Source organism: Promicromonospora sp. NPDC090134 (assembly GCF_044746965.1).
Lineage (GTDB): Bacteria > Actinomycetota > Actinomycetes > Actinomycetales > Cellulomonadaceae > Promicromonospora.
This window is the reverse complement of the sequence record NZ_JBIVCZ010000004.1, coordinates 449,990-507,660: the sequence shown is the minus strand read 5'-3', so window position 1 is coordinate 507,660 and position 57,671 is coordinate 449,990. Positions and strand designations below refer to the sequence as shown.

Annotated in this window: 39 protein-coding genes and 1 pseudogene (2 of these 40 running past the window's edge); 34 read left to right on the top strand and 6 right to left on the bottom strand. The window is 67.1% G+C overall.

Features of this window, described 5'->3' with window-relative positions; translation table 11 throughout:
* From ACIPN7_RS14530 to ACIPN7_RS14465, 14 genes and pseudogenes are all read left to right on the top strand, one after another.
* A protein-coding gene (locus tag ACIPN7_RS14530; protein ID WP_400543149.1) for a sulfotransferase family protein crosses the window boundary here: on the top strand, window positions 1-381 show its end. It extends 834 nt beyond the left edge of the window; only the last 381 of its 1,215 coding nucleotides appear in the window; its start codon lies beyond the left edge, outside the window; it ends in the stop codon at window positions 379-381.
* Window positions 382-915: 534 nt separating this feature from the next.
* On the top strand, window positions 916-2,547 hold the full coding sequence (locus tag ACIPN7_RS14525; protein WP_400543146.1) for a DUF2397 family protein: 1,632 nt from the start codon (window positions 916-918) through the stop codon (window positions 2,545-2,547).
* A complete protein-coding gene (locus ACIPN7_RS14520) occupies window positions 2,544-3,866 on the top strand; it encodes a DUF2398 family protein (RefSeq protein ID WP_400543143.1) in 1,323 nt (440 codons plus the stop codon). Before ACIPN7_RS14525 ends, ACIPN7_RS14520 begins: the two co-directional genes overlap by 4 nt.
* On the top strand, window positions 3,863-7,978 hold the full coding sequence (locus tag ACIPN7_RS14515; protein WP_400543140.1) for an SbcC/MukB-like Walker B domain-containing protein: 4,116 nt from the start codon (window positions 3,863-3,865) through the stop codon (window positions 7,976-7,978). Before ACIPN7_RS14520 ends, ACIPN7_RS14515 begins: the two co-directional genes overlap by 4 nt.
* Window positions 7,975-9,237, top strand: a complete 1,263-nt coding sequence (locus ACIPN7_RS14510; protein WP_400543137.1) for a DUF2399 domain-containing protein — start codon at window positions 7,975-7,977, stop codon at window positions 9,235-9,237. Before ACIPN7_RS14515 ends, ACIPN7_RS14510 begins: the two co-directional genes overlap by 4 nt.
* Window positions 9,238-9,297: 60 nt before the next feature.
* Window positions 9,298-10,029 (top strand): hypothetical protein, encoded by a 732-nt coding sequence (locus tag ACIPN7_RS14505; RefSeq protein WP_400543134.1) that lies wholly within the window; start codon window positions 9,298-9,300, stop codon window positions 10,027-10,029.
* A 145-nt stretch (window positions 10,030-10,174) separates the two neighbouring features.
* A complete protein-coding gene (locus tag ACIPN7_RS14500) occupies window positions 10,175-13,150 on the top strand; it encodes an FtsK/SpoIIIE domain-containing protein (protein WP_400543131.1) in 2,976 nt (991 codons plus the stop codon).
* Window positions 13,147-13,941 carry a hypothetical protein gene (locus ACIPN7_RS14495; protein ID WP_400543129.1) on the top strand — a complete coding sequence of 265 codons (795 nt, stop codon included), beginning with the start codon at window positions 13,147-13,149 and terminating at the stop codon, window positions 13,939-13,941. The genes ACIPN7_RS14500 and ACIPN7_RS14495 overlap by 4 nt, the downstream gene beginning before the upstream one ends.
* Before the next feature lie 77 nt (window positions 13,942-14,018).
* Window positions 14,019-14,279 (top strand): hypothetical protein, encoded by a 261-nt coding sequence (locus ACIPN7_RS14490; RefSeq protein WP_119139302.1) that lies wholly within the window; start codon window positions 14,019-14,021, stop codon window positions 14,277-14,279.
* Window positions 14,280-14,332: 53 nt separating this feature from the next.
* Window positions 14,333-15,355 (top strand): hypothetical protein, encoded by a 1,023-nt coding sequence (locus ACIPN7_RS14485; protein ID WP_400543125.1) that lies wholly within the window; start codon window positions 14,333-14,335, stop codon window positions 15,353-15,355.
* The gene (locus tag ACIPN7_RS14480) at window positions 15,352-15,912 is read left to right on the top strand and encodes a hypothetical protein (RefSeq protein ID WP_400543122.1); all 561 of its coding nucleotides are present in this window, start codon (window positions 15,352-15,354) and stop codon (window positions 15,910-15,912) included. Before ACIPN7_RS14485 ends, ACIPN7_RS14480 begins: the two co-directional genes overlap by 4 nt.
* A 144-nt stretch (window positions 15,913-16,056) precedes the next feature.
* Complete coding sequence (locus ACIPN7_RS14475) at window positions 16,057-16,752, top strand: hypothetical protein (protein ID WP_400543119.1); 696 nt, start codon at window positions 16,057-16,059, stop codon at window positions 16,750-16,752.
* 766 nt (window positions 16,753-17,518) lie between these two features.
* A pseudogene (locus ACIPN7_RS14470) lies at window positions 17,519-18,001 on the top strand (PIN domain-containing protein); the annotation flags it as partial.
* Between the two features lie 162 nt (window positions 18,002-18,163).
* Window positions 18,164-18,514 carry a hypothetical protein gene (locus tag ACIPN7_RS14465; RefSeq protein WP_400543276.1) on the top strand — a complete coding sequence of 117 codons (351 nt, stop codon included), beginning with the start codon at window positions 18,164-18,166 and terminating at the stop codon, window positions 18,512-18,514.
* A gap of 108 nt (window positions 18,515-18,622) precedes the next feature.
* Here ACIPN7_RS14465 and ACIPN7_RS14460 read toward each other — a convergent pair whose 3' ends face one another.
* Window positions 18,623-21,613, bottom strand: a complete 2,991-nt coding sequence (locus ACIPN7_RS14460; protein WP_400543117.1) for a tetratricopeptide repeat protein — start codon at window positions 21,611-21,613, stop codon at window positions 18,623-18,625.
* A gap of 342 nt (window positions 21,614-21,955) precedes the next feature.
* On the opposite strand from ACIPN7_RS14460, the gene ACIPN7_RS14455 reads away from it, so the two are divergent.
* The 11 genes from ACIPN7_RS14455 to ACIPN7_RS14405 all read left to right on the top strand — a co-directional run bounded on the left by ACIPN7_RS14455 (window position 21,956) and on the right by ACIPN7_RS14405 (window position 36,665).
* The gene (locus tag ACIPN7_RS14455; RefSeq protein ID WP_400543114.1) at window positions 21,956-23,842 is read left to right on the top strand and encodes a P-loop NTPase fold protein; all 1,887 of its coding nucleotides are present in this window, start codon (window positions 21,956-21,958) and stop codon (window positions 23,840-23,842) included.
* Window positions 23,832-24,671 (top strand): hypothetical protein, encoded by an 840-nt coding sequence (locus ACIPN7_RS14450; RefSeq protein WP_400543111.1) that lies wholly within the window; start codon window positions 23,832-23,834, stop codon window positions 24,669-24,671. Before ACIPN7_RS14455 ends, ACIPN7_RS14450 begins: the two co-directional genes overlap by 11 nt.
* Entirely contained in the window at window positions 24,668-25,966 is a 1,299-nt protein-coding gene (locus ACIPN7_RS14445; protein WP_400543108.1) for a hypothetical protein, read from the top strand. Before ACIPN7_RS14450 ends, ACIPN7_RS14445 begins: the two co-directional genes overlap by 4 nt.
* Complete coding sequence (locus tag ACIPN7_RS14440; protein ID WP_400543106.1) at window positions 25,966-26,748, top strand: TatD family hydrolase; 783 nt, start codon at window positions 25,966-25,968, stop codon at window positions 26,746-26,748. Before ACIPN7_RS14445 ends, ACIPN7_RS14440 begins: the two co-directional genes overlap by 1 nt.
* Window positions 26,749-27,082: 334 nt before the next feature.
* Window positions 27,083-27,301, top strand: a complete 219-nt coding sequence (locus ACIPN7_RS14435; RefSeq protein WP_400543103.1) for a hypothetical protein — start codon at window positions 27,083-27,085, stop codon at window positions 27,299-27,301.
* 152 nt (window positions 27,302-27,453) lie between these two features.
* Window positions 27,454-30,231: a DEAD/DEAH box helicase family protein gene (locus tag ACIPN7_RS14430; protein WP_400543100.1), complete on the top strand. Its 2,778-nt coding sequence runs from the start codon at window positions 27,454-27,456 to the stop codon at window positions 30,229-30,231.
* Window positions 30,228-31,586, top strand: a complete 1,359-nt coding sequence (locus ACIPN7_RS14425; protein ID WP_400543097.1) for a restriction endonuclease subunit S — start codon at window positions 30,228-30,230, stop codon at window positions 31,584-31,586. The genes ACIPN7_RS14430 and ACIPN7_RS14425 overlap by 4 nt, the downstream gene beginning before the upstream one ends.
* 132 nt (window positions 31,587-31,718) lie before the next feature.
* Complete coding sequence (locus ACIPN7_RS14420) at window positions 31,719-33,212, top strand: N-6 DNA methylase (RefSeq protein ID WP_400543095.1); 1,494 nt, start codon at window positions 31,719-31,721, stop codon at window positions 33,210-33,212.
* A 983-nt stretch (window positions 33,213-34,195) separates the two neighbouring features.
* A complete protein-coding gene (locus ACIPN7_RS14415) occupies window positions 34,196-35,479 on the top strand; it encodes a tyrosine-type recombinase/integrase (protein ID WP_400543092.1) in 1,284 nt (427 codons plus the stop codon).
* A gap of 33 nt (window positions 35,480-35,512) precedes the next feature.
* Window positions 35,513-35,755 (top strand): excisionase family DNA-binding protein, encoded by a 243-nt coding sequence (locus ACIPN7_RS14410; RefSeq protein ID WP_400543089.1) that lies wholly within the window; start codon window positions 35,513-35,515, stop codon window positions 35,753-35,755.
* Between the two features lie 49 nt (window positions 35,756-35,804).
* Entirely contained in the window at window positions 35,805-36,665 is an 861-nt protein-coding gene (locus ACIPN7_RS14405; protein WP_400543086.1) for a hypothetical protein, read from the top strand.
* Between the two features lie 217 nt (window positions 36,666-36,882).
* On the opposite strand, the gene ACIPN7_RS14400 is transcribed toward ACIPN7_RS14405, so the two are convergent.
* Entirely contained in the window at window positions 36,883-37,908 is a 1,026-nt protein-coding gene (locus ACIPN7_RS14400; protein WP_400543083.1) for a ParB N-terminal domain-containing protein, read from the bottom strand.
* A 1,187-nt stretch (window positions 37,909-39,095) separates the two neighbouring features.
* Here ACIPN7_RS14400 and ACIPN7_RS14395 point away from each other — a divergent pair.
* The 6 genes from ACIPN7_RS14395 to fxlM all read left to right on the top strand — a co-directional run bounded on the left by ACIPN7_RS14395 (window position 39,096) and on the right by fxlM (window position 44,249).
* Window positions 39,096-39,341: a hypothetical protein gene (locus ACIPN7_RS14395; protein WP_400543080.1), complete on the top strand. Its 246-nt coding sequence runs from the start codon at window positions 39,096-39,098 to the stop codon at window positions 39,339-39,341.
* Window positions 39,338-39,685, top strand: coding sequence for a hypothetical protein (locus tag ACIPN7_RS14390; protein WP_400543078.1), 348 nt, complete (start codon window positions 39,338-39,340; stop codon window positions 39,683-39,685). Before ACIPN7_RS14395 ends, ACIPN7_RS14390 begins: the two co-directional genes overlap by 4 nt.
* Complete coding sequence (locus ACIPN7_RS14385; RefSeq protein ID WP_400543075.1) at window positions 39,682-40,797, top strand: HAD family hydrolase; 1,116 nt, start codon at window positions 39,682-39,684, stop codon at window positions 40,795-40,797. Before ACIPN7_RS14390 ends, ACIPN7_RS14385 begins: the two co-directional genes overlap by 4 nt.
* A 186-nt stretch (window positions 40,798-40,983) precedes the next feature.
* On the top strand, window positions 40,984-42,249 hold the full coding sequence (locus ACIPN7_RS14380; RefSeq protein WP_400543072.1) for a helix-turn-helix domain-containing protein: 1,266 nt from the start codon (window positions 40,984-40,986) through the stop codon (window positions 42,247-42,249).
* Window positions 42,236-42,910 carry a 2'-5' RNA ligase family protein gene (locus ACIPN7_RS14375; protein WP_400543069.1) on the top strand — a complete coding sequence of 225 codons (675 nt, stop codon included), beginning with the start codon at window positions 42,236-42,238 and terminating at the stop codon, window positions 42,908-42,910. Before ACIPN7_RS14380 ends, ACIPN7_RS14375 begins: the two co-directional genes overlap by 14 nt.
* A 91-nt stretch (window positions 42,911-43,001) precedes the next feature.
* Window positions 43,002-44,249 (top strand): methyltransferase, FxLD system, encoded by a 1,248-nt coding sequence (gene fxlM / locus ACIPN7_RS14370; RefSeq protein WP_400543066.1) that lies wholly within the window; start codon window positions 43,002-43,004, stop codon window positions 44,247-44,249.
* A 73-nt stretch (window positions 44,250-44,322) separates the two neighbouring features.
* Here fxlM and ACIPN7_RS14365 read toward each other — a convergent pair whose 3' ends face one another.
* Window positions 44,323-44,718 carry a hypothetical protein gene (locus tag ACIPN7_RS14365; protein WP_400543063.1) on the bottom strand — a complete coding sequence of 132 codons (396 nt, stop codon included), beginning with the start codon at window positions 44,716-44,718 and terminating at the stop codon, window positions 44,323-44,325.
* A gap of 200 nt (window positions 44,719-44,918) precedes the next feature.
* Between ACIPN7_RS14365 and ACIPN7_RS14360 the strand changes: the two genes are divergently transcribed.
* Window positions 44,919-46,031 carry a DUF4062 domain-containing protein gene (locus ACIPN7_RS14360; RefSeq protein WP_400543060.1) on the top strand — a complete coding sequence of 371 codons (1,113 nt, stop codon included), beginning with the start codon at window positions 44,919-44,921 and terminating at the stop codon, window positions 46,029-46,031.
* Window positions 46,032-46,047: 16 nt separating this feature from the next.
* On the opposite strand, the gene ACIPN7_RS14355 is transcribed toward ACIPN7_RS14360, so the two are convergent.
* Together ACIPN7_RS14355 and ACIPN7_RS14350 are read right to left on the bottom strand one after the other, a co-directional pair.
* Entirely contained in the window at window positions 46,048-47,277 is a 1,230-nt protein-coding gene (locus ACIPN7_RS14355) for a lanthionine synthetase C family protein (protein WP_400543058.1), read from the bottom strand.
* Between the two features lie 17 nt (window positions 47,278-47,294).
* Window positions 47,295-50,165 (bottom strand): lantibiotic dehydratase, encoded by a 2,871-nt coding sequence (locus ACIPN7_RS14350; RefSeq protein WP_400543270.1) that lies wholly within the window; start codon window positions 50,163-50,165, stop codon window positions 47,295-47,297.
* 384 nt (window positions 50,166-50,549) lie between these two features.
* Here ACIPN7_RS14350 and ACIPN7_RS14345 point away from each other — a divergent pair, with 384 nt between their 5' ends.
* On the top strand, window positions 50,550-51,230 hold the full coding sequence (locus ACIPN7_RS14345) for an HAD family hydrolase (protein ID WP_400543055.1): 681 nt from the start codon (window positions 50,550-50,552) through the stop codon (window positions 51,228-51,230).
* A gap of 2 nt (window positions 51,231-51,232) precedes the next feature.
* On the opposite strand, the gene ACIPN7_RS14340 is transcribed toward ACIPN7_RS14345, so the two are convergent.
* On the bottom strand, window positions 51,233-52,525 hold the full coding sequence (locus ACIPN7_RS14340; protein WP_400543052.1) for a helix-turn-helix domain-containing protein: 1,293 nt from the start codon (window positions 52,523-52,525) through the stop codon (window positions 51,233-51,235).
* A gap of 471 nt (window positions 52,526-52,996) precedes the next feature.
* Here ACIPN7_RS14340 and mobF point away from each other — a divergent pair, with 471 nt between their 5' ends.
* On the top strand, window positions 52,997-57,671 hold the 5' portion of the coding sequence (gene mobF / locus ACIPN7_RS14335) for a MobF family relaxase (RefSeq protein WP_400543049.1). The gene runs 662 nt beyond the window's last position; only the first 4,675 of its 5,337 coding nucleotides appear in the window; its start codon is at window positions 52,997-52,999; the stop codon falls past the right edge of the window.

The window sequence follows — 57,671 nt, the reverse complement described above, 5'->3', positions numbered from 1 at the left end:
CAGGCCATGGTCCAGCACGAGGTGGACCCTGAAGTGATCGGACGAGCCGCGTTGGATCATCTGGTCGACCAGGTCAACAACGGCCTCCAGGCGCGGATGAACCTGCCGCCGTCCTCGATCGTGGACGTGCCCTACCACAAGCTCAGTGCCGACCCGTTCACGGAGGTCCCCCGGCTGTACGCCGCGATCGGGGCGAGGTGGACCACCCGCGACCAGAAAACCCTGGCCGAGGTGATCGCCAAGCCGAAGGGCGCCCCGTCCCACCAGTACGACCTGTCCCGCTACGTCGACCGTGCCGAAGCCGAAGCAGCCTTCGCGCCCTACAACCGCATGCTGGACCGCCTCGACCTGCGCGACGCCACCCCGGCCGTCGAGCTGTGACAGGGCATCGGCCAGGACTGGCCGGTCGGGTCCACGGCGTCAGCGACGCCGCCGTCGCCCCGCCGGTGCAGGGGCTGCTGAGGAGGTCCTGCAGGCACGGGGCCACTCGGTGCTGGTCAGGCATGTCGTGCACGTCGACGTCGCGGTCCTGTCCCGGTCACTGTCAGTGGCGGATGTCACCATGCGCCGTATCGCCTTTGCGATGGGCCCGTGTGGCTACGGACCGATCGCGCGGCGCAGGGGCGAGCGATGCCAGTCAGGTGAGTCATGGGTGCAGGTGACAGAGGGGACCGGGATGGCACCGCGACAGGGCAATGCGATGGTTGGGCAACGTACAGCGGTAGGCAGACGGGGGTGTTTCGTGCGGTCTTCGGCACTCGTGGCCTTGCGGACTGCGGGCAATCACGTGCGGGCAGTTACGACGGGCGTCTGCAGTGAGCTGAGTGCTCCTGGGGGATCATCGCCGTCACATTCTGCCGTCCGGGGTGGGGCCCAGCCAGGGGCCTGGCCGCTGCGTGCTGTGCGGTGGTCGCGATGAGCCAGGACAAGCCGAGCGTGAGCATGAACAACCAGGCTGTGCCGTCCGCCCTGGATGCGACCGGGGGTGGTGATCTCGACTCGCTCAACGGGGCGCGGTCACGACCGGACCAGCGTGATGCGGTGTCCTACTTGGCGCATCCGGCCTCGGACGACTTCATCGCGATCATGCGGGTCCTAGACGCGGCGGTGGGCGACATGACCCCGATCGAGGTCGTCGCCGGGCTCCGCGTAGCTGGGATCCGGATGGACCAGACCCGGGTCGAGGACCGCCTCAAACGCCTCTACGACATCGGTGTGGTCGACCGATTTCAGGACAACACCAATGTGCGCGTGATCGCCGACCTGCTGGACAAGAACTTCCGGTATACCCCCACCGGGGTGGGTCGGCAGGTCCAGCGGTTCTACGAGCAGTTCCTGACCGGAACCCAGCGTCTGCGGGAGATCGCGTTCGTTTCCCTGGAGACGGTCGCCAGCGAGCTGGAGTCCCTGGCCGACCCCGGGGACCGGTGGGCGGATCTGGGCAGCGTCCAGCGGCGCGTGAACAACCTGTTCAACGCGCACGAGAGCTTGGACTCGACCCTGATCGATGCCGAGTCGGGCCTGATGAAGCTGGCCTCACGGTTCGATCTCGACACGGGCGAAGCTGGAGAGCTCAAGACGCTCCTGATCCGGTATGCAACTTTCGCGGTCAACGAGATCGAGCGGGGATCGGAACGAGCATCGAGCGCGCTGCGGGCATTGGAAGACCGGTTCGATCGGTTGATGGAGATCACGGTGTCGGAGTCGACGGCCTCGGAGCTGATCGGCAGGGAGATCTTGAGCGCGTCACGGGGCGGAAGCCTCTCGGACTGGCAGGGCTTGGTGCGGTGGTACCACCCGGAGGATGGGCGGGGCGCCCGGTTCGCGCGCCGCATTCTGGGGGCCTTGCCAACGTTCCACGCCAACCTGCGTCGCTTGCAGTCGAGCGGCCCGGGCCAGACGACCCGGTCGCGGGCGCTCCTGCTGGCCAGGGCATGTCTGGACACCGACCAGGCGCGACGGATCTATCTCGCGGCGCTGGGTGACCACCCGTGGCGCAAGTTGCATGGTGAGGCCGACGAGCCGGGCGCCGGGCGGGTACCAGCGTGGCGGATGGGGCCACAGGTAGAGACCGAAAAGTGGCAGTTCAGCACCGGAGCGACGGGCAGTCGGGGCAGGGCGCCGGCCGTGGTGGACGACTCGGCTCAGAGGGAAGAGCACCGGGCGCGCCTGGAGCAGGTCAAGGCCGAGCGGGCGAGGTACGTGTCGGAGGTCCTCGACTCGTCACCGGGCGAGGACCTGTCGGTGGGGGCGGCGCAGGTCGCGTACGAGGTGCTCACTGCTGCGGCTCGCGCCCGGTCGGTCAGCGGGCGCAGGACGGCTCGCCGCGACGGTTTGGCATGCACGATCGTCGCCGCGACCGGGCGCGAGCCAGGCACGCTCGGCTGCCAGCACTGGCGGGTGTGGCTGCCCGGGCGCGCAGTGGCGTTCCACCGGCCCGGTGCCGAGCCAACGTTGCCCCTCTCACACCAGGCAGACAACCAGGTGGGGAACCACCGCGACCAGGACCCAGCACCGGTCCTGGTCTTCGAGAGGAGGACGGCATGAGCGCTCGAGGACGCAATGTCAGGGTTGATGTCGCCACGGACACCGAGATGGAGATCGCCGGCGTGCTGCGCACTCTGGCAGCGCGTCCCTGGCTGGTGTCGGGTAGAGACGACGAAGTGATCGCTGCTGCCCGTCGCAATACCCAGGTTCTGCGCACGGCACTCTCCCGGCTGGGGTGGAGCCTGCACGTGAGCCGTGACCTGGTCCGGCTGCGCAAGTCCCCGCCGCCGCGAATCGACGACTGGACCGTCCAGGCACCGTCACCGCTGGCCTGCACCTGGGTGTTCCTCTTCGCCGCGGCCGCGGAAGGGCTGCGCCGTTCGATCTTGATCGGTGAGCTGATCGACGCGGGCAAGGTCGTCGCCGCCGAGGCCGGTGTGCCGGTCGTGGAAGGCCACCTGCTGCGTCGAGCACACACCGATGCGCTCAAGCAGCTGTGCCAGCGTGGCATCGTCGCCGAGGTCGACGGTCGCATCGAGGACTACATGGTCGATCCCGACCAGGACGTCCTTCTGCGTATCGAGCACAGTCGCCTTCCCCACCTGGTCATGAATTTCACCAGTGAGATCGACCCGGTGAGCGAACCGGAAGCATGGGTCGATGCTTTGATGCACGAGCCGGACGCCGGACGGCGCATGCGACGCCGTCTCGTGGACGACACCGTCATCCACACCACCGACCTCGACGACCAGGAGATGGACTGGCTATCGCGGCGGCTGCGCGGCGATGACGGCCGGCCGCTGGCTGCGTCGTTCGGGCTGACCATTGAGCGCCGAACCGAGGGCGCTGCGTTCGTTGTCCCGGACGAGGCCTATCGCCGCTCGGATGAGCTCGGCGAGGTCCCGTTCCCGACCCGAGCGATCGAGCAGCGTGTCGCACTGGTGCTGTGCGACTTCGTGGCCACTACCGACACCCTCGACGGCAACCGGCCGGGTAGCCCTGGTCCGGGCTGGCGCGGCATGGAGCGAGAACGTGTCTTGGAGGAGCTCACTCAGATCGCGAACGAGCAGCGCACCGGGCGCGGAGGGTGGTCGGAGGACTACACGACACAGCCGTCGCGGCTGCTGGCCAAGGCTGAAGCGCACCTGGTGGCCAACGCCCTGCTGCGGGTGGCCGATGGCTGGTGGTGGGTCTCCCCGGCCCTGGGCCGATGGGAAGCCCCACCGAATAGGCCCTTCACCACCGTCGAGACCGGTGACAGCACGGCCCGCGCCTTGAGCGATTCAGCGGGCGACTCTGTTGTCGAGCCGTCGGCCACCGTGGTGGCTGAACCTGATCCGGGCGATGCCCAGCTGTCCCTGTTCGAGGAGGAAGCATGACCGCCATTGGTGTCGAGGAGCAACTGGAGTTCCCGGCAGAGGACTTCGACCTGTCGCGCTTTGGGGCCAGGTGGCGCCTGATCGGGTTCGGTCTGTTCGACGTGTGGAAGTACACGATGTTGGACCTGCAGGCCCCTTCGGGCCGGCTTCTCCTGCGTGGCCCAAACGGAACTGGCAAGACGACTGCGATGGAAGCACTCTGGCCCTACCTCCTGGATCTGGACCGCAACAAGATGCGCGCGGGTAACTCCCGCACGACCGGCCTGACCGCACTGATGCAGGAAGGCAAGCGGGGCAACAAGCGCATCGGGTACGTGTGGATGGTGCTGGAAGGACCTGCCGAGGAAGGTGTGCGCTCTTACGGTGTACGCCTGGTCCTGTCGGGGCAGAAGGTCACCCCGGAGCCGTTCACGATCCCCGGGCGGCCCGTGGTCGACATGCCGTTGGTCGGGGCTGACGGGAGCTCCCCGATCACCACAAGCCTTGCTTTCGAAGAGCAGGTCAAGGCGGCCGGCGGACACCTTCTCGACGGCGACCAGGGGTATCGGAACGAGCTGGCCGCGCAGGTCTTCGGCACCAATGGCGACAAGCTCAAGACGATCGCCAACCTGATACGGCAGGTGCGCAATCCTGCGATTTTGCAGGCGATACGGCCTGAGCAAGCCGCCAATGAGCTGCGAGCGGCACTGCCGGGTGTTCCGGAGGACGAGATCAGTGCCACGGCCGAGGCACTGGCCGCCACCGAAGAGACCCGCGAGGAGCTCCGGCAAGCCCGCGAGGCAGCGACGCACCTGGCAGGACTGGCCGAGACATGGACCCGGTACGTCGCCGGAGTCACCAGGAAAGTCGCTACCCAGGCACGCCAGGCACGCACCGACCTGAACGAGGCGAAGGCGCGTTCCACGGAAGTACAGAAGGCACACGCGCGTGCGGCTGCGGACCTCGCGGATGCCCAAGCGGAGTACGAGGCCACACAGGAGAAGGCCACCAGAGCCGAAGCGAACATCCAGGAGTGGACCGCCAAGGACGAGTACCAGAGCGCGAAGGAACTGGAGCAGCTGGCTGCGACCGTCCAAGCGCAGCAGGCCTCCGCCGAACAGGCCAGAGAATCGCTACGCAGCGCTGTGGACGGCGCCGCGCGTCGGGCGCAGGAACTGGCCCAAGAGGCGATCGAACTCCAGGACGACGTGGCAGATGTCGTTGCTCGTGCCGCGGCCGCAGACCCGAAGGCTGGCCAGGTGGTCGCGCAGGTCACCATGACCATGCGCCCCCACGCGATGCTCAAAGTCGCGGACGAAGATCTCGACCAAGGCACCCTTCCTGAGATCGCCACGGCGCCGGCAGTGCTGGAAGGCGCAGCCGTGCACTGGCTGGACCTGGCAGGGGACCACCAGGAACGATCGGATGCCGCAGCAGCGATGGGTCGCGAGTACCAGACCGTCGCCGACGAAGAGCGGAAGGCAGCGGACGCAGCAAGAGCTGCGAGCGATGCCGCGGAAGTCGCCGACGGCCTCGAGCACACACTGCGCTCGAAGCAGGAACACGCCAACCGGGCCGCCGACCGTGCAGCCACCGAGATCATCGAATGGGCCACGCGAAATACTGACCTGACCACCACCGACCAGGATGATGCCCTGGATCAGGAGACGGTCCTGGAAGCGCGCCAGCAGAGTCCACGCGAGCTGTTCACCACCGCAAGTGGGTGGCGCACCGAGACACACACGTCGGCGGAACGCATCGCCGCGACAGCCATCGAGCAGGCGCGCCAGCTCGACTCCCAAGCTCACGATCTTCGCGGCGAGGCCGAAGGCCATCGGCAGCGCGCCCAGGCCCTTCGCTCCGGTGAACAGTTGAGAGCACCGCGCCCCGACTGGGTCGCTACGTCGCAGACCCTGTTTGCCGACGCACTGACCTGGCGCGAGGGCACCACGCCCGGCACGCGTGCCCGGATCGAGGCCGCGATGGCCGCCTCGGGCATCCTCGGTGCCGCGCTGACGCACGCGGGTCTCGACACCGACGACTGGCAGATCTGCGTGGACGGTCCCACGGTCGACGATTCTCTGAGCTCGATCCTCACCACCGACCCGGACCATCCAGACCATGTCCTGGCCGCCGCGGTCCTGGACCGCATCACCCTGACCGGCAGCGCCACCACCCCGAACAATGCGCCCGCGGTCGTCGGTACGGACTCGACCTTCCGCATCGGACCCATCCTCGGGCGCGCACCTCAGGACACCGTCGGGCAGGACTCCAAGTACATCGGCGCTGCTCAGAAGCGCGCCGCTGCTCTGGCCGAGGCCGAACGACTCGACGAGGTCGCCGCCGGCCTGGAGCAGCACGCTGCCGATCTTGAGAACGAGGCTCAGGAGGAACGTGAGGCAGCTACCCAGGTACGTGCCCGCGCTGCGACCTTTCCTGACCTTTCCGCGCTAGCCACGGCCGAGCACGAGCGAGCGACTCAGGAGACAGCCGCTACCGACGCACGCGACCGCGCGAACCAGCGGCAGGCGGTCGCCGACGACCGAGCACGGGACGCGCGCACCGCCCAGCGGGAGTGGAGGGACACCTGTGCCCAGCTGGCCTTGCCAGCCACGCTCGAGGATCTCGCCTCACTTGAACGAACGGAAGCCGACCGGGCGCGCGAACTGCGAGAGTCACGCCAGATACTGGCCAAGCTGGTCACACGCTTGACGTGGCTGCACGAACGCCTCACCCGCGCACACCAGGACCGTGACAAGCTGCCCCCACTTCAGGCCAAGGCACAGCGCCTTCACCTGGAGGCCGTGGCCGTCACTACGCGATACGAGAGCCGAACAGCGGAGCACAGCCCAGACATCGCTGACCTGGTCAAGCAGGTCGAAGAGGAGACGACCAAGCTCACCGGCCTGAAGGACACACTGGACAGGCTCGGTCGCGACTTGAGTACGAAGCAGCAGGACAAGGGCAGAGCCGAAGGCATCGCCGAGGGGGCCCGCAACGACGTCATCCGTCTGGAACCTGGCGCCGACACAGCCGTGAGCGTTCTGGTCTCCCTCGTCGCCGTGGCTGAGGTCCGTGCTGCTGTGCTGCCGGCCGGCAGCGAACCAGCAATCGGTGAGGCGCTGATCGGGCAGGTACTCGACGCGCTCGAGAATGCTGCCACCACGCCGCTGCCCAACTTCTACAAAGAGTTCGACCGTGTTGCTGGGGAGGTACGGGGGAGGTGGACGCTGGACTCCGCGGTCGCGTTCAACCACGAAGACGCCAGCTTGTTCACCTACCGCTGCGCCCACGACGGCGGTCTCATGGAACCTCTTCAGGCCGCGAGCGTAGCCACCGAGCTGGCTGAGACAGCGCACCAGCTCCTGAACGACAAGGAGGATGAAGCCCTGCGTGACTTCATCCTCGACCGGCTTCCCCGCGCCATCGGCACAGCTTGGCACCGGATGACGGACTGGATCGACATGGTCAACAAGAAGATGAACACCGTCTCGGCTTCCTCAGGCGTGGGAGTCCGGATCAAGTACCAACTGCGCGACGACTTGTCGCCCGTGCAGCGGACCATTTACGCACTTGCCTGCCAGAAGTCCGCCGCGTCCCGGACCACCGAGGAATCCGAACAGCTCGCCCTGGCTATCCGCAACCTGCTGGACGCCACCGATGGTGACATGACCGAACGGGTCACCACAGCAGTCGATCTGGGCCAGTGGCTCTACATCGAGTACCACGTGCGCCGAGGCAGCGACGAGAAGATGAAGCCCTGGCGCTCACGCGGAACCGGCCTGTCCACCGGGGAGGCGCGACTGGCGACTCTGGCACCCATGCTCGCCGCCGTCGGCGCGACCTACGACGACCTGCCAGAGACCTCGATGCGCCTGGTCGCGCTGGACGAAGTACCCGGCGAGGTCGATGAACAAGGCCGTGAAGGCTTGGCCCGCTACATCGCGTCCCTGGACCTCGACCTGGTCTGCACCTCGCACTCCTGGGATGGAGCCCCGGGCGCTTGGGACGGTACCGACATCTACGACCTCGCCCCGCTACCGGGGGACACCGTGGCCGAGATCTGGATGCCCGTACGCGCCGCGAACACCACCTACCCCCACGACCTCGAAGACATCCGGAACGCCTGGTGAGCAGCTCCCTACCGATGCACGATCTGCGCGCCTGGACCGATCGTGACCTGGCCTGGCTCTGGCAGGCGCTGGCTGACGCCGCCGACCGGCGCGGCGACCCTGTGCTGGCCGACGGCAAGGTCAGGGTCGCTCTGCCCAGCGACCCGGCCGAACGCGCTGCCGCCTCTGGCCTCATCCCGCCGGGCAGGCCAGGCGGCAAGGTCACGGTCGACCTGGGCGAGCTGTCTACCGTAGTGGGCCATCGCGCCCCGGGGATGACGCTGGGCGAGGTGGTGGCCACGCTGACCGGTCGAACGTTGGCCACCAAAGCCCTGGAGAGGGCAGCCAGAGCAGACCACCGCGCACAGGTCGAGGAAATCATCAGGACCGCCTGCGAGCAGGCCGGGATCGGTGACCTGGACCTGCTCACCACTGGGCGTGGGCGCCGTGCGGTGACGCGGTTCGTCAACGTGACCGGTGACGCGGCAATCGAGACAGCGCGGAGCGCCGTGAGCATTGCCGCGACCATCCTCAATCTGCCCGACGGTGAACGTGTCGACCGCCGGTTTCTCGTGCCCGGCAACCCGCATGCCCTGGACGAAGGGCCCCTGCCCAACCTGGTGCTGGCAATGCTCACTTCCGCCGGACGGGTCTCGACCGAGGGCCCCACACGACAGCGCTGGGAGCAGGCAGGGGTCGACTTCGACGACATCATGGGCGGCCTGGCCATGACTGGGGTCCTCCCGACCGGCTGGTCCGCCCCTCTCGGCGCGATCGTGACCGTTCCACCACGAGAGCTCGCAAGAGCCGAGTGGGCCACTACGTCCGCCCACAACCCGATTTTCGTCACCGAGAACCCGTCGATCCTCGCTGCAGCAGCCGACATGGCTGAGGCTGAGGGCCTCGACTACGTCCGGGTCGTGTGCACCCTGGGCACACCGTCAGGGAATGAGCTCGACGCTCTCGCACGCCTGGCCGGCCAGGGATGGCGCCTGATCGGCCGGTTCGACTTCGACCCGGCGGGCATCAACCACACCAACGCCTTCCTTGACCAGGTCCCAGGAGCAACCACCTGGCGCATGGCAGCTACCGACTACGACCACCTGACCGCCACCGTCCCGTTCACCGGCAAGCTCTCCCCAACGCCCTGGGACCCGAAACTCCACGAGCGGATGACCAGTACGGGTATGGCCGCCTTCGAAGAAGATCTCATCGACCCGGTCCTCAACGCACTGCGCACCGGGTTCGCTCTCGAACATCCCCAGGGACCGCTCAAGTGACGGTGCCCGCGGCCAGGGTCTGGTAGGAACGCCCCGCACACGACGATGAACAGGGAGAACATGCGAAACAAGGTCTTGAGCGCTGTCGTGCTCTGCGCGTTGCTGACAGGATGCGGGCAGACCGCTGGCGGAGTCACCACGAACAGCGACGACAGCTCGACGCCCTCGAGCACGCCGACCGTGACGGAGACCAGCTCGGACGGGTCCGCGACGATCACCTCCGAGCAGGCCGAGTCGGCGCTCTTGAGCGTCACCGACCTGCCCACCGGCGCGGGCTGGATGCTCAAGCCCCCCGGGGACGGATCCAGTACCGGGCCCCAGGAGTACGACGCCGTCGACCCACCCGATTGCGACCCCGGCGACATCGACCCGGCATTCGCGGACCCAACCGGTGCGGTCGAAGCATCCGCGGCATTCCAGGACGGCGGCGAGAACACGTTCACGATGACGGTGCAGTCCGGGCTGACCGCGAAGCCCGACGAGATCCTCGACTTCATGACCGAACGGCTCGACGATTGCCCAGTCGTATCGACGCTGTCCGGCGATCAGGCGATCCGCGCCGACTACGAGCCGAACAAAGACTTCCCTTCGCTGGGCGACCGCACGCTGGCCTACAAGTCAACGATCGAGGCATCAACGAGCTCCTGGCCGGTGTGGGTGTATGCCGTATACGTCGTCGTCGACGGCAACCTGCTCACCTTCACCGCCCGCGGGCGGTCAGCGGCCGGTGACGGCACTCTGCGCGAACTCGTGCCAACCGCCGTCGACCGTTTCGCTACGGTCACCCGTTGACCGACACCGCCGCCAACACGATGACACGGGGGATGAGGTACACCGCGCAAACCAAGGGCGCCGAAGATGTCGGTGGAGTGTGGGAGTCTTGGGCCGGTCGGATGAGGTTCGTCTGGGGCGGGGGCCGGTGCGGGTGAGTGACCAGGTGAAAGCCACGACTGAGGTTGGTGTGGAGCCGCCGGGGCGGGTCGAGGAGCGGATGCGTGCGCTGGCTGGTGCCGCGCGCCGACTGGTGGTGGATGCCCGGTCGGTAGCCGCCCAGGAGGAGTCCGCTGCCCTCTCACGGCTGTCCGCTGCGCAGCGCTCACAGACTCCCGGTGCCGACCAGCCCGCCCAGCAGGTCACCGACGCACTGGGCGCGCAGCTCGGCCCGAGCCTGGTCGACCAGGCTGCACAGCTCGCACCAGGTGCCGCCGGGTTCGCGCCGGCCGACGGGCGGTGGCGAGATGGGAACTTGACCGCTGGCCAGCAGTGGGCTGGGTTCGTCCGGGTCGGCACCGTTGCGGGCAGTGACGTGCCGGTGGTGCTGCCTCTGCTGGGCACCGCTGGGTGGGCACTGTTGCCGTCCGCCGCGGTCCTGGACGACGAGCCGACCGCCACCACCCCGCTCGAGGCAGCAGCCGATGACGCGCAGGCCGGACCGGTCCTGAGCGGTGTCGTTCCCCCAAGGGCGGTGTCGGGCGGTCTGGCCGAGCAGATCGGACACGACCGATCGGTGTGCTTGCGGGTGGTGCAGCAGGCCGTGCTGCGCGCGGTGGCAGCCTCGGAGCCGTTCGGGGTGCAGGTCGAGACGTTCGACCCCCAGGTCACCGGTGTGATGGGTGTCCTGGGCGCGATCACATCCCGGTTCGGGCAGGTCGTGGCCCGCCCGGTCCACGACACCGCGGGCCTGCGGTCCGTGCTGACGGGTCTGGGTGAGGTCTCCTCGATGCGCGCCCACCGCATGGCGCAGGCCGGTCTGAGCTCCTTCGACGCCCTGCGGGCGCGGTCGCGCTCGGCTGACGCGCACCGGGTGCTGACGGTGCTGGACTACCCGCGTGGCATCGACCAGACCACACAAGCGGACCTGGTCCGCCTGGCCAAGACCGGCCAGGAACGCGGGATCACCCTGCTGGTCACGTTCGACCCGACCGCACATCCCGCCCCGGGGGTCGATCCGGAAGACCTGCTCGGGGTGCTGTCGACGGTGGTCGCCGGCGATGACGGTCTGTGGAGCGATCACCTGCCCGAGGTTGCGGTCCAGCTCGACGTGCCGGTCACCGAGACCGAGGCGGTGTGCCGGGACGTCCTGGACCGCACCAGCAAGGCGGCGTTGCCGACGATCGAGTTCACCGAGACCCTCCCGCCACGCGAGGCGTGGTGGGCGCCGATCGAGCGAGGCGAGGGGCTGGAGGCGACGATCGGGTTCGCCGACACGGACCCCGCGGTGGTCCGGTTGCGGTCCCAGAACCCGCCACTGCCGCACGCGTTGGTGGCTGGTGCGGTCGGGCAGGGCAAGTCCAACCTCCTGCTGACCCTGATCCACAACCTGGCCGTGCGGTACTCCCCGGACGACCTGGAGATGTACCTGGTCGACATGAAGCACGGCGTCGAGTTCGCCCGCCTCGGCCCCGGAACCGGCCGGGAGGCGTTCCTCCCGCACGTGAAGGTGCTCGGCATCCACGCCGACCGCACCTTCGGTGTCGCGGTCCTGCGGCACCTGAACCAGGAGCTCGTGGCGCGTTCGCAGGTCTTCAAGGACATGGATGTCACCGACATCGCCCAGATCCCACCCGAAGGCCTGGCCGGCTTGCTGAGGCCGCCACGGATCCTGGTGGTGCTGGACGAGTTCCAGGTCCTGCTGGACGGTGACGACGACCTGGCTACCGAAGCCGTGGCCTTGCTGGAACGCATCGCCCGGATCGCGCGCAGCTACGGCGTCCACATGGTCCTGTCCACGCAGACGCTGGACGGGGCACCGAAGCTGGCCGCGAAACGCGACTCGATCTTCGGGCAGGTCCCGGTCCGGATCGCGCTCAAGACCACCAGCAACGACTCCCAGGTCGTCCTCCAAGCCGGCAACACCGCCGCGGCCGGGCTGGCATTCCGGGGGCAGGCGATCGTCAACGACAACTACGGCGCGGTCACGGACAACGGGCAGGTCCAGGTCGCCCACGCCGACCCCGAGACCCTGGCCGGGCTGCGGCGTGAGCTGTGGGAGCGCGGGGCCGGTCGGGACCTGGCCGGGCCGCGGGTGTTCCACCTGGCCGAGCCGGCCAACCTCCCCGCGACGCTGAGCTTCCTGGAACCCGGGCGTGACGCCGCAGGAGCCCCGGGTGCCTGGGCGGGCATGCCTGTCGCGGTGACCGAGCAGCCCGCGACGATCCCGGTCCCGCACGAGCCCGGTGCCGGGGTGTTCATCGTGGGCGACGGCCCGACCGAAGCCCTCGGCGTGATGACCGGCTTGGCCCTCACGACCGTCCTCGCCCAGGCATCGGCCTCCCTGCCCACCGGTGCTCGGGGAAGTTCGCCGCGGGTTCTGCTACTGGACGCCACTGCCACCGAGCCGGCCACCCAGGAGGGCAAGCGCGCGTTGACCGACGTGCTGTTCGCCGCGGGATGCTCGGTCGAGCACGTCACGTCGCACGAGTCGATCACCGCCCGCATCTTCGGCCTGCGCGACCAGATCCGCGACCACCACGTCGACGTCGAGGGCAAGGGGCCGTTGCTGGTCCTCGCGTTCGGGCTGCACGCGGTGGCCGGGATGACGCAGAACCCCGACGGCCTCATGGAGAGCCCGGCCAGCGCCCTGGACGATGTCCTCAAGCACGGCCCGGGTGCTGGGGTGGTGACGTTCGCGTGGTGGAACCGGCTGCACGTGATCACCGAGCAGCTCGGCTTCAAACGCTCCAGCATCAGCGCGTATGTCTTCCTCAAGCACCCCCAGGACGGTGTCCGCTCCGCCCTCGGGCAGCCGCTGCTGCGCTGGGCGTCGGACCCGGCGCGATGCCTGGTATGGGACGGCATCGGCGTCGAACCCGTCCTCGCCGTGCCCTTCGCACCACTGACCACGGCTGACGCCGAGCAACTCGCCCGCAGACTCCGCCCGGCCGGCGAGCCGACGGGGGAGGCGGCCCGATGACCACGAACCAGAACCCATGGACGACACCCGCCGACCAAGACGGTCCAGGCGCCCCGGCGGGCGCACCGCCAGCAAGTGGTGGCCACGGAGCAGTGTGGGAGGCCTACCGGCAGTCGGTCACCGAGCTGGCTCGGGCGCACGCCGCCGCTCTCCAGGAGAGCGCGAACCGCGAGGCAGAGACCGAAGCAGCCGTTGCACAAGCTCAGGCCGACGTCGACCAGGCCGGGACCGATCGTGCCTTGGTTGAGGAGCGGACTGGGCCGTTCGAGGCCGAAGTCACCAGGATCCTGGCCGACGCCGGCGTCTCGCCCGACGGCGCCGGATCAGGCACCGCCGAGCTGACGGTGCAGACGTCAGGGGAAGCGCTGACGGCGATGGAAGGCTTGATCGACCAGCTCCACAAGACCAACATCGAGCTCGACACCGCCCGCCAGCAGCGAGCCGCGGCCAGAGCGCGGTGGACCGCCATCGGCGTCATCCTTGCCGCCACCGGTGCGACGTTCGGGGCTCTCGCCCTACTGGGCGCCCCCGGGTACATCCAGGCGGCAGGGGCGGTGGTCACGTTCTGCGGGGCGTGGCCTACCAGAACCCGCGGCTGGGTCCCCGCCGCGATCACCGGCGGCATCGCGACCGGAGCCTTGTTCGCCGTCGTCGCGCTGACCGGGCAGGTGCTCTCCGCGATCCTGCTGCTCCTGGGCGCCGTCGTCGCCGTCCTCCTGACCGCCCGAGCCGGCATCGTGCGAGCCACCCGAGTTACACCCACGGGCAACAGGCCCGGACCAGGCCGCTGACGACCCAGCTGCTGACCAGATCCCAGATCAGACCAAGCCCGGGATCACCGGGACACGAACCACAAGGGGGTACCGGAATGTCCAAGGTTGAGGACCTGAAGACCGCTGTGTCGCAGGTGGCGAGCAACGCGCAGAACACCGCGACCAGCCTGAGCGGGTACAAGACGAAGCTGTCCGAGCAGATCGGTGAGATCCAGGAGCTCATCGGCGGCACCGCCACCCAGACCGACCGAGAAGTCATCGCGGCCCTGTCCGCTGCGGTCCGGTCCACCGAAGAGACCGTCAACTCGCTCCTGGATGCCGCCCGCAGGGCCAGCGAGTACACCAACCAGATCTGACCAACGCGTCGACCGATCCGGTCGTGCCACGTGCTGTGAGGGGGTGAGTGTTCGTGGCGATGTCCAGGCTGCAACGTATCGCCGCGGACCTGCTCGAGTTCTACCAAAAGACCGACACCGACCTCCAGTTGCTCGCGGAGCTGGCGCAGGCCACGCAGGACGACGCGAACCTGCTCGGATCCGTCGCGGCCTACGAGGCCGCCGTCAAGTCACAGCTCCTGGAGGACCGTGGCCAGGTGATCGAGTCCTCCCTCGACCATCTCACCGCCCTTCTGCAGGGCGCCGTCACGAGCCTGACGACCACGTACGACCACGTCAGGGTCTCGGGTGCGTACGCGCGGGCGTGGGCCGAGCAGACCGTGACCGACACCGCCACCGGCGTCCGCGTCCCCGACCCTGGGCTGCGGGACAAGATCCTGGCCGCGCACCCCGACCGGCTCCCACCCGCACAGGTGTCCGCCCTGTTGGACGACGCGATCCAGGAACAGATCGACCAAGCGAAGGCCGAGGAGAAAGAGTCGTGGCGGCGCCTGTTCGCGACCTACCCCCGCGGCACCGACCACCTGACCAAAGCCCGCTGGTTCGCCAGAAACGCGGTCCGCGACGATATCGCTCCCTACCAGCGAGCGTTCCTGCGCGGGATGTGGTTCAACCACGCCGCCGCGTACCGCTTCCGCACGACTGAGGTCTACATCAACAAGACTGACCCCGGTGGCAAGACCGAACGCCAGTACCGCGTCGACGCCCTGGGCGACGACGAGGTCGTCTCCCTCAAGCATGTCCAGCTCGCCGATGTCACCTTCGACACTGCGAAGCGCTACATCGACGAGATTCTTACGAAGTACCGGCCAGGACGAATGAACCTCGTGATCGCTCCAACGCCGGGCAACACCGCCCGAGTCGAACGTGCGGAACTGTTCGAAGAGGAGATCGGCCAGCCGCTCGCTGGGGCGATGGTCCTCGGTGTGCCACCACAGGCTCAGCCGGTCCCTGAACGCGTCGCCCAGTACGCTCGTGAGAAGCGCGTGGAGATCAGCGAATACCAGCCGCATCCAGACGCAGAGGAACCCCGATGACCGACGACGTCCTGTACACCACGAGCTGGAACGACCTCACACGACGCCCGGTCCTGGGTCACGACTGGCTCGACGAGGAGCAGGCGCGCGCCCAGTTCGAGAAGCGAGACCTGGACATCGTGGATGCCGCAGAGCGCGACGACGAGGGCACGCCGCGGCCTCGGTGGGTCATCGGCATCGGCCAGACCGGTGCCCGGGTCCAGTTCTTCGATCAGCACACAACGATGTGGCACATGGTCGATTGGCGAGAAACGGACGGACGCTTGTGGCGCTGGATCACCTACGACTACATCTACACCAGCCAGGACCGGAACTGGTCCCAGCGCGAATCGATCCTGACCCACAAGTCGTCCGTCGAGACCGACGGAACGGGATACGTCGTAACCGTCGACAAGTCAACGAGGCCTGGGCAGCGGCTCAAGACGGACTTCATCGCCCGTGCGTCCGAGGCGTACTGGCTCAACTACCCGGAGTTCGGGAACTGGAGCGACTTGTCGGAACCGGGACCATCGGCATATCAGGTCGCCGGGCGCGAGACCCCGATGCGCGCCTCGTAGAGCGGCGTTGTCCGTCGATAAGTCTCCCTAGCGGCGAAATGTATGCCAGGCCGCCCGGTGTGGCTCTCTGCGAATTCACGAGCGAAAATCACTGCCCTGGGGTGGCGTCGGGGAAATGTGTTTGGACTCAGTCGAGGAGTGTGGGTGTCTACGGAGGGCAAACTGGCGGAAAGTGTTTCCGGGCTCTCGGAGGGTGATCGGGCGGTGTTGGATCGAAGATTCCGCACCATGCGAGGGTCCGCCTGGGTGGTTGCAGCGGCAGCAGTTCTGTCCGTTATGTCGGCGGTGCTCAACAGGCACGACAATGACGGCGGAGTCATGGCCTACCTGGGGGCCGGTGGTGTTTTCGCAGCCTTCGCTTGCGCCATTTTGGCGACGCATCCATTTCTGCTGCTTCCCCGTCGGTACCTGAGGTGGTTACTCACAATTGAGCCCTACGAGCCCGAGACATACTGGGGGCAGTCCGCCCAGCGGTTCGTTTCGTGGGCGGGAGCATGTCTCGCGCTCGTCCTTGGTGGCATCGTCGGAGCGGAGCTCGGCGCACAGCAGACGACGAGTCAGCTGTCGGACGCCGCTTGGCAGTGGACTGGTCTCCTCCTGCTTGGAGGATTCTTGTACTTCTGGTGGACCCGGTTTCTGATCGAGCTCGCCTTCCTTCACCGCCGGGCGCTCAGGAGGGGTCAATTGGCCACGCACCCAGCCGCTGGTACCTCTGTGTGGCTCCTTTTCGTAGCGATCTGGGGGCTCGGGATCCTCGCGACCGGCCTGGCTGCAGCTGCCGCACCTTTCATATGGCAGGAGTTCCTAGGGCTCCTCGGCACCAGCGGGATGTCGTCATAGGCCGATGCTCAGCATGTGCTGAGCATCGGCGGCCACACCTGCCACACTCTTCGAGCGAACCGGCTCACAGGCTCGGGCCTTGTGTGCTCCAAGTCCGTGATCGCTCGACCCTGGAGCAGCCGGCCCACTCAACGTCGACCCAATAGCGGGCGCTTCTGCCAGCGCCGCGCCTGGTCGTTACTGGCGTTGCGGGATTTGTGAGCGCAGCGGCATCGGTTCTGGTAACGGAGAAGGTGCAGGGCACGGTTGCGCCGTGGCATTCCGGTGCAGGAGATATCACCGACGCCGCGATCCTTGCGTGCCAGGGTGCGTCGGCTGGTCGCTTCGAGAGCATCGATGGATGAGCCCTCGAGGGCTTCGTGGTGTTGACCGCGGTCGGTGACTGGCGGCAGGTCCGGAAACGCGAGCTCCCGCATTCGGAAGTAGGGGCCGGCAGCGGCCGAGCTCAGGAGAGCGACCGGCTGGTATCTGCGTACGCGCAGCAGATCTCGGCCGCCGTGCCGGGTTGTCTTGACCGGTCGCCAGCCAGTCGAGGAGTTCCCGGTAGTGCGAACGGAGATCACCTTTGCCCGGGTGCCGGGTTGCTGGCGGCGTCGATCTCGCTCTCGGCCCATTCAATCTGTTCCAGCGTGACGAGCACACTGGTAGCGATGACGGGCTGTGCCGGATCGGACGGCCCTGCGCCGTTGGGCCCAGCTGACGGAGCAGTCCGGGGGAACAGTTGATACGTCTCCGCGCCACGGGCGATCCCGGTACCTTCGTCGCCATGCTCCGTCTGCTCATCGACACGTCGACCTGGCTCGACATCTGCAAACGCCGCAATGGTCAGCGGTGGATTGTCGCTCTTCGGGTCCTGCACCACCAGGGCAAGATCGAATTGCTCGTGCCTGCCCTCGTCATCGACGAGTTCGAGCGCAATCGGGCTCGGATTGAAGCGTCTATGACAGCCAGTGTCGCCGAGCGTTTTCGGCTCATCAGACAAGACCTTGACGACTACGGTGGGCAAGGGCGGCAGGAAGACCTGCGCCTCATCGAAGACCTTGCGCGCCGCGTACCGCTGATCGGAGCGATGACGACTCGCAACTTCGTCGAGACCCTGGAACTGCTTAGAAAAGGTCGAAACCTGGAACCGACGAGTCGGGACCGAGAGGCTGTGGTCGACCGTGGCCTGTCGAAGAAGGCGCCGTTTCATAGATCGCGCAACAGTGTGGCAGATGCGCTCCTCATTGAACTCTATGCGAGCGTGGTTGACGGGATTGATCTCAAGGCGCATCCGCACGCGTTCATCACCTCGAACAGTGAAGACTTCTCTCTCAGGAATGGAGACAATCGCCAACCTCACGAGGATATTGTCGAGCTATTTGAGCCTCGGGGGTCTCGTTTTGGGCTGGGAATCGATGGCCTGAATGCGGTGCTTATCGAGTATTTTGATGATGAGGTCGAGGAGCTGTTTTTCGACGAAGACATTCCTGAAGAACCGCGGCGCCTGGACGAGATCATGGCCGCTCATCAGGAACTGTGGGACAGGATCTGGTATGAGCGCTCCCTAATGTTCGAGATACGGCACCGGGATGCTGGCGAGGACGAGGAACTGGAGCAAATGCTCAACACCGCAGGTCCCGGCAGGAAGAGGGTGGAGGAAACTTACACTCGACCGGGAGACCTTGGTCCCTACACGAACTTCGAGTGGGGAATGCTGAACGGAAAACTATCCGCTCTGAACTGGGTCCTAGGCGAGGAGTGGGACTACCTCGACACCTAGCAGCCTCGGGCGCCGTTCACCAATGCCAGTACCCGGGCACGGCAGGGCAGCGGGTACTCTGCCGAGATCGTGGTGCACAGGCGATACCGCCGCACATCTGAGCCGTGGTCAGCAATCGGCGCCCGGGGCCGTGACGCTTTCTCGGTTGAACGGCTCGCCTCGGTTGAGTACGACGTCGGTAAGTAGCATGGTGAGCCATGTTTCGGCAGGGTCTAAGCCCCTGTCCTCCATCCTGCAGCGCGCAATGTCCGGCATGTCACGGAGTATCTCGGCCCGGTCGTTACGCTCGATAAGGCGTCCCAATGAGCGAATCCTGTGACCTAGTCGGCGGCCCAGTTCGACGTCGTCGCCCGTCGCCTTGTGGATGCACACCCAAGTGCCCGTGGTGGGTAGCTTGAAGTCCAGAACGGGATGCTCCAACGCGTTGACCGCTTGCTGAAATGCCGGATCGTGCCATGGGCACTTGAGCTCGGCGGCGGTGAGGCACCACATTAGAACCGAGTCGGGATCGATCGTCGCTCGTGGCCATCCCCACGTGACGACGCAGGAGCATTTGTGCTCGAGCGGGGTCCACTGGGCCACGGCGCTGTCGGCGGGCCCCGCGCCCGCGTGCGTGCAGACACGCGCGGGTCTGGCATCGCTTGCGCGCGTGAGCTGGTCTGTCAGTTCTGCAGGGACCGGTACGCCGGCCTCTTCGGCTTTCCGCGCCCATTCGAGCGCAGCCGTGGTGTCTCCCTGCTCCAACAGGAACATCGAGAAGAGAACTTGTGCTACCGGTTGCCCTGCATGGGCGGCACGGCTAAGCCAGGTACCAGCGGTCTCGCGGTCGCCCATGTGGTCGAGCAGGGCACCCAGTCCCGCCATGGCCTCGACGTCACCTGCCTCCGCGCCGCGCTGGAACCATGTCAGTGCACTTGCGGTGTCACCCAGTTGCCGTAGCAGCGTGCCGTAGTCCGCCATCACGGGCACGTACCCGGCCGTAGCCGCGCGGTCCAACCAGAGCCGGGCTTCGTCCAAGTCCCCGCGATGGCAGAGGAGGGCACCCAGGTGCGCGGCACCCTCGACCACACCGAGCTCGGCAGCCTGGTGAAACCAGCTCTGGGCGCCGTCCAGTGCGTTCCTGGCGACGAGCAGTAGCCCAAGGTTCAGCATGGCGTGCACGCTTCCGGCGCCTGCGGCTTCCTCGTAGCATGCGGCCGCCGCATCGGTGTCCCCCTGCTTGCGGAATAGGGAGCCTAGACAAGTCATGCCCAGTCCGTCGTCGATGCCCGTCTCGCTCGCTCGCCGATACCAGTAGATCGCGGTGTCGGTGTCGCCCTCGGCCTCCAGGATCTGGCCGAGCCCCCACATCGACGTGGGATCGTTCTCGTTGTCGATGGCTCGTTGCAGCCAGTGCTTTGTGCCCTCGATGTCGCCTTGGTCCTCAAGGATCACCGCGACCATCGCGCTGACGTCCGGCTGCCCGGCCTGAGCGGCTCGTTCGAACCAAGCCTTGGCGTCGTCGAGCTTGCCCTGGTCGGCCAGGGCGAAACCGAGTGCTCCGTAGGCGTCGACAAGTCCGGCACGGGCCGCGCGAGTCAGAATGCGCTCGCCAATCTGAGGACGTCCACAGTTCACTGCGTGCATGCCGATCGTGAGGCATGCTTCCGGCTCAGCAAGGTCTTCGAGGACAGACCATGGCTTCTCTGGCAGCCGTCGCTTGGCAGCGGCCTGGCTGTGCGCGTGGTGTACGAGGATGTCGGATACCCGGTACCCGTCGATCTGGCCTACTGTGCGAGCTTGCGCGGTGAGCGGCGCGACGGTCCCGCGGACGGGCAGGCGGGCCCACTCCAGCCCCGATGTGAACCAGTCCTGATCCGCTGACGCACGTTGTGCCTCGGTCAGGTATCGCTCAGTGAGCGAGCGCAGCAGCGGGGGTGGCAGGGTCGTGGGGTGCCCGCACAGCACCGCGTCGGTTGCCGCGGAGATGATCGCGGCACCGACGGCGTTGCTCGGCACGGTCCACCGTCGAACGAGCTCGGGGGAGCAGGCAAGGACGGTTGGAACGGATCCGTCCGCTTGCCGGATCAGTGCCTCCTTGATCCGAGGGTCGGTCTTGGCCAGCTCGGTGGAGCGTTCGGACTCGTCTCTGCTGAATTGCGCCGGCACAGGCAAGCAATGGGCCATCGAAAGGACTTCACGAGCGCTGCGGCTGACGTCCGAGCGTCCACCCGTGGGGGCGGTCGTAAGGCGTTCGTAGTCGGCCGGCCAGATGGAACCGAGAAGGATCACCGGGCGGTGCGCATCGGCGAGCAGGCTCCGCAAGGTCCGGGCAGTGAGCTCGCCGGACTCGATCGTCGTTGCGATGTCGTCCATCCAGACGACACTGCGGGCAGGGATCGAGCGCACCCGCGTCGTGTCCTGCCAGAATCTTTCGTCGGGAAGTACGAGGTTCCAGTCTGGCAGCACAGCTCGGGCCGCCTCGTAGGCGCTACGCGACTTTCCCGCCGCAGCAGGACCCACAAGAAGCACGAATCCACCAACGAGCGCACTGTCGCGCAGCAGGCTGCGCAGCTGCGGATCGTGGTCACGGACCACATACATGGGCAGCTCCGGGGACAAGGCAGGAATGTGCTCGTCCGGAAGCGGGATCGCGGGGTGGATGCCTAGCACAGCCCGTCCGACGTCTGAGCCGACCACGGGGTAGTTGGTCGCAGCTCCGGCGGAGGAGGTCGAACCTAAGTCGTTCGGTACCGCGGGTGGCCCACCGCTGACGGGGTCGGCGCCCTGGAGCGTGCGGCTCACCCACGCCTCGTGACCAGCCTTCAGGGCCTGGAGACGTTCGACCGGCCAAGTCCCTTCCTGGTTGTCGATCACCTTGTGGTGGTTCTCGCACATCAGGATCAAGTTGGGGTAGCTGTTGCGCTCCTTCAGGCTCAGCGGAGAGTCACCACGCGCGGCCGTCGGCTTCTCGCCGACGATGTGCGCGATCTCGCCCAGAGTCGCCAGCGGATCCCTAGCCGTGGGCGGGGCGGTCAGCTCTCTTCTGCACTCGGGAAAGGCGCAGACGTTGCCTGAACGCTGCAGCACCTTCCGCTGCTCCGCGAGCGGGACAGACATGGTTTCAAACCCCCTTCGCGCTGAAACCTATACCGCCCCACCGACACGGCGTCTGGCTTGGCGGGACATGCACCCTTGAAAGCCCGCAGTACCGGCGGGACTCACCTGCCGAGTAGTGCGGCACGCCGCCGGCGACAGGCGCGGTTTCGCGCGCCGTCAGCCGCAATGCCTGTCCGCGCGCCCCTTGGCCGAGTGGCCGATCAAGTTCACCCGCCCCGGTGCGTCATGAACCATCCATGCCGGACTCTCTCGTACGCACCACAGGCGGCCGATTTGGGCCGCTTGATCACAACTACACGACCGAATGGCGGAGCCGCCGGAGGTCCCCAATGGAGGCACAGCATGACCTCGTCCTACCCACTCTGGTCGGATGAGCCAGCCACCCAGGACCTGCTGGCCTTCCGCGCGGTAGCGGAAACTGCAGCAGATGCACTCTTCGACGACCGACTGGATCCCGTGGCGATCGGTCTTTCTGGCGCCTGGGGAAGCGGCAAGACGAGCGTGCTCGAACTGATCAAGTCCGAGATCGAGAAACGTTCCGAGGGGAGCGTCCGCAAGGTCCTGGTCATTCCGACGCAGCCGTGGAGCTACGACCCAGCGGTCGGCCCGAAGGAGAGCCTCATAGCTGAGGTGCTGGCCGCACTCAGCGAGGAGTTCGATCAGGAAGACCCTGCCGGCAAACTCGGTGTAGACGCCTTCAAGAAGCTTGTACGGAAGGTGAACTGGTCGAAGGCGGTCAAGATGGCAGCGAGGACCGCGATCACCCTGCAGCTACCTGACATCGATGACGTCTTCGGGCTTGTCAGCGACGAGCCCGAGAGCCTCGAAAGCGAGAAGGGCATGGCCGCCTTCCGCGACGAGTTCGGGGCGCTATTGGCGGATCCTGCGCTGGCACACCTCTCGCGTGTGGTCGTGCTCGTCGACGATCTCGATCGTTGCCTGCCCGACACGGTGGTCGAGTCCCTAGAGGCAATCCGTCTGTTCCTCTCCGCCAAGGGCATGTCCTTCGTCATCGCAGCGGACGAGGATCGTGTGTCGGAGGCTATCCGGCAAAAGCTCAAGACGGCGGCCCCGAAAAACGAGGACGAGGATCCCGCCAAGCTCTACCTGCACAAGATCGTCCAGACGACGATCCCGCTGCCCGCGCTGAGCCGGTTCGACACCGAGGCGTATCTCTTCCTACTGCTCGCGAAGGCCGAACTTGGCGCCGACGAGGATGGGTATGCGGCCTTCGTCACCAAGTGCGATGAAATGCGTATCGACGGCGGAAGCCTGGATGAGCTGGAGATCAAGGACGGGAGTGCCCTGGCGAAGCACCTAGTCACAGCGACGCGCCTGACACCGATCCTCTACGAAAAATTTCACGGCAATCCGCGACGCATCAAGCGCTTCCTCAACGACCTCAACGTGCGCCAGGCGGTCGCCAGACGTCGGGGGTTCAACCTGAAGCCCGATGCGGTCGCCAAGCTCATGGTGCTGGAACGCATCCTCACTGATGACTTCGAGACGGTGCTCGGTTGGCTCGCGTCCAACCAACTGCGTGACAAGCTCGACGCTCTAGATGTTGCTGCGAACGGCCGTGTCGAGGCGACCGCGGATAGCCAGCCGACGACTGATCCGTCCGAGGATGGGGCGCCAAGTGGCGGGCGAGCGAAGAAGACTGTCGCACCGGAGACGGAGCAGGGACCTGCGCGCGAGGACGACTTCACCGACACCCTGCGCCGCTGGGCAAAACTCCTGCCTGCGCTCGATGCTTCTGCCATAGCGGGATACCTCTATCTGGCGGCCTCATTCGCCAAGATCGAGGTCATCGACACCGGGCTCCCTGAGCGTCTCCGTGACCTCGCAGTCGCGCTGACCTCTAGCCTCAAGCTCGACCGCGCAGGCGTCACCGACGAGACATTGCAGCGACTCCAAGAGGGTGATGCCCAGAACCTGGTCGGACACCTCGGACGCCGTACCCATGACCAGCCGGCGCTACAGAAGTTCACCGTCGAAAGCCTGCTCCGCCTCGCTGCACAGCAACCCACTACCCAGTCAAGCGTCGTCGCAGCTCTCAGAGATCTCCCTGCAGAGAGTGTCGAACCGGCTACGGTCATCAAGCTGCGGCCCCTGGATCCGGCCGTCTATCAGCCGGTACTTGACGCCTGGCGGACAGGAGCAGATGACCAGAGGCTTCAGGCGTCGGTGAGCATCGTTGAATCGGCGTGGAGCGGCAATGGGAACTAGCGGCTCGTTCGGCGGCAGCGGCGGCAAGGATGCGACTGACCTCCGCGACAACATTGCTGCATGGCTCGATGCGGAGGAGGTGACCGTTGGCGCCGATGGGGATGAGGCTGACAACCCAGATGGAGACGACCGGCCCTCCGACCCGACTCGGCCGAGTAGGCCCGCACGCCCACCAGCGATAGACCTCGGGCCGGCCCTTCGCATGCTGCTAAACACGCGCGGACGCGGTGGGGGCAGCGATGGCCCCGGCGGAGGCGGAGGTGGGACACGCGGTGGGCGCGGTCGCTCATCTGGAGGCGTCACCCGATCCGTCGGTCGGGTATCTCGCGCAGCTGGGCGAGCAGGAAGGCTGGCGCTCGCATACTCATCTGGCAACCGAGAGATTCTCCGCGAGGCCGGACTCAACTACGACGAACTTCGAGCGCTCGGTGACCCCGTCGCCATCGGTCTCAAGATCATCGAGACCGCCTTCGACGCTCAGGCAGACAGCACACTCGCCGACGCCGAGGAACGCGACATCGTTGCCAGCGTCGTCGAATGGATACTGGAGCAGCCCGCAGAACACTCGCCGACGCCAGAAGACGTCGTGAGGAAATCGATCGAGACGACGATCGCGGAAACCGCTCTGACGGAGGCGTCCTCGACGATCTACGCGAAGGAAGCCAGCTTCGAGAAACGACGCCACCTGGAGCGCCAGATCCGCGATGTCGCGGCGGAGTACGCAGCCCAGGCGACCCTGAACCCCAGCGGGGCGACCGAGCAGGAGATGGCGCGAGCGATTGAGAACGGCATCCGCGACATCGGCCAGATCTTTGGAGTCACGTCATGAGTCGGTTTCTACTCACACTCTCTGAAGACACTGCTGACAGCGCCCTGCAGAGCCGCAGCCTCGACGAAGTCTTCCTCTGGACCCGCAATGGACGCACCACCTTCACCGGACTCATCGATCCCCACCTAAGCAACCTTGGCGCGGTGAACCTGCGCAACGTAGACCTCATCCGGATTGCACTGGGTGTGCTCGCTGCCGACCGCTCCGTACTTCGTGAGGGCCGCGGCTCCAGCTGGAACGACAGGGACTTCGACCTCACCGTGGAGGTAAGCGATCCTGCCCTATGGGCAACGCACGCTGAGCATCTGGCAAGCACGGTCGGCTTCCTGTCGGGCGACCACTGGGCATTCAACTTCACGCAGGCGCCAGCTGCAGAGGAGACGAGTCTCCCGATCGACGAGCAGCACCACGACCGGACTGTGCTTCTGAGCGGTGGGGCGGACTCTGCTGCAGGGGCATTGCTATCTGCAGTGGACCTGGGTAGCGATCACTCGCAAGCATTGGTCTCGCACTTCAGCTCAACCGCGATCTCCCCGGTGCAGCAGGCTGTCGCCGGGTCGATCGCGGAACTGGTGCCGGGCATCAGACAAGAGCATCATCAGTTCCATCTTCATCGCGGCTCGAAGCGCCTAGACGGCTCATCGTTCCGGAGTGAGACGTCGACTCGTTCACGCTCTCTGCTCTTTCTTGCGCTTGGCCTTGCTGTCGCTGACCGTGCTGGCGCAGCGCTCTGGATCGCCGAGAATGGCTTTGCCTCGCTCAACCCGCCGCTCGGTCCGGATCGTCGTGGCAGCCTGTCGACACACACGACCCACCCGCGCTTCTTGCGCGACCTGTCTGCTCTGATGCAAAGCGTGGGCGGGTTCGGTCAGATCGAGAACCCCTTCGAGGCCCTCACGAAGGGCGAGATGTTTCGCCGTGTGGCGGACGCGGCCGGCGTCGACGCTGCCTCGGCCTACCTCAGCAACACAAACTCCTGCTCGCACACCGATGCGCGCTACAGCGGTGCTCCGGTCCGCTCTTCCTGCGGGGTGTGTTTCGGCTGCCTCGTTCGTCGGGCGGCCTTCATCGCCTCTGGTGTCCCTGACACAACCACCTATCTTGTTGACGATCCAGACGGCCGGTACGACACGTTCGTTCGGCAGAAGTCGATCGTTGAGCCTCTCCGGGACTTCGTCGACCGGGGCATCCGCGCGCGTGACGTGATGGCGATGTCGCTGCCTGAGGGCTACGCGGCGCATGACGCGCTTGCTCTATCGCAGCGAGGTGTCGAGGAACTGCGAGGGATCTTCTGATGGCACCCCAGCTTCCCCCTCTCGATCTGCACGCACACATTGATCCGAGTACTGCACCAGCCGATCTCGAGCGGCTCGGTGCGGTCGTATTCGCAGCAACCAGGTCCCCCCACGAGTACGAGTCCGTCAGGACTCGCCGCGACCAGGTCACCATCTGGGGCGTTGGCTGCCATCCAGGGGTGGTTGAGTCACAGCGGGACTATGACGCGGCGAGCTTTGCATCACTGCTCTCGTCGACGGCACTGGCGAGCGAGATCGGACTGGACAAACGCTCAATGGTGCCACTTGAGGAACAGGAGCGCGTATTCGATTCGATCCTCAGCGCACTGCAGGACACGCCCCGCATCGCATCGATCCACAGTTCCAGTGCACCGGGCCGCGTGCTTGAGGCCCTGGAAGCAAGGCCGATCAGCGGCGCCGTGCTCCATTGGTGGCGCGGTGACGAATCCCAGACGCGGAGGGCCGTCGAACTCGGCTGCTGGTTCTCGATCAACGCGGCGGGCACAAAATACCCGAGCGCCGTCGCTCTGATCCCGCTTGAGCGGATTCTTACAGAGACCGACCATCCTTCTGGCGACCGTGCCTCCCCCGCACCACGACAGCCGGGTGCTGTCGTTGACGTTGAGCAGGAGCTGGCGACGATCTACGGAGTCGATGCCCGGGCTGTCCGTGGGCAGGTTTGGATGAACTTTGCGGTCCTCGTCGAAGAGGCAGATGTTCATGATCTTCTTCCACCCGCCGTCCAGAGGATGGTCGCGTCCGCGCGAGCGCACACTGACTAGAGCTGCTGGCGGTCGTAGATGACTCGCATCTGATCGAGCGACGACCCGCTGCTGCGCGTCCTCTTCGGCGTGGTCGGCACCGAACTCTCCCGCAGGTCTATGCCGGACGCCTCCAGACCTGGGCCGACTGGAACCACCTCGCCGAACGGCCCCACGGAGGCTGACGAGCCCTGCTGCGGCAGCCGCCAGCAACTGCGCGAGGACAGAGCTGGCGGCTGCCGGGGGAGGCGATCCCCTCCGTGCCACTGGTCATCCTCGCTCACACGATCACGGCTGCACCCGCCAACCCACCTTGACCGATGCCAGCAGACGGTCGGGGCTTACGCTGCTCTCGATGGCACTGGGGATCACGGTGATCCAGTTCGTCGGCTCGATCGTCTCCGTCGCCAACCCGGTGAATCGCCACTGCCTTGGTGCTCGCATGCCTCGCGCTTGCGCATGTGCTGTGGCAGTCGCGCCGTCGTCGGGGGCTGTGGCGGTGCTCGCGGTCCTCGGGATCGCGTTGGCGCTGTGGAACGCGGTGAAGCTCTTGATCGCGAGCCTGGGGCCGTGATGATGAAGCGGCGAGACCGTCATCGGGGATCGTACTGACAGGAGGGCACAGGCGTAGGCGCCCGGCAGATCCGCTGAGTCGCGCACATATCACCCCGGTCTGCCAAGCTCTTTGACCAGGGGTTTAGCCCCACGCCTCGTAGACTCGCGTTCGTGGCAGCCGACGATGATTCCCGCCGCCTTCCGGCGGAGGCGCGTGCGCGCGTGATGATTGATGCGCAGTTCGAGGCTGCCGGGTGGCTCGTTCAGGACGGTAGAGCGCTGAACCTGTTCGCCGGTCAGGGCATCGCGGTGCGCGAGGCGATCATGGCTTCGGGGCACGGCCGTGCTGACTACCTGCTGTACGTCGACCGTCGTGTCGTAGGGGTGATCGAGGCCAAGCCGGTGGGCACGACCCTGTCGGGTGTGGAGTGGCAGTCGGCGATGTACGCGACGGGGTTGCCGGAACAGCACCGCAAGCGCGCCGTCCTGATCGAGGACCGGCTGCCGTTCGTGTTCGAGGCCTCGGGCACGGAGACGCACTTCACCAATGGCTTGGATCCTGACCCGCGTGCCAGGAAGGTCTTCGGTTTTCCGAAGCCTGGAGCGCTGGCTCGACTTCTTCGTGCCGCCGACGAGTCGCCGAGTGCGCCGACATGGCGGGCGAAGGTTCGGGCAATGCCGCCCTTGGACGAGGCTCCCTTGCGTCCTGCGCAGATCGACGCGATCAACAACACCGAGTGGTCGCTCGCGCGGCAGCAGCATGACCGGTCTCTGGTGCAGATGGCGACCGGCGCCGGCAAGACGTATACGGCGGTTACCCTCGCGTATCGCCTGCTGAAGCACGGCGGGTTCTCCAAGGTGCTGTTCCTGGTGGACCGCAACAACTTGGCCGACCAGACCCTCGCCGAGTTCCAGAATTACACCACTCCGGACGACGGGCGCCGGTTCGCGGAGATCTACAACGTCGACAAGCTCACCGGTGCTGGCATGCTCGCCAGCTCGAACGTGGTGATCTCCACGATCCAGCGGGTGCACTCGGTGTTGCGCGGCAAGGAAGTCCCCGACACTGACGATCCGCAGCTCGACGACTATGTCCCCGACAAGCCGGTTACGGTCCAGTACAGCCGCGATCTGCCGCCCGAGACGTTCGACCTGGTCATTGTCGATGAGGCCCACCGCTCCATCTACGGGCTCTGGCGCGGCGTGCTGGAGTATTTCGACGCCCACGTGGTCGGACTCACGGCTACCCCGGGTAAGCAGACGTTCGCGTTCTTCCGGCAGAACCTGGTCTCGCAGTACACGTATCAGGAGTCCGTGTCCGATGGTGTGAACGTCGACTTTGACATCTACCGCATCAAGACCCAGGTCACCGAGCAGGGTGGCCAGCTGCCGGCCGGGATGGTGGTCCCAAAGATCGACCGGCGCACCCGCGTCCAGCGCATCGAGGCGCTGGACGAGGACGTCGAGTACACCAGTCCTCAGCTCGACCGGGCGGTGACGAACCCGAACCAGATCCGCCTGGTCCTGGAGACCTACCGCGACAAGCTGTTCACGGAGATCTTTCCCGGACGATCGGCGGTGCCGAAGACGCTGATCTTCTGTAAGGACGACGCCCACGCTGAGCAGGTAGTCACCACGGTGCGCGAGGTGTTCGGCAAGGGCAACGACTTCGCCGCGAAGATCACCTACAACGCCCGCGACCCCAAGGCCGCACTGCAGGCGTTCCGCACGTCGGCGAAGCTGCGCGTCGCTGTAACGGTGGACATGATCGCCACCGGTACGGATGTCAAGCCGCTGGAGTGCGTGTTCTTCATGCGCGACGTGAAGACGGCCAACTACTTCGAGCAGATGAAGGGCCGTGGTGCCCGCACGATCGCCGCGGCCGACTTCCAGGCCGTCACCCCTGACGCGGCCGCCACGGCCAAGACGCGGTTCGTGATCGTCGACGCCGTCGGTGTCACGGAGCACGACTTCGTGGAGCCCCCTCTGAACCGGGACCGGAGTGCATCCCTCGATAAGCTGCTGAAGAGGGCCGCATCGCTGACGATCACGGAGTCCGAAGTGGCGACCCTGGCTTCGCGCCTGGCGGCGCTCGAATTGCAGTTGTCCGACGGCGAGCGCGCCGAGCTCAACGCCCTCTCCGACGTTCCGCTCAAGCGGGTGGTGCGTCGCCTTGTCGACGCCGTCGACCCTGACCTGCAGGCCGTCGCGGTCGAAGCCGCGGGCCCTGGGAGCGACCCGACTGCTGTTGTCGACGGCCTGATCGAGACGGCGATCGAACCACTGGCCGCGAACCCAGAGTTGCGTGCCCGGATCCTGGAGCTGCGCCGCAGCCACGACCAGATCATCGACGAGGTCACCCCCGACGTACTGCTCGATGCACATGGCGTGGTGGACCCCGATCGTGCCAGGTTGGTCGTTGAGTCCTGGACGGAGTACCTGAACGAGCACCGAGACGAGATCACTGCGATCCAGCTCCTCGACGAGGCCAAGGCCGTGGGTGTGCCGTTTGCGGCAATCAAGGAACTCGCCGACCGCATTGCTCGGCCCCCGCACAACTGGACCCCGGACCTGATCTGGGCCGCCTACGAACAGGTCGACGCCGGACGAGTCCGACACCGTGACAGGTCGCGGCTGACCGACGTTGTGTCACTGGTCAGGTTTACGCTCGGGGCTACCGACGAACTCGTGCCCTACGCGGAGTTCGTCGCCTCCCGCTATTCCGGCTGGCTCCTCGCTCAGGAGCAGGCCGGTACCACGTTCTCTCACACGCAAAGGTGGTGGCTCGACCGCATGGTCGACGTGATCTCCAACTCCGCCGGCATTACCGCCGACGACCTCGACGAAGCACCCTTTACGGAACGCGGCGGCGTCGACGGTGCCCTGCGCGATCTTGGCGACGGTGCCGGCGACCTCCTTGAGGAGCTCAACAAGGAGCTCACTGCGTGAGCACTCTTCCAGAAAATTGGCGGTGGTCCACGGTCGGAGAGGTAGCGGACACCGCGCTCGGGAAGATGCTCGACAGGGGCAAACCCAGGGGACATGCGCACGTTCCGTATCTGCGTAACGTGAACGTTCAGTGGGGTCGGATCAACACCGATGACATCCTCACTATGGAACTTGCTGAGGACGAACGTGAACGATTCGGCGTCCGTCGAGGTGACCTCCTTGTCTGCGAAGGCGGAGAGGTTGGCCGGGCCGCGATCTGGGACCGGGATGGCGAGTACATGGCCTATCAGAAGGCCCTCCATCGCGTGCGGCCCCGCGACGACGTTGACGCGCGGTACCTGCGGTATGCCTTTGAGAACGCAGCTCGTACAGGCATACTCACCACTCTGACGACCGGGTCGACGATTGCACACCTACCGCAGCAAAATCTCCGTCGGATCCCCGTTCCGATCCCGCCACTAAGCGAGCAGCGGCGAATCGTCGAGATTCTCGAAGATCACCTTTCTCGCCTCGACGAGGTGGACGCACTCCTGGCCACGTCGCTGCGTCGCATTGCGGTTCTTGACGAGGCAGCGATTGTGCAGCGGCTTGGTGTCGGCTCGGAGGTTGCTGCGATGCTGAACGGAGTGCTGCCCGACCTCGCGCCGGGTTGGACGTGGAAAGCACTCGGCGATGTTGCCGACGTCGTCGGTGGGATTACAAAGGACGCCAAGAGACAGTCGGACCCGTCGTACGTGGAGGTCCCCTACTTGCGCGTGGCGAACGTGCAGCGAGCAAGGCTAGATCTGGACAAGGTGACAATGATCCGAGTCCCGCGGGCCAAGGCAGAGGCTCTGAGGCTTCAGCCCGGTGACGTGTTGATGAACGAAGGCGGAGACCGCGACAAGCTCGCCCGCGGATGGGTATGGGAGGGTCAGATCGAGGGCTGTATCCACCAGAACCACGTGTTCCGAGCTCGGCCGCATGAGGACGCGATCAGACCGGAGTGGCTGTCGTGGTGCGCGAATACGTACGGCGCTCGTTGGGCGCAGCGGAACGGGAAGCAGAGTGTGAACCTTGCATCCATCAGCCTCAGGGTGATCAGGGAGATGCCCGTTCCAGTACCACCCGTCGAAGTCCAAGATGACCACCTGACCGCGATCCGTGAAAGCGTGTACGCGACTTCGCGCTTGCGGAGTGAGCTCGAGAAGGCTCGTCTGCGCGGAGCCAACTTGCGCGTTTCGCTCTTCGCGGCCGCGTTCTTGGGCCAGCTCACCGGACGACCGTCGGACCTGGAACTCGCGGAAGAACTATCGGCGACGCTCGATGTAGTGCCCGCATCGCTCGTCGGGTATGAAGTTGCAGCGCTGCGGTAGGCGGTGAACAGATGAAGTTGCACCTGGTGGCGGGTCGCTCGCTGCCGATACCGAGGTCGGGGCCCGGTACGAACCGCACGAGCATAAAGCCCGTCGGTAGAGGGTCATCCCCGCATGGAGAAAGGAACGGTCGTGGCTGACGCTCGCCGGTTGGTGGACAAGATCTGGTCGTACGCGCACGTGCTGCGCGACGACGGCGTGGGCGTCATCGAGTACACGGAACAACTGACGTTCCTGCTGTTCTTGAAGATGGCGCATGAGCGGGCGACGCGGAAGCTGAAGCCGGAACAGATCGTGCCCGAGGAGCACTCGTGGCAGCGGCTCCTGGACGCTGAGGGTGCACAGCTGGAGTTGGTGTATACGCAGATCCTCCTCGGGCTGGGTAAGCAGCCAGGGACGCTGGGCACGATCTTCCGCAAGGCGCAGAACCGGATCCAGGACCCGGCAAAGCTCAAACGTCTGATTCACGACCTGATTGACAAGGAGCAGTGGTCGCAGGCCGGCACGGACATCAAGGGCGACGCGTACGAGTCGCTGCTGGCCAAGGGCGCGTCGGACAAGGGCTCCGGGGCGGGGCAGTACTTCACGCCGCGGTCGATCATCTCGGCGATGGTCGACTGCTTGCAGCCCACAGTCGCGGACAGCGTGGTGGACCCGGCGTGCGGTACTGGCGGGTTCCTGCTGTCCGCGCACGAGTATGCGGCCCGGGGCGCGGAGTCGATGACGCCGCCGGAGCGGGACCACCTGCGTAACGGGTTCGCCCATGGAGTCGAGCTGGTCGACGGGACGGCGCGGTTGGCGGCTATGAACCTGCTGCTGCACGGCATCGGAGAGGCCAACGGCGAGTCGCTGATCGACGTTAGGGACGCCTTGACCGCGGACCCGGGGCGTCGGTGGTCGGTGGTGCTGGCCAACCCGCCGTTCGGGACCAAGTCGTCGCTGCGTTACGTCGGGGCGGACGGTCAGGAGGCGAGCGAGGACCGGGAGATCGAGCGGCAGGACTTCACGGTCACCACCTCGAACAAGCAGCTCAACTTCCTGCAGCACATCGCCACGATCCTGGACATCAACGGGCGGGCCGCGGTCGTCCTGCCAGACAACGTCCTTTTTGAGGGCGGCGCGGGGGAAGCGTTGCGGCGTCGGCTGCTGAACGACTTCGACCTGCACACGATGCTGCGTCTGCCCACTGGGATCTTCTATGCCCAGGGTGTGAAGGCGAATGTGTTGTTCTTCGACAAGAAGCCCGCGTCCGAGGAGCCGTGGACGCAGAAGTTGTGGGTGTACGACCTGCGGACCAACCAGCACTTCACGCTCAAGCAGAACCCGCTGACTCGTGCGCACCTGGACGACTTCGTCGACGGCTTCGCACCGGGGAAGCCGCGTGAGGAGCGTGTCGAGTCCATACGGTTCAGGGCGTTCGACTACGACGAGCTGACCGCGCGGGACAAGGTCAACCTCGACATCACGTGGCTGCGCGATGAGTCGCTCGAAGACCTCGACAACCTGCCGGCGCCGGAGATCATCGCCCGCGAGATCGTCGAAGACCTCACTGCGGCGCTTGAGGAGTTCGCTGCAGTGGCAGCTGCTCTTGAGGCTCAGGCGGCGCCGGACAGCCGCCCCACCTAGCCGTATGACGTCGATTGAGTGCTCTGTCAAGGGCGGCCCTTCTCGGCGGCAGGTTGGGTGGGCGGACGCCGCTGGTAGGGCCAGCATCCGGGGCGCCGTCGGGAGGGTCGCGATTCGATGACCGCCTATTTCTTCCGCTAGGGAGTTGGTTCCCGGGAGAGGGCGCACTTCACGGGTGGAAGCTGACCCGAACCCGTTTTCAGAATCCGTACAGGTGCTTGCGCGCGTTGAACGCGTCCCGTCCAGGACATCGAGCGGCGCCGTATCGACGTGTTCGTCGCACCCATTGAGCTCGAATGACCGCCGTCGGATGCAAGTGATGGTCATCTATCGAGCGCAGCAGAAGCTCACCAGTTGAGGTGCCGAGATTGCGCGGTGGTGCTGCTGTGCATGTAGCCGCTCACTCCCGGGGTAGACCGAGGTCAGCTGCCACCGCTTGGTGCTGCACTCGGGAGCAGCTGACAGCCGACTTCGAGGTTTGGCTGGAACACGGGGCCTGGGAGCGGCAGCCCGAAGTTGATGCGCGAATGCTGGCGACGAGCTCCTCATGAACCGGCTTCGGGGACAGGCACACGCGCAGGTCGATTTAACTGCGTGCGGCGCAGACTCGACGGCACGGGGGAGTTGTGAGGCACTCGTTGACACCCGGGACGTGGCGCCTGGTCGAGGTCGCATCGTTGTGGGATCCTGGAGCCATGTTCGACAACCGAATCGCCTATCCCCTCGGTATCCCCGCAGGGCACGCAGTAGGCGGTCTCGGTGCCGGTCACGGCGTTGTCTGCGGTTTACACCGTGGATGTCGGGGGTTCGAATCCCTCCGGGCCCACTCGCTGCAGAAATGCGGCCTGACCTGCGTCGACGCTTCCTCCTGTCCTGGACAGCAGTAGACACTTCTGGACTCCTGTGGGCATTCGAATGCCCACCTAATGCCCACGGCTGCTGGCGCCCGTCGCCCACCTCACTCTGTGAGGGGGTCGGTCTCCATGGCAGGTAAGTCAGGTCACCGGGCGTTCGGCAACATCGAGACGCGCCGCAACACACGGACCAAGAAGGTCTCGGGCTATCGCGCGCGGTACCTCGGGCCAGATGGTCAGACGCACCCGCGTTCCTTCGGGGACAAGCTCGCCGCAGAAGCCTGGCTCGTCGAAGAGAAGCGGCTCATCGATCGGGACGAGTGGAGTCCACCGAAGTCTCGTGGTTCCGCGGTGGGGCGCTTGACGCTGAGCGAGTGGGCGCGGGAGTACATCGAGTCGCGGACGCTCGCGCCGTCGACGTACCGCAACTACACCCGCAACCTCCGCGTCTACATCGAGCCCGCGATCGGCAAGAAGTACGTCGACGAGATCACGGTCACGGACGTCACGGTGTGGCACACCAAGCTGAAGGCCGAGGCGCGAGCGCGAGCGAAGAAGGCCAATCGCGCGGACCGCACCGGAGCAGGCGAAGCCGCCCAGGTCTACAAGTTCCTCTCCGGTGTCTTCAAGGGAGCAGTCGAGGGCGGTCTCATCGGGATCTCGCCGGCGCGTGTCGTCGGGGCCGGCCGTTACAAGCGGCGCCGTCGACCGGTGATTCTGACCCCCGTAGAAGTGCGGGCACTGGCTGATGCGCTCCCCGAGAATCTGCGCGCACTGGCAGATCTGCTCAACTGGACCGGCATGCGCATCGGCGAGGCCCGAGCACTCCGCCGGTGCGACGTCGACCTGCGAGATCCGCAGAATGCTTCGGTCAGTGTGGAGCAGAACGTCTCGCAGGGCGGCAAGGGCATCAATGCAGTGGTCGGCCCGGTGAAGACGGACGCGGGATATCGGACCATCGCGATCGCGGAAGACCTGGTGCCGATACTTGCCGCGCACATCGATCGCTTCGCTCAGTCAGGACGGGACGGTCTGGTCTTCCCGGGCCGGAAGGGCGGTGTCCTCCCGGAGGGAACGTGGCGCGACAACTGGATCAGAGCACGCAACAAGGCGGGCTTGCCGGGTGTGAAGACCCACGACCTTCGGCACACGAGCCTCACCCTTGCCGCACGGGCAGGAGCAACGACTGCCGAGCTGATGTACCGCGCCGGCCACTCCGAACCGCGCGTAGCGATGGACTATCAGCATGCTGCCGCCGAACGCGACCGGATGATTGCTGAGCGCATGTCTGCAGCGGCCAGAAAGGACGAGCTGGCCGAACGGCGGCTGCGACGGAACCCGGCCGTGCTGGAACCTGACGAGCGCCGCACCGATCGTTCGGAGCCGCCCGCGGACAGCATCGGACACCTGTGATCTGACAGGTTCGTCTGATGATGGAGAAGCATCATGAAACCGAGTGCCGGAAGAAACAGCCCACGTCTCTCGCCGTCGACGGTGGCTGGGCGGGGCCCGAAGGAAAACCTGGTCAGCCTGACAGTGGCCGCAGAGACGCTTGGTATCTCTACCAAGACCGTGCGGCGTCGTATCGCCGACGGCACCGTGCGTGGTTACCGAGTTGGCCGGCTGATACGGCTTGACCTCGACGAGGTCCGTGAAGCGCTGGCGGTGGTGATCCCGTCAGCGGGGTAGCTGTGCTCAAGTCCCCCGGGGGCGCCCCGCCTCTGCCAGGCTGGGGCCCGTGAACGACGACGTGACGCCATCGGCCGCCCCAGCTCCGTCCGAACACGGCGCACGCGCCCACGCAGAGACGACGCCCCTCGTACCTGCGCTGGCGTCCGACGCGGGACTAGGTTCGGCGCTCGTCGCGGGGCTGCTGGTGACGTTCGCGATGTCCCTGCTCATTCCCCTGGGCCTCGTGGCTGCTCACGGTGACGGCGTTGACCCGTCGGTCCTCACCAGAGTGGTCACGCTCGACATCCTGCTCACGATCGCCACGCTCACTGCGGCGGCGGTGGCGCTCGGGTCGCTGCGACTCCTCACGGCGGCGTCTCTCGTTACCGCGGGGGGCATCGTGATGGAGGCCGTCCTGTTGGGAATCCCTCTGGCGTCGGGCAGCGAGGTCCCGAGGATCGGTCACATCGCGCTGCTCATGCTGATCGCCTGCCCGCTCGCCCTCTGGTGGATTGCGATCCGGCGAAGCATCGTTGCGCGCCGGTGGTTGCTGCTCGGTTTCGTCCTCGCGGTGCCTGCGGCGACCTATCTGCCGGCGATCGTGATGGCGGTGCTGTACGTCAGGCTGGACCTGCTTGCGAACTACCTCGGGATGGTGCTGGGCATCGTTGCTGCGGGCCTTGTCGGCATGCCGCACCGCGGCACCCGGTGGGCCGCGGCCGGGACGTTCGCCCTGCTCGCCGTGATGCTCGCCCGACAGGTGCCCCTGAGCCTGGACGGCAGTGCGACGGAGAGCGTGCAGGTCGTCATCACAGTGACCCGTGTTCTCGTCGTCTCGGGCGCCGCGGTCTTCGCCGCTATGGCGGCGCGCAGGACGTCGGAACGATGGCTCGTACGGTCCGAGGTTCCGCGCGTCGTCCAGCGTTGACGCTGCGCGTCGTCGACGAGAGCTCCACCAAGTTGAGTGACTTGGCGCTCGGCCCGCCCTACCTGTCATCGGGTGCTGCAAACTCACCACCTCATTACAAGATTGTGCCCCCGGGCTCGCGCTTGATGCTGTGCTGGGGAAGGAGCAGGGCGGAGGCCGTTGGTGCACAAGGACCTAGGTTCTTAGGTCTCGAAGGTTGCGGACGGTCATGCCTGCGCTAGGCCGGCTGGTCGCGTGCGGCGCGTGCTGCGGCGGCGAACCGGCTGGTCTGGTCCAGGACGTTCTCGAACACGGCCCAGTCCTTCTCGTGGGTGCCAGGGCCAACATCGGCGGGGTCGTAATGCTCCCACCACCCGTCCAGGTCCTGCCATAGCAGCGCGAACGCTCGCAGGGAGTGCTTGCCCCTACCGCGAGTGTCCCGGGCGGGCTTGGGCTGGTCCAGCCGCTGGATGGCAGAGGCGACGACCTCGTCGACCTCTTCCTGGGTCACCGGCTCCACGGCCTGGGCGGTCGGGTCTGTGGCGGCGAGCTCCACCTTGACCTGGTCGTAGAGCGGGAACACGGATGCTCCCTGACGGATCTGTTCCAGGGCGTCGGCGGCCATGGCCCGGGCTCGGTCGGGGCGGGCGGGGTCGTTGGCGATGTCGGACAGGGTCGCGATGCGGTCCAGGCGCTTGTAGGACGCCTTCCCGGTGACCAGGCGTGCCGCCTGGGCCCGTGAGCGTTCGCGCAGGTCACGCGGTGGTGGCAATTTGCCACCACCGTCGATGTCCGAATTAGCTCCCAGCTGCGAAATGGTCCTTGCGGTCGCGTCCTGGCCGTCGTTCTCCGCGCCGAAGCGGGTGAGCGACTGGCGGCATGCGGCGTCCTCGGCCAGGAGCTGCTTGATCTCCCGGTACAGCTGCGCTGCCTCGACGTCATCGAGGGGTTTGCGTAGTTGTTCCTCGTCACGCTCGGCCAGCACGGCCTGCAGCCGGTCGGAGATCCCGCTGCGTACCCACGGTCGTGTGGTCGTCCAGCCGAGGCGTTGGATCGCGACCAGGCGCCGGTACCCGCACACCAGGACCAGGTCCGGGGTGACAGTGATGGGCTGCAGCAGCCCGACCCGTTGGATCGACGCGGCCAGTGCGTCGATGTCGCCGAGGTCGTGCCGGTGCCGCTCGCCGACGGTGATCGCGTCGACGGCGACGTCCAGACGCAGCAGGCCTTCATCGGCGTCCTGCTTCTGGGTCCGGTCAGGCATCGCACACCACCTGGTCTGTCAGGAGCAGGGCGGCGCCTCGGGTGGTGTCACACCGGGCAGCGCGGACGCCTGTCGGCGGGCCCAGGCTGGGCCTGGTCTCGGGTGTGGTGTCCATGGCCCGACGATGACGTGCGGGTGTACCCGTCGAGGTGGCTCTTGACGTCCCCCTTTCCCATGTCCCCCAGCCCGGTCGTGGTGGGGGACATCGCGTCACCGCAGGCCAGGGCGTCGGGTCCCATGTCCACCAACTCGTGGAAGAAATTCTGGGCACGTGGTTCCCGAAGGGCTTGTGGTCCTCGGCGCCAGGGCCTGGAGGGGCGTTGTACGCCGGGCTGTCGATGTCGTTCGGCGTCCCGGAGGGGGCTGCCGGTGACGTGGCTGCTCGCTTGCCGTCCGTTAGGCCCGGGGTCATGGGTCGAAGACCGACGGTGACGAGCGCCAACGTGGCTTCGCCGCTGTTCGAGCCCGCGGTCGGGTGACCGGCCTGCTGACCGATCTGCACACCAAAGCCAGGTAGCCGGGTGGCCTGGTGGCGGTGCACCGTGTCCCCGGCCGGGAGCTGCTTTCTGTTCCGGTACGGCTGCGCGACGTACACACCGGCGATGTTGCTGGCGCCGGCCGCGAGGCGGCTTGCTGCGAGCGGTCCCAGGTTGAGTGTGCGCGTGGTCGCCATGCCTCCACCGTGACGAGCCAGCGCGCGCTTTCCGCACACCTAACCTGCGCACACCACGAGTGCGCGCAGCGTTCTTCCTGGTCAGACGCGCGCACCAACTCGTTTCACACTGGGCTGGTGAGCCGTGGCGAGAGGCCGCGGTTCTGTCCAACGCAGGTACCGCGACCGGATGCGCGACAGGTGTGCGCACGATCGCGGCAGCTGTGCAGTGCCCGTGCCGCAGTCCCCTCTGCCCTGAGTGGACGACGAACGAGCGCGCTCTGCGCACACCAAGTCGTGCGCACACCAAGGTGTGCGCACGTATCAGTGCAGGTCAGCTGCGCGCACCAACTCGCCGCGAGTACTGATGCGGCAAGGGTGCGTCGTGACCGCGTCCCGTGTGCGCTACTGACGGGATGGTGCCTTGGGTTCGATGGGAAAGGTACGAGAGTCCGTGTTCGAGCGGGCTCGGACCAGACCCGGAGCGTGAGCCATGCAGGCCCAGAGCAGACCCCTAGCAGGCGAGTTGCACGGCATGTTCGTCGCCCTCATCGACATCCTGGACGCGCACGGCGAAGAGCGCGTCGCCGGCCTGACGATCCTGCGCGGGTCGGTGCGGATCGAGCCGTCCCGGTTGTCAGACGGCGTGGTGATGGCCCGTGAGCTCGGCTTGACCGAGGGCTTCGTCCACCGGTTGGCGACACCGGCTGTGGCGGACTGGTCCGGGACCGTGGCAGGCCTGGAGTGCCACGTCCGCTCGCTGGCGGGATCAGTCCGATGACCGGCCCGCGTCCGGTCGCGCTGGGCTACGTCGCCGCACGAGACGCGGCGGAGGTCGAACGGCAGCGCCGCGAGGTCACCGCCTACGTGTCGGCGGAAGGACTGGCACTGGTGGAGATCCTGGACGACACGCGCGATGGCCTCACGATCAGCCAGGTCACCGACGCAGCCCGCACCCACGGGGCCGACGTTGTCGTGGTCCCGGCAGAGGCGCGACTCGCGGAGGCGTACACCCGGCTGGCCTACGAGCTGGAGCAGCACGGGATGCGGTGCGTGCTGCTGGGTGACCCGCACCCGACCACCCGCCACGGCCACGTCCTTGCGGGTCTCGGGAGCCGGTCATGATCGGCGTCGCGCGCGGGATGCTTGTCGCGCTCGATGTCGACGGGACGATCATGTCGTCCGACGGCACCATCGCAGCCGCGGTCCATCGTTCGGTCGGGCTGGCACGGGCTGCGGGGCACCAGATCGTGCTTGCGACCGGAAGGTCCCTCGCGGGCGTGCTGCCGGTCGCTGAGCGTTTGGGTCTGGCGGACGGGTACGTCGTGTGCTCGAACGGTGCAATGACGGTCCGTCTCGATCCGGTGGCTCCGGGCGGGTACCGGTTCGTGCGCACCGAGGTGTTCGACCTTACGGCCGTGATCCGTCGCGTCCTTGACCTGGAGCCCGCTGCGCGGGTCGCGGTCGAGGAGCCGGGCTGGGGCTGGCGCGTATGCGAGCTATTCGAACCGGGACAGGTCAACGGCGAACAGAAGACCGCTTCCGTCGCCGACCTGTGCTCCAGCCCCGCCACCCGTCTTGCGGTGGCCGCGCCCGGCGTTGCGAGGCACCTCGATCTGCTGCGCGAGACGGGCGCCACGGTCACCCGGGCTGGTGAGTCGTGGCTGGACGTGACTGGCCCGGGTGTCACGAAGGCGAGCGCACTCGAAGTCCTCCGCGGGAAGCTCGACATCCCGCCCGAGTCGACGGTGGCCGTTGGGGATTCCGAGAACGACCTCGAAGCGCTGGAATGGGCCGGCCGCGGGATCAGCATGGGCCACGCACCGGCTGCTGTGCTGGGGATCGCTGACGAGGTCACAGGCACGATCGACGAGCACGGCGTCGCGACAGCTCTCGCCTCACTCCTGCCAGCCATCGACACGACAGGCCTGTCCGACCTCGCTGCTCAGGTTGCTGTCGCGGTGGAGTCGGCGCGTGGCGTGACCAAGCTGCGGGTCGGGCACGGGTCGAGCGCGGATCTCGCCGGGGCCGAGGTCCACACTGCGGAGGCCCGCGCCTGGCACCGTCACGCCCCGATCCCCGCAGCCGTCGGGGCCACGATGCTGGCCCTCACCGGCGCCACCGACGAAGCGGGCCTCGCGTATCCGAGGACAGACCTGGGGCTACGAGCTCGCTGGACCCGCATCGAGTCTGGGAACGGTCCGGCGCTGTTCGAGCTGCCGATCTGGCAGCGATGAATTCACGTCCAGATACCCCCGATGCGGACGTTAGCCCGCCCGCAGTCGGGCGGACCGCTGGCCGGGATTGTTTCCCCTGACGATCCCGGCCAGCGCCATGCCTCAAAGCGGTTCCCCGTTGCGAGCCTCGGCCCCCGGTACCATCGGGATCCAGGTCGAAGGCTGCACGATCGGGAGGGGAACCTCGTGCGCACTCCACGGACCGGGCTGGCCGAGCGCCGCCGACTGCAGGGACTGAGCCAGGAAGCGCTCGCCGAGCGCCTCGGAGTCGCGCGCACGACGATCACCCGCTGGGAGCTGGGCGAAGTCGAGCCGCTCGCCTGGGTACGGCCCGCGCTCGCCAATGCACTCTCCGTCAGTCTCGACGACCTCGCGCTGCTCCTGACCCCGGCAATCCGCGATGCCCATGCCACCTCAGATCACGCACCGACGCCCGGTATCTCGACGAACGCTCTCTATCCACTCGATGACGATGAGCTGCTAGATGTTGCTGAACGGCGGTCCTGGCTGGCCTCGCTCGACGTGAGCTCAGGGAAGATCGACTACCTGCAGCCCGCCGTCGAGTGGATCATCGAGCAAGACGAACGTGTTCCGGCAGCTGACCTCCAGGCCAAAGCACGTGACCTGCGTTCCTACCTCCACCCTTTGCTGAGGTCCCCACACCGGCCGGCCACCGCAGCGCGCCTGTTTGCGGTCGCAGCGAACTTGTCGGGTGCGCAGGCCGCACTCAGCCTCGACCAGGGACACCTTCCCTCGGCGCGGGCGTATGCAGCGGAGGCCTTCGAGCTGGCCGAGGCCACCGCGGACCCGGACCTGATGGCCTGGGCGCGTGCCGCGCAGAGCCTCGTCGAGTACTACGCGGGCCACTACCGTGAGGCGCTCGCGCTGGCAGACGACGGTCTCGCTCGGGCTCCCCGCGGGCCACATGCGGTCCGGTTGTCCGTCAACGGACGTGCCAGAGCATTGGCGCGGAAGGGTGACAAGGTTGGTGTCGACCACGCTGTTGGGCACGCCTGGGCCATCCGCACTGAGCACCCCGACCCCGAAACCCCGCTCACTGCGAGTCTGACCCCGACCGTCTACTGCGAACCCCGCGCCGCTGGCAACGCCGCGACCGCATACCTCGCGCTCGGGGACGCAGGCCGCGTCGAGCAGTACGCGAATCTGGCGCTGGACACGTTCGATACCGAGGGCTTCACCGGACCGCAGGCGATGACGCGGCTCGATGTTGCTACGGCGCTCCTTGATCCGGCTGGTGGGGACGTGGAACGTGCCGCGAGCCTGGTTGCTGATGCCTACCGGATCGGGGGAGCCGGCTCGTTTCCTGTGCGGCAGCGCGTGGCGGAGTTCGTCGACGCGGCTGCGTCGTGGGTGGCTCTGCCCGCGATCCGCGACGTCAGGGAACTCGTCACTAGACACACCATCGAGGAGGGCGTGCATGTCGACATCTGAGTTGGACAGCTTCACTGCTCGTTGGGAAGAGTTCGGCCGGCTGGAACGGCTGGTCAACCACTGGTGGTGGCGCCCCGGCTGGTCTGTCGGACGCTCGTTCTACACCTGGCACCTCACGTTCGACGACGCCACGGCCGCACCGCTGCACGAGCTCGTCGGCCGGCTGCAGGAAGGACTGTCTGGTGTCGAGGGCTTGGATCTGATCCCACAGCGGTGGCTGCACCTGACGATGCAGGGACTCGGCTTTACCGACGAGGTCTCCGACGACGACGTCGAGGCCATCACCCGCGCCGCAGCCGAGCGCCTGGCGGCGGTACCCGCATTTGAGCTGACGCTCGGTCCGATTCAGGCAGACGACGAAGCTACCGGTCTGCTAGTCCGGCCATGGGACGCTGTGAATGCTGTGCGCGACGGCATCCGCTCAGGCATCGCCGAGGTCTGGGACGAGGTTCCCGAGAACCCCGAGTTCCACCCGCACGTCTCGATCGCCTACAGCAACGCCGGCGTCTCGACTGGCCCCCTGAGAGAGCGGCTCGCGCCGCTGCGGGATATTGAGCCGGTCACTGTTCCGATCAGGGGCGCGCAGCTCATCCGCCTTAACCGCGACAACCAGATGTATGAGTGGGAGACAGTTGCCGAGGTCGCGCTCGGGCGGGGCTGAGCCGCCCATGGATGTCGCATCCTGGTAGCACCTGCGTTCCAGACTCTCCTGGGTCGGTGCCGGGGGCGGGCGAGGGCCATAACCTCGACGCGTGGATGAGACACGCGAGGACGAGGTATCCCTGCGAGCCGGGATGCTGGACCGGATGGCGGCCATGTGGAATCGCCCGCTGGCCGCCGATGTAGCGGACGCGATGATGACCGTGCCTCGGCACGTATTCGTGCCGGAGGTGTCGTTGTCGGAGGCGTACGGCTCGGGCGCCGTGGTCACGTATCGGGACGCGCAGGGTGTGCCGACGAGCTCGGCGTCCGCGCCGGGCACGGTCGCCGGAATGCTGGAGCAAGCCCAGGTCCAGCCGGGACAGCGGGTGTTGGAGGTCGGCGCGGGGACCGGGTACAACGCAGCCCTCCTGGCCTACTTGGTTGGCCCGTCAGGTTCGGTCACCACGATCGAGTACGACGCCGATGTCGCGGATGCCGCGCGGATTCACCTGACCGCGTACGGCGCGGATCAGGTGCGGGTCGTGACCGGGGACGGGACGCTGGGCGCTGCCGAGGATGGCCCGTTCGACCGAATCCTCGTGACCGCTGGGGCGTGGGATGTCGCACCGGCCTGGGTCGAGCAGCTCGCGCCCGGTGGCCGGTTGGTGCTGCCGCTGCGGCTGCGTGGCCTGACCCGGGTGGTCGCGTTCGAGCATGAGGGGACGGGGCTACGGAGCGTGTCCGTGGTCGAGGACGGCTTCATCCCGATGAAGGGCATCGGTGCCATGCCAGAGAAGAACATCCCGCTCGGCCCTGGGCCGGACGTGACCCTGCGGATCGACGACGCCCAGCCGGTGGCACGTGCACTGTTGGAGGCACTCGACAGTGAGCCCACGCTGGTGTGGACCGATGTCGTGGCACCGTGGGCATGGACGCCCCAGCAGGACTTCTGGCTTGCGACGCTGCCTGGCTTCAGCCGGGTGTTCGTCAGCGCGGATGCGGTGGCTGCCGGGCGGGTACCACGTGCGAAGGATCCCTGGGGCGCGTGGGGCATCTATTCGGCAGGATCGCTGGCGTACATGACCGCTCAGCAGGTCGGAGGAACCGAGGAGATGCCGATGCTGCAGGTCGGTGCCTGTGGGTTCGGCCCCGAAGGTGCGGACTTGGTGCGTCGGCTCACCGATCGGGTCCGGGCATGGCACGAGGGGGCGGGCGACGGGGCCGAGGTACAGATCGAGGCACGGGTGCCCACTTCTACGCCGCTTCCGAGTGAGGACAAGGCCCTGCTGGTCGTCGACAAGGTGGACCATGTGTTTGTGGTGACCGCGGTCCGGACCGCGACGGCTGTCGAGGCGTAGCACGGCGCGGAAGGCGCGATGCGGGATTAGGACCCGGCCACCGCGGTGGCGCCTTCACTGCGCTCGAATGCGTTCAGCGGCTGAGGAATGTCGGGAGCCGACGGACGAGTTCGAGGTAGTCCTGGTTGTCGTCTGGGTCGAGGCGACCGTCCACGGGCAAGGTAATCGGCGATCCGTATTGGAAGTGCAGCTCAAGTTGGACGTTACCTGGCCAAGTCCGCCAGCCGGACGTGTCCTGGGGATGCATGTCGGTGGCGACTTCGAGTTGGACGAGGCCGGTGAGGGACCTTGCCGCTACCGTGAACCCGGCGTTGTCATCCTTCCAATTCGAGTCCACCGAGAGTTCGGCGACGATCGTTTGCCCGACAACTACTCCCTTAAGGGCCACGCCGGCCGACTGATCCTCAGCGCTGCCGAGTGATACGAATGTGACTGGTTCGTCGCCGAGTGCCAGGATCAGGGATGACACCGCGCGACCCAACCAGTCCGGACGCAGACCGTGAAACATCTCTGGCGGCCAACCAACCGCCTGATTTCTGATTGCCCTATAGATGCGCTTCGCTGCGACAAGGTGGGGTTCGCCTTCAGGACTCATGGTAGGAGCGTCGCACGAGCCACTGACAGTGATGACTCCACGTTGATGTCAGTGGTTCAAGGCATGCTTGCGAGATGCGAGTTTTCATCAGCAGCGTCCGCACCGGGCTTGAAGTTGAGCGAGACGCCTTACCTGGGCTGGTTAGGGCACTCGGGCATGTCCCCGTGACCTTCGAGGACTTCACCGCACAGACCATTCCGTCGCGCGAGGCCTGCCTTACGGGCGTCGCGTCAGCGGACGTATACGTGCTGCTTCTGGGGCCCAACTACGGCTACCGGTTCCCAGAGACGAACCAGTCACCCACGCACGACGAGTGGACAGCGGCACGAGCTGCGGGCATGCCAACGTTCGTTTTCCGCAAGCTCGATGTCGAGCTGGAGCGAGCCCAGCAGGAGTTCGTCGACATGGTGGGTAGCTACGGCTCAGGCGTCTTCCACGGTCAGTTCGAGGACGTGGCTGACCTTCAAGTGAAGGTTGCCGAGGCGCTCGTTAACCATGCCGCTCAGCCGTCGCCACTCGTCTTCACTCCGTTGGCCGACCCGGTCGCGATCCAGTGGAAGGGCGACTGGGGCGAGCCCGGGCGGCATCAGCAGGACGCGTACGGCAGCCTCGAACTCCATGTTGTTGCCCTCGACGCGGCCCCAATCCCAGCTCGGATGATGGTCGACCTCCCGAACCGCCTGGCCGGGAGCATTCGAGCGTTGGGCGCCGTTTCCATGACGGCCGGTCTGACGCCGTCCGGAGACAGTAGCGCCGCCACGATCGCCGTGATGGCAGATGACAGCCGGTCTTCAGTGGCGGACGCGACGCTCCGCGGGATCCGTGTCGGTGCGTCAGGGCAGTTGTCCCTCTGGTGGTCGCTCCCACGAGACGGTATGGGCTCCATCCTTGACGAGACCATCCTTCTTCAGAACCTCATGGATGGCCTTCGGGTCGTCGGCGGGATCAACGTCCTGACAGGCGACCGCTTCGCCGTCGCTGCAGGCATCGGCGGATCCGCAATGGTTGGCCGCGGAACATTCACGGGCATTGAGCGTCGGTCTGCGACCGGCTTCAAGCTCAACCCAAAGCCTGCACGGGCCGTCCTTGACGAGGCCGTTACCTCGGCAGCCTTGGACCGGGGCGCGCCCGAGGTGGCACGTCCGCTCGTGACGTTGGTGCTGGCTGACTTCGACAAGACGTGGTGAGTGATCGAGCAGACACTCATACGTTGAGGAGTAGGGCATCCCAAGGCGTGGTGGCTGGGCGTGCACGAACACCCGCGAGCTCGGCCAGGGTCAGCCCGACACCTGCCGCGCCTGTGAGAAACCCGGGGCTGTCGTGGCTGGTCCCGTGCTCGACGTGAGCCACGAGGAATCGCCGTCCGCGGTCCAGCGACTGCGAGAGCCGGGCTGCCGCATGCTTAGCAACGTCGCGATCGACGCCGGTGGCGCAAAGCAGGACTCCGGCGTAGCCGTGACAGAGTGTGGGCCCCTCGGTGTCCCATGACGTGCGCTGGGCGCCAAGTCCTGCCAGATTGGAACGGGCAGTTTCGGCAAGGACATCGTCGCCGAGCGCACTTGCTGCGTGCAGCAGGCTCCGGGTTATTCCGGGGACGCCGTAGCACCAGGCGGTGCGACGCCCATGCCTCGTTGCCTTTGTGCCCTCAGACAGCTGCTGGCCTGTGGCGTGGTCGGGCCAGCCGTGGTCGTCGACCCGCCAACGATCGAGCCAAAGGACTGCGTCGCGGATCGCGGCTTTCTGCCCGGCCACAGTGTGCCCAGTGGAGTGCGCCAGTGCGAGAAAGGCGAGGGGGCCGGCGACGCCGTGGGCGAGGCCTGTGTCTGCGGCTCCTGTCGGGTCGAGGCGCGCAGCGACGACCTGCGGATGCTGGTCAGTTGGGACCCACCAGCCGGGTAGGGCTTCTCCGTGATCGGTCAGCATCCTGGTCAGTGCCGTCAGTGAGGCGACCAGACCGGGCTCGGCGGAACTGTGACCGTCGATCAGCGCCGCGAGCAAGATACGACCGATGCCAGCCAGCCCAGAGATCGTGTCGTAGACGTGCCAGGCCGTCCCGGGGCGACCCGCGAGTGTTGCCTGCGTGTAGAGGTCCGCGGACTCGACGGCACGGGCAGAAAGCCAGCGGACCGACCGAGCTGTCGCGGTCGCCGTTACCTCGGGGTCGGGCAAGTAAGGGGAGCCGAGGACCAGCGAGGCCGCTAGCCCTCCCGCCGTGCCGTAGATTCCCGGCCCCTGCTGTGGAGCGCTAACCGCATGCTCGGCCGCAGCGTTCCAGTGGGCCTTCGCCGCCGCAGCGAAAACCGGGTCAACGGCAGACAAACGTGCGTGCAGCAGCGCAGTCCCCGGCAACCCGTCCGCGAGCGTCGCGACCCCGTACGACGGGGCGGTCGCAACCACGCGATCCGGGTCCAGCAGCCGTTCAGCGATGGCCAACGCTGCGTCTCCCGGCTTCATCCTCGCCCCCGAGCGAGGAGCTCGGCCGCCAGCGCACGAGCAGTGTGCTCCTGGTCCCGGTCGAGGCCCAGTCGGTTCGCATGCATGTGGATTATCGACGAAGCGCAGTCGGAGCGACGAGTCGCCGGCACCACATCGCGGTATTCGGTGATCGCTTCTTTACGCCCCTTCCATTGCTCAAGCGCAGTCGGGCTGAGCAGTACATCTGGATCTGACGGCGCGGCCGCGCGCAGCTCGTTGACGAGTCGTCGACGGGTGCGGTCCAGCCGGGGGCGTCCGACGGCGCCCGCGGGCTCGTCGGCAAGTCCCCGTGCGAATTCCACAGCCGATAGTGCGGCGAGCAGGTGCCGAGCGTCGTCGTCGGGTGCGCGTTCAAGGAGGGTCAGCGTGAGATTGCTGTCGGCGTCGAAGAGTCGTTCGGCGGCGTCGATAGTCGTAAGTCCGCCGTATCGGTCGATCTCCGGTTCGTAGGACTCGACGACCAGACCCCCGACCAGGCCGTGGGCCATCCAGGAGGCGCACTGCTCCGACACGGTCTGGAGCACGACGGTGTTCAGCACCGAGGGCTCGCCTGCGAACCTGACTCGCAGGTGCGGCCCATGGGCAGGACTGTCGTAGCGAAGCCAGAACCACCGCTCTACCTGGCTACGCAGTGCCGAGGCCAGGCCATCGAACTGTGCGAGCAGATCATCGTGATGGATCCTCGGCGACGGGATGGCTAGCGAGAGCCACCCCCCACCAGGCAGGTGGACGACGGGCGATGTCGCGATCCGCGGGCGCTCCAGAACGCGATGATGCACCGGTCCTTGGAGCGGGATGACGAGCTCGAGGACGTGTCGTCCATCAGGACCGTCGGCGATGGCCTGGACCGCGTCAGGCCCGCCGGCTGGAGCGGTCACGGAGTCGGCTCCACGGCGAACGTAGCGACGCAACAGTTCGCGGTCCCGAGGCTCGTCCAGGTCGAGCGGGATGCGCTGATCGGCGTCCTGCACGACCACGCGCCGCGGAACCGTGGGCATGGTCGTCGTGCGCCAGCCGGCGAGCTCGGACTCCCAGGAGACCCCATCGGAGACAGTGGCGGTGAGGACGTGGGGGAGCCGCCACCGGGCCGGGGAGAGAATGGTGTTGCGCCACCGGACTTGTGGCAGGAACGGGGCGTCTACGAGTGGACCCCAGGTCCAGGTGTGCCACGGGTGGTGGCCGGCGTTGGCGAGGTCCTGTAGCACGCGGACGGCGGCCGGGACGTAGGCGGGCCCGATCCGTGAGAACAGGACCGGATCGATCTCTCGGTCCAGGCTCCGAGACCACAAGGTCAGGCGATGTCCGTCAGAGGCAAGGTCGAGGTCGGACAACGTCAGGTCATCGGGCCCGGGGACCACGCCTACGCAGATCCGTCGTGATGTGAATCCAGACGGCAGGGCCACCGTGGTCAGTGCCGCCAAGCGTGGCCGTACCACGACCTCGGCACGCAGCGGCGTATTGGGACAGGTGGTGGGGGCCGGGAGGTCGAGGAGCGAGGAGAAGCGGGCGATCGTCGACCCGGCATCCTGGGTGCTGCCCAAGTAGGCCGCCAGCAGGTACCGACCCCGGGAGAGTTCCTCCGCCGACTCCGACAGGACCTGGGCATAAAGCTCGCCGCTTGAGGGCGGTACACGCTCGCCGGATACACGCAGCGCGTCGATGGTTGTGTCATCGAGCATGACCTCGGTGCTGCGCCGGGCCGCGGCGTCGGCGAGGAGTCCGGCCAGGACTCTTCCGCGTGTCGCGTCCTCGTTCTGGTCTGGGCGCTCGTCGTCATCCGGGTTGCCGAGTCCGGTCACCGGGTCGACGACCGTTAGCAACGGGACTCGGCGGCGGACGCCGTACCGGTCGACGAACCGGGAGTGGTAGACGTCCAGGGCTTTCGTCGAGGGCGTGATGCTCCACAGCAGACTGGCCGCGTCGGCAGCCTCAGTCAGGAGCGGGCGGGGGACCTGGATGTCGGCGTCGACCGCGACGTCGGTCGTGATCGGGTTCTCGTGGTCTGCGATCTGATCGCAGATCTTACGGGCGTCGGTCAACGCGGCGAGCCGTTCATCCGTGCCCGGTGGGTACTTGTCGGCCTCGGCGAGCAGATCGCGCAACTCGGTCAGCGGCCCGACCAGCTCGTGCGAGGCCGGGGCCTTGGTCAAGAGGTGCCTGAGTGGGTCGCGAGCCAGGTCGTCCGGCAACAGGTCGGTCACCAGGACGCCGGTCCGGACGAGCTGCTGGACTGCTGTCCTGACCGTGTTGTCTGAGACGTTCGGCCAGCGGGCCGTGATGGCGGCGCTGACCTGTGCGAGGTGAACAGGCACAGCGCAGGTCTCCAGGATGAGCACCACCGCTGGCGTCGCCCGCAGTGTGACCCGCTCGGGCTTCTTGGCCCCCACCGCCCACTCGTGCTCGTACCGGTCGCCGCGACGCGCGACGAGGTCGTTCGACACCAACCGCACTGCATCGAGCACGTCAGGGAGGTCGAGGAGCTGGTTGGCGACGTCGCTCAACCAGGCCGCTGACGGTTCACTTCGAGCGCGGTGGTTCTTTCCGATGGTGAAGCGGGCACGGCCCTCGGTCGCCTGGACGACCTGGACGCCGGCGAACGTGCCCCGCGGTGTGGCACGTGTGCGAGCACGACGCTCGTAAGCACGCACTGTGGTCGCGAGCCGCTGGTCGGCGTCCAGGTCGTCGTCGGTGATCGTGGCGAGGGAGCGCGAACCGAAGCGCACCGCCTCCAGAAACGAACCGGAAAGTACCCGTGATGGGTGACGGTCCGGGGCGCTCGGAAGCAGGGGTGTGCGTGCCAGGACCGGGAATCCCGTATGCGGGGTGAACGTCCGCTCGTGCTTCATCGCCACGGCACTACTTCTTGCAGTTGCAGTTGGTGCAGCTACACGTCGCGGAACAGCCCACGCTGGGGCAGCTTGCCGAACACCCGTCGTTGGTGTGATTGCTACAGGACATGGGCACCTGCATAGCCTTGATGTCCAGGTCGAACAGGTCGGCCGTCAGCTGGTCCAGATCGCTCTCGGTGCGCTCAAGGACTGCGGTCGGTTCAGGCATGGGAAGGCCTTTCGATGAGGGGATCATCTGTCATCCCTCATCGAAGCCGCGGCCCAGAAGGCAGGACAGAGCAGCAGGGCGGCACTCTTGTCGCACCGGCGTAGCACGCAGTGCTGCGGCTCTTTGTCGCCGAACGTCAACGGTCGTGCGCGGGGGCTGGCTAGGCTGCTCTGGTGATTCGCGCTGTGTGGTTCGACGTCGGCGAGGTCCTGGTCAACGAGACCCGCGAGTACGGGACATGGGCTGACTGGCTCGGAGTCCCTCGACAGACTTTCTCTGCGGTGTTCGGCGCGGTCATCGCGCAAGGTCTCGACTACCGGGACACGTTCCAGGTATTCCGGCCGGGGTTCGACCTCGCCGAGGAGCGCGAGAAGCGCGCCGCCGCCGGGCAGCCGGAATGGTTCGGCGAAGACGACCTCTACTCCGACGTGCGCCAATGCTTGGCACGTCTGCGTGAGCAAGGCCGGCAGGTTGGCATCGCAGGGAATCAGACCGTGCGTGCCGAGGGGATCTTGCGTGGCCTGGACCTGCCGTGCGATCTGCTCGCGACCTCGGACTCCTGGGGCGTGTCGAAGCCGGATGTTGCGTTCTTCGAACGGCTTGTGGTCGAGGCGGCTCTGCAACCGGATGAGATTCTCTACGTGGGGGACCGGTTGGACAACGACATCCGGCCGGCCCAGAAGCTCGGGATTCAGACAGCCGTCCTACGCCGAGGACCCTGGGGCCACATACTGCGTGGCGACATCGCCGCGAGACATCTCGGCGAAGACTGTGAAGCGTTGTGCCTCTTCCAGCTCGACACCCTCGCGGAACTGCCCGACCTCGTCACAGGCCATAACGCCCGCCAGGCTTGAACCTAGACCGCTTGAAGGACTCGGGCGCGTTCGGTCAGATGGGCACCGTGCGGAGTCCCTCTGAACCGAGAAGTCACGTCGCCGAGCCGGCCGACCGCCGCGCTGTATGGCGCCGTCTCCAGAAGTGACAATGCTTCGTCGGCGTAGGCCGCACCCTGGTCGGCGTCCAGGCTCTGGTGCGCCGCGGCGAGGTCGAGCAGGACCACCGAGCGCTGCTTGACTGACTTCTCGTCCAGCTCGTCGAGAGCCTTTTCGAGCCAACCGACAGCTGCAGTCGAGTCTCCTGCGAGGAGCGCGGCGTTGCCTGCGAAACCGGCTAGCCGGCTGGCGTCATAGTAGTCGAACCACTCGGGTACGTCCGCGGGCCGGGCGAGGGCCTGCTCGGCACGATCGGTCAGGCTCCGTGCCTCTGCGCCGTCTCCGGTTCGGGCGTGCAGCTCGGCTGAGACACAGCCGACCCATGAACTGATCAGACCATTGGGCCGGCGACGCAGATAAACCGCAGCGAGGTCCAGGTGGCAGCGTGCTGCTGTGAGGTCGCCTGCGAACCCGGGAACGAACGCATGATGGCCCGCGATCACGGCGGCAAGCCATGGTTCATGAGCCTCCGCGGACGCGGTCTCGGCCATGGCGAAGCACCGCTCCGCAAGACGTGGCTGGCCAAGGTCGAACAACGCGACACGTGCAGCCAGCAGTGCGGTGTGCGCGACTGCGGCAGCCAGCGTTGCTGACAACTCGCTGCCGTGCCGTAATGCGTTCAGCAGTCCGGTACCCACACGGAGATGGCCCAGCGCGACGTCGAGCATCGCAGGAGAGTCGAGCGTCCAGTACAGGTCTCGCTGGACCGCAGCGATGGTGACGTAGGACTTCACCGAACGGGGATCGAGTACCGATGTGGGCGACGCAGCCGCCTCGACAGCCCCTAGCGCGGAAGCCGCGCCGGTCGCGAGTGCCAGCTGCAAGAACTGCTTGCGATCCAAACCGTCGGACTCGCCCATCAGGATCCTCCACAGCGTCTCATCGTCCAGACCTGGTGCGCCGGGCGGCTCCGCGGCTGTTGGAGCGACGAGAGCCACCCGGTGCGTCGCGTCGGACGTGAAGATCAGGTCCAGCTCAACGAGCGACAGCCCAAGGGCTTCAGCCAGCCGCGGCCGAACCCAGGGGAGAGGGATGACCTCACCTGACTCCCACCGCGCCACCGTGGTGCGTGCGACGTTCAGGTGCGCGGCCAGTGCCTCCTGGCTCAGCCCTTGCACCCTACGGCGTCGGGCGATCTCCTCACGCCTGTTGTTCATCGCGTCTCCCCAATGAGCTCGAGGACGGTTCTCGCAGGTCGCATGTCGCGGCCCACAACGTCGCAGGTGCCAGCCTGCCGCAACACCAGGGCAGTAGGCATCTCTCGCCTCTGGATGCGTCAGAGGTGCTACAGGACCGCCGGCCGTCGACGCTGCAGAGCCAAGCGTTCTGGGGATGCTGACTGGTTGCTCGATGCGTCCGGAGCGAGGGGGCCCACACCCGGACTCCCCTCGATGCGCGGCAACGCGGACACGGACGGCGAGCAGCGATAGCGACACGCGCGCGACGGCGGGCACAGGCAGCGACACGACGCACGCGACTGCGTGACGCGGGCAGACGGGCACCCGGACAGCGGGTCCCGCGGACCGCCACGACGAAGGCCACACACCTAGTGCACAACGCTGTGAGCGGTCCAGAAATCAGCCCCGAGCTGAGCCGTTCCAGCCCTGGCCTGGGAGGGGGTGGGGGACATGATGACGGTCCATGTGCTGAGCGCGGGTAGCGGGTACACGTACCTGACCCAGCAGGTCGCGTCGGGGGACGTGCCGCGCGGTCGCGGGGTGTCGTTGACGGAGTACTACATGCAGCACGGGAACCCGCCTGGCCGGTGGGTCGGCACCGGGGTGGAGCAGCTCGGGGTCTCGGGCCGGGTGCTGGAGGGGCAGATGAAGTCGTTGTTCGGGCAGGGCCGCCACCCTGATGCGGGCCGGCTGGAGCTCGAGGCCTTGGCCCGCGGTGCCTCGACGAAGGACGCGGCCCGCGCGGGTGCGTTGGGCCGGGCGTTCCCGGTCTTCGAGAGCGCGGAGGATGACGGGTATCGGGCTGGGTTGGAGGCCGTGTTCGCTCGGTTTGCGCGCGAGAACGACCGTCCGCCGGAGCCGGGGGTGGAGCGGGATGGGCTGCGCTGGGAGGTGGGTCGGGCCCTGGCGACGCGGAAAGGCGGAGCCGAGGGTGGTGGTCCGTTGAGCGATGACGAGGTGGCGCGGTGGTTGGCTGAGCGGGGCGGGCAGCCGCGGCGTGCGGTGGCGGGGTATGACCTGGTGTTCACCCCGTCCAAGAGCGTCAGCGTGCTGTGGGGTCTGGGTGACCCGGCCACGCGGGAGGCGATCACGAAGGCGCATACCGATGCGTGGCAGGACACCCTGGCGTGGATCGAGGCGGAGGGGGCGTTGACGAGGGCGGGTGCGGGTGGTGTGCGGCAGATCGATACCCATGGTCTGACGGCGGTCGCGTTCGATCATCTCGATTCCCGCGCGGGGGACCCGAACCTGCATACCCACGTCGCCGTGGCGACGAAGGTGCTCGGTGTGGATGGTGGGTGGCGGGCCCTGGATGGGCGGGTGCTGCTGGGGCTGAAGGTCGCGGCCTCTGAGCGGTACAACACGCGGATCGAGCAGCTGTTGGTCGAGCGGCTCGGGGTCGTGTTCCATACCGAGTCCCGGGGCTGGGGCAAGCAGGGTGTGCGGGAGGTCGTCGGTGTCCCGAAGGTGTTGCGGGATGCGTTCTCGCGGCGGCGGGCCGCGATCGTGGAGTCGTACGAGAGTCTGCGGGCCGCGTACCGGGCCAGCCATGGGCATGAGCCGGCGACGGAGGCCGCGTTCGGGCTGACGCAGCAGGCCAACCTCGACACCCGGCCAGGCAAAGGGGCACCGGTTGGGCTGCGTGACCGGCTGCCGCAGTGGGCGGCCGTCGCCGCGAGCGTCCTGGGCGGCGGGGCGGCGGTGACCGGCATGCTCGCCACGGCCCTGCGGCCCGAGCGGGGGGAGGGCCGGGTCGTGGTGGACGAGCCGGGCGACCTGTGGGCTGCTGTCGCGCAGGACCTGGCCGGGCGTGGGATCGCCCGCTGGGCGACCCAGGACGTCACCGACGCCGTCGCCCGGCTCGCGACTACGTGGCCCCACGCGCAGGTCTTCCGAGCGCTGCGGTGGACGAGCCCCACGCGACGCCAGACCGTCCTCGGGCAACTGGCCGGGCAGGTGCTGGCCCAGGGTGACCTGGTCGATGCGTGCCTGACGAACGTCGCGGGCAAGCGGTCAACCTGGACGACGTACCACCTGCAGGCCGAGGCCACCCGCCTGGCCCGCGACCACGCCCCCACCGGGACGGACCTGCTCGCCCTGACTGCGACGATCTCCGGGTATGCCGTGGCCGGCAGCTTGCAGGTCACGCCGCCGGACGTGAACGAGCCACCGGACGTGATGCGCCGCAATGACGGCGAGTCGGTGTATTTCGTCCACGGCTCCACGAGGTACACGTCCCTGGCGGTCCTGGAGGCCGAGGACCAGCTCCTGGCCGCCGCCGGCACCCCCGGCGGCCTGGTCATCAACCCAGGCGCGGTAGAGGCGGCGATCGAACGGGTACGGGTCGACCAGGGTCGGGTCCTGAATGCCGGGCAGCGGGATCTGGTGGCGCACTTCGCGGCCGGCACGGTGCTGGCGGCGGGGATCGGGCCGGCCGGGACTGGGAAGACCACCGCGATGCGCGCCTTCGCGGACGCGGTCCAGGACTCGGGCGGCAAGCTCATTGCCCTGGCGCCTTCGGCCGCCGCTGCGGAAGTCCTCGGTGCTGACCTGGGTGACGGGATCACGGCCGAGACGCTGGACATGTTCCTCCTGGCCAGCCGCGGCAAGGGCGGGGAACGCCTGCGCGAACGCCTGGCGGTGGAGCCGGGCACGGTCGTGCTGGTCGACGAGGCCAGCCTGGCCGACACCCTCGCCCTGGCCGACGTCGTGGACATCACTCAGGCCGCTGGCGGCAACGTCCGGTTGCTCGGGGACCCGGCCCAGCTCAGCGCTGTCGCCGCCGGTGGCGCGTTGAGGTTGATCACCCAGCAGGCCGGGGCGGTCGAGCTGACGCACGTCCACCGCTTCCGCGTCCCTGGTGAAGCCGAGGCGTCCCTGCGGCTGCGCGAAGGTGACCACCGGGGCCTGGACTTCTACATCACCGGGCGTCGTACCCAGGGTGGGTCGGTGGCGGTGATGGCGGAGGAGATGTTCGCGAACTGGATGACCGACTCCGACCACGGCCGGAAGGCGATCATGATCGCGGCGACCAACACCCTGGTGACCGAGCTCTCGGCCAGGGCCCGCGCGCACCGGGTGAACCGCGGGGAGGTCGAGGACGACGGCGTGGTCCTGCATGACGAGAACCGTGCCGGGGTCGGGGACGTGATCGTGACCCGGCTGAACAACCGTCACCTGCATGCCGAGGACGAGGACGGGCACATCGACTGGGCGCGCGGCTGGGTCAAGAACGGTGACCTGTGGCGCGTGACAGCCCGGGGCACGGGCGGTGCGCTGCAGGCCCGGCACCAGGACACCGGCGCGACCGTGGTACTCCCGGCGGACTACGTGACCGAGCATGTCGAGCTCGGGTACGCGGCGACGATCCACCGAGTGCAGGGCATGACCGTGGACGCCTCCCACACGATGGTCGGGGTCGGGATGACCTGCAACGAGCTATACACCGCGATCACCCGCGGCGCCATCTCGAACCGGGTCTACGTGGAGACCGACGACGTCCTTGACCTCGACCCGCACCGCCAACCGAACACCGAGCGTGCAGTCCTGAACGCCCTGAAGGGAGTCCTGGACCGCGACGGCGAAGAACTGTCCGCGTCCAGGGTCATCGAGAACGAGTGGGATCACGCGCACTCCCTGGCCCGCCTGGTCCCGGAGTACGAGGACGCCTACCTCACGTTCCTCGAACCCGACCGGATCGGCCGCCTGGCCGAAGCCGTCCGGGCGGTGCTGCCCGGACGGGTGGCGAACCTCGTCCTCGCCGACGAAGTGTGGCCGGTGCTGGCCAAGCGGCTGTCCATGCACGAGGCCGCGGGCACCGACGCCGAGACCGTGGTCCGGCGGGCGGCCGGGACCGGGTTTGGGGACGCGCGGTCGGTCGCGAAGGTCCTGCACCACCGCATCGGCCTACCTCGCACCCATGACCGCGACGAGCGGGGACTGCCGGTCTGGGTCACGACCGCGCCCGAGACCACCGACAAGCTCCTCTGGGAGGCTGACGTATCGGCCGGATCGTCCATCGGCTCGGACACGTCCGATGAGCTGGTCGGGGCATCGTCGCACCGCGGGGCCGGCGTGCGGCAAGCACCAGAGTCTGCCTCGGGCGTCACGGCTGGAGCGGACCTGCCCGCCGGAGTGGATCGCGCACCGACCGGGGGCGCCCAGGAGCCCGTCTACGTGGCAGTGCGGGACCTGGTCGTCGAGATCACCGGGCACGCCTGGTCCTGGTGGACCCGGCAGAAGCTCACCCAGTCCTGGGCTGCCCGGTACATGACCAGCCGCGGCCTGAACGACGCTCAGTGGGGTGTCGCCCCCGGGACGTGGACCGGTCTGACGGACCACCTGCAGTCCCTGGGCTACACGCCCGACCAGCTCGTGACCGCCGGGGTCGCGACCCGCACCCGGGGCGGGCGGATCATCGACAAGTTCCGCAACCGGATCGTGTTCCCCTACCGCGACCAGACCGGCGCCGTCGTCGGCGTCACCGGGCGCATCAACCCCGCCGAGGCGGACACGGGGGACGGTCGTTCACCGAAGTACCTCAACAGTCCCGAGACGGCGGCGTACCGCAAGAGCGAGCTCGTGTACGGCCTGGACTCCGACGCCATCACACGTCTGGCTGCCGGGGCGCGACCTGTCCTGGTCGAGGGACCGACCGACCACGCGGCTCTGCACCTAGCCGCCGCCCGCCTCGCAGAGCAGACCGGAGTCCAGATCGTGCCGGTCGCCGCGGGTGGCACTGGTGTGACGGCGCAGCACCTGCAAGCACTGCGTGACGCGACCGGGCGGGATCTGACCGACTTGATCGTCGCCCTGGACCCCGACACCGCCGGCCGCACCGCCGCCGCCCGAGTCTGGTCCCTGCTCACCCCCGACGAAGCTGCCCACGCCCGGGCGCTCGGCCTGGCGACCGACCCCGCGCAGACGGCAACCGACGCCCCCGAAACCCTCACGGCCGCCCTGACCGAGACGATCCCGTTGACGTGGTTCGCGATGGAACCCAACCTGCACACCATCCGAGACCTGGACCACTTCGAACGCCAGATCCCGCAGCTGCGTGCCCTCGTCGAACACCTCTACGGCCGAGTCGAGCTGGACCAGTGGCGGTCCCTGATCGAGCACGTTG

Coding starts and splice junctions, on each gene's coding strand:
- ACIPN7_RS14395 (WP_400543080.1), top strand. CDS start 39,096: ATGTTCGTCGCCCTCATCGACATCCTGGACGCGCACGGCGAAGAGCGC.
- ACIPN7_RS14360 (WP_400543060.1), top strand. CDS start 44,919: ATGCGAGTTTTCATCAGCAGCGTCCGCACCGGGCTTGAAGTTGAGCGA.
- ACIPN7_RS14520 (WP_400543143.1), top strand. CDS start 2,544: ATGAGCGCTCGAGGACGCAATGTCAGGGTTGATGTCGCCACGGACACC.
- ACIPN7_RS14480 (WP_400543122.1), top strand. CDS start 15,352: ATGACCGACGACGTCCTGTACACCACGAGCTGGAACGACCTCACACGA.
- ACIPN7_RS14375 (WP_400543069.1), top strand. CDS start 42,236: ATGTCGACATCTGAGTTGGACAGCTTCACTGCTCGTTGGGAAGAGTTC.
- ACIPN7_RS14435 (WP_400543103.1), top strand. CDS start 27,083: ATGGCACTGGGGATCACGGTGATCCAGTTCGTCGGCTCGATCGTCTCC.
- ACIPN7_RS14350 (WP_400543270.1), bottom strand. CDS start 50,165: ATGAAGCACGAGCGGACGTTCACCCCGCATACGGGATTCCCGGTCCTG.
- ACIPN7_RS14390 (WP_400543078.1), top strand. CDS start 39,338: ATGACCGGCCCGCGTCCGGTCGCGCTGGGCTACGTCGCCGCACGAGAC.
- ACIPN7_RS14440 (WP_400543106.1), top strand. CDS start 25,966: ATGGCACCCCAGCTTCCCCCTCTCGATCTGCACGCACACATTGATCCG.
- ACIPN7_RS14455 (WP_400543114.1), top strand. CDS start 21,956: ATGACCTCGTCCTACCCACTCTGGTCGGATGAGCCAGCCACCCAGGAC.
- ACIPN7_RS14515 (WP_400543140.1), top strand. CDS start 3,863: ATGACCGCCATTGGTGTCGAGGAGCAACTGGAGTTCCCGGCAGAGGAC.
- ACIPN7_RS14415 (WP_400543092.1), top strand. CDS start 34,196: ATGGCAGGTAAGTCAGGTCACCGGGCGTTCGGCAACATCGAGACGCGC.
- ACIPN7_RS14445 (WP_400543108.1), top strand. CDS start 24,668: ATGAGTCGGTTTCTACTCACACTCTCTGAAGACACTGCTGACAGCGCC.
- ACIPN7_RS14340 (WP_400543052.1), bottom strand. CDS start 52,525: ATGAACAACAGGCGTGAGGAGATCGCCCGACGCCGTAGGGTGCAAGGG.
- ACIPN7_RS14400 (WP_400543083.1), bottom strand. CDS start 37,908: ATGCCTGACCGGACCCAGAAGCAGGACGCCGATGAAGGCCTGCTGCGT.
- ACIPN7_RS14410 (WP_400543089.1), top strand. CDS start 35,513: ATGAAACCGAGTGCCGGAAGAAACAGCCCACGTCTCTCGCCGTCGACG.
- ACIPN7_RS14460 (WP_400543117.1), bottom strand. CDS start 21,613: ATGTCTGTCCCGCTCGCGGAGCAGCGGAAGGTGCTGCAGCGTTCAGGC.
- ACIPN7_RS14490 (WP_119139302.1), top strand. CDS start 14,019: ATGTCCAAGGTTGAGGACCTGAAGACCGCTGTGTCGCAGGTGGCGAGC.
- ACIPN7_RS14385 (WP_400543075.1), top strand. CDS start 39,682: ATGATCGGCGTCGCGCGCGGGATGCTTGTCGCGCTCGATGTCGACGGG.
- ACIPN7_RS14495 (WP_400543129.1), top strand. CDS start 13,147: ATGACCACGAACCAGAACCCATGGACGACACCCGCCGACCAAGACGGT.
- ACIPN7_RS14525 (WP_400543146.1), top strand. CDS start 916: ATGAGCCAGGACAAGCCGAGCGTGAGCATGAACAACCAGGCTGTGCCG.
- ACIPN7_RS14450 (WP_400543111.1), top strand. CDS start 23,832: ATGGGAACTAGCGGCTCGTTCGGCGGCAGCGGCGGCAAGGATGCGACT.
- ACIPN7_RS14505 (WP_400543134.1), top strand. CDS start 9,298: ATGCGAAACAAGGTCTTGAGCGCTGTCGTGCTCTGCGCGTTGCTGACA.